The organism is Hungatella hathewayi WAL-18680, from assembly GCF_000235505.1.
In the GTDB taxonomy this organism is placed as follows: Bacteria; Bacillota; Clostridia; order Lachnospirales; family Lachnospiraceae; genus Hungatella_A; species Hungatella_A hathewayi_A.
In genome coordinates, this window is the sequence record NZ_JH379027.1 from 3,463,742 (window position 1) to 3,507,896 (window position 44,155).

At 52.2% G+C, this 44,155-nt stretch carries 39 protein-coding genes; 12 read left to right on the forward strand and 27 right to left on the reverse strand.

The features are described 5' to 3' along the window. Positions 1-363 (forward strand): HAD family hydrolase (locus tag HMPREF9473_RS26340; RefSeq protein ID WP_006781164.1); only part of this gene is annotated, 363 nt, incomplete at its 5' end. Then, the gene (locus HMPREF9473_RS15835; RefSeq protein ID WP_006781165.1) at positions 317-1,144 is read left to right on the forward strand and encodes a sugar phosphate isomerase/epimerase family protein; all 828 of its coding nucleotides are present in this window, start codon (positions 317-319) and stop codon (positions 1,142-1,144) included. The genes HMPREF9473_RS26340 and HMPREF9473_RS15835, both read left to right, overlap by 47 nt. 71 nt (positions 1,145-1,215) lie before the next feature. Here HMPREF9473_RS15835 and HMPREF9473_RS15840 read toward each other — a convergent pair whose 3' ends face one another. The 10 genes from HMPREF9473_RS15840 to HMPREF9473_RS15885 all read right to left on the reverse strand — a co-directional run bounded on the left by HMPREF9473_RS15840 (position 1,216) and on the right by HMPREF9473_RS15885 (position 10,383). After that, positions 1,216-1,977 (reverse strand): GntR family transcriptional regulator, encoded by a 762-nt coding sequence (locus HMPREF9473_RS15840; protein WP_006781166.1) that lies wholly within the window; start codon positions 1,975-1,977, stop codon positions 1,216-1,218. Between the two features lie 66 nt (positions 1,978-2,043). Further along, the gene (locus tag HMPREF9473_RS15845) at positions 2,044-2,952 is read right to left on the reverse strand and encodes a PfkB family carbohydrate kinase (protein WP_006781167.1); all 909 of its coding nucleotides are present in this window, start codon (positions 2,950-2,952) and stop codon (positions 2,044-2,046) included. Further along, a complete protein-coding gene (locus HMPREF9473_RS15850) occupies positions 2,953-3,744 on the reverse strand; it encodes a radical SAM protein (protein WP_006781168.1) in 792 nt (263 codons plus the stop codon). A gap of 65 nt (positions 3,745-3,809) precedes the next feature. Further along, entirely contained in the window at positions 3,810-4,217 is a 408-nt protein-coding gene (locus HMPREF9473_RS15855; RefSeq protein WP_006781169.1) for a secondary thiamine-phosphate synthase enzyme YjbQ, read from the reverse strand. Positions 4,218-4,244: 27 nt separating this feature from the next. Further along, positions 4,245-5,369 carry an SIS domain-containing protein gene (locus tag HMPREF9473_RS15860; RefSeq protein ID WP_006781170.1) on the reverse strand — a complete coding sequence of 375 codons (1,125 nt, stop codon included), beginning with the start codon at positions 5,367-5,369 and terminating at the stop codon, positions 4,245-4,247. A gap of 19 nt (positions 5,370-5,388) precedes the next feature. Beyond that, positions 5,389-6,264, reverse strand: a complete 876-nt coding sequence (locus tag HMPREF9473_RS15865; protein WP_006781171.1) for a sugar phosphate isomerase/epimerase family protein — start codon at positions 6,262-6,264, stop codon at positions 5,389-5,391. A 26-nt stretch (positions 6,265-6,290) separates the two neighbouring features. After that, positions 6,291-7,715: an ABC transporter substrate-binding protein gene (locus HMPREF9473_RS15870; RefSeq protein ID WP_006781172.1), complete on the reverse strand. Its 1,425-nt coding sequence runs from the start codon at positions 7,713-7,715 to the stop codon at positions 6,291-6,293. 50 nt (positions 7,716-7,765) lie between these two features. After that, positions 7,766-8,623: a carbohydrate ABC transporter permease gene (locus HMPREF9473_RS15875; RefSeq protein WP_242830817.1), complete on the reverse strand. Its 858-nt coding sequence runs from the start codon at positions 8,621-8,623 to the stop codon at positions 7,766-7,768. Continuing rightward, complete coding sequence (locus tag HMPREF9473_RS15880) at positions 8,620-9,495, reverse strand: carbohydrate ABC transporter permease (RefSeq protein WP_006781174.1); 876 nt, start codon at positions 9,493-9,495, stop codon at positions 8,620-8,622. Before HMPREF9473_RS15880 ends, HMPREF9473_RS15875 begins: the two co-directional genes overlap by 4 nt. A 201-nt stretch (positions 9,496-9,696) precedes the next feature. Further along, on the reverse strand, positions 9,697-10,383 hold the full coding sequence (locus tag HMPREF9473_RS15885) for a hypothetical protein (RefSeq protein ID WP_034858532.1): 687 nt from the start codon (positions 10,381-10,383) through the stop codon (positions 9,697-9,699). Between the two features lie 201 nt (positions 10,384-10,584). Between HMPREF9473_RS15885 and HMPREF9473_RS15890 the strand changes: the two genes are divergently transcribed. Further along, complete coding sequence (locus HMPREF9473_RS15890) at positions 10,585-11,241, forward strand: PadR family transcriptional regulator (protein WP_006781176.1); 657 nt, start codon at positions 10,585-10,587, stop codon at positions 11,239-11,241. A gap of 91 nt (positions 11,242-11,332) precedes the next feature. Next, the gene (locus tag HMPREF9473_RS15895; protein ID WP_006781177.1) at positions 11,333-12,163 is read left to right on the forward strand and encodes a flavodoxin family protein; all 831 of its coding nucleotides are present in this window, start codon (positions 11,333-11,335) and stop codon (positions 12,161-12,163) included. 31 nt (positions 12,164-12,194) lie between these two features. Here the strand turns inward: HMPREF9473_RS15895 and HMPREF9473_RS15900 are convergent, their stop codons facing one another. The 7 genes from HMPREF9473_RS15900 to HMPREF9473_RS15930 all read right to left on the reverse strand — a co-directional run bounded on the left by HMPREF9473_RS15900 (position 12,195) and on the right by HMPREF9473_RS15930 (position 21,869). Beyond that, positions 12,195-14,612, reverse strand: a complete 2,418-nt coding sequence (locus HMPREF9473_RS15900) for an ArnT family glycosyltransferase (RefSeq protein WP_006781178.1) — start codon at positions 14,610-14,612, stop codon at positions 12,195-12,197. A 15-nt stretch (positions 14,613-14,627) separates the two neighbouring features. Further along, a complete protein-coding gene (locus tag HMPREF9473_RS15905) occupies positions 14,628-15,587 on the reverse strand; it encodes a DMT family transporter (protein ID WP_006781179.1) in 960 nt (319 codons plus the stop codon). A 129-nt stretch (positions 15,588-15,716) separates the two neighbouring features. Then, positions 15,717-16,769 carry an FAD:protein FMN transferase gene (locus HMPREF9473_RS15910; RefSeq protein ID WP_006781180.1) on the reverse strand — a complete coding sequence of 351 codons (1,053 nt, stop codon included), beginning with the start codon at positions 16,767-16,769 and terminating at the stop codon, positions 15,717-15,719. A gap of 153 nt (positions 16,770-16,922) precedes the next feature. After that, positions 16,923-18,023, reverse strand: coding sequence for a hypothetical protein (locus HMPREF9473_RS15915; protein WP_006781181.1), 1,101 nt, complete (start codon positions 18,021-18,023; stop codon positions 16,923-16,925). Positions 18,024-18,230: 207 nt separating this feature from the next. Further along, positions 18,231-19,736, reverse strand: coding sequence for a UDP-glucose--hexose-1-phosphate uridylyltransferase (gene galT, locus HMPREF9473_RS15920; protein ID WP_006781182.1), 1,506 nt, complete (start codon positions 19,734-19,736; stop codon positions 18,231-18,233). Positions 19,737-19,845: 109 nt separating this feature from the next. Further along, positions 19,846-20,400, reverse strand: coding sequence for a Gx transporter family protein (locus HMPREF9473_RS15925; RefSeq protein WP_006781183.1), 555 nt, complete (start codon positions 20,398-20,400; stop codon positions 19,846-19,848). Positions 20,401-20,501: 101 nt separating this feature from the next. Further along, positions 20,502-21,869 carry an FMN-binding protein gene (locus HMPREF9473_RS15930; protein WP_006781184.1) on the reverse strand — a complete coding sequence of 456 codons (1,368 nt, stop codon included), beginning with the start codon at positions 21,867-21,869 and terminating at the stop codon, positions 20,502-20,504. 275 nt (positions 21,870-22,144) lie between these two features. Between HMPREF9473_RS15930 and HMPREF9473_RS15935 the strand changes: the two genes are divergently transcribed. The 6 genes from HMPREF9473_RS15935 (at position 22,145) to HMPREF9473_RS15955 (ending at position 26,757) form a co-directional block, all read left to right on the forward strand. Further along, entirely contained in the window at positions 22,145-22,987 is an 843-nt protein-coding gene (locus HMPREF9473_RS15935; protein ID WP_006781185.1) for a pyridoxamine kinase, read from the forward strand. A gap of 396 nt (positions 22,988-23,383) precedes the next feature. Further along, positions 23,384-23,740, forward strand: a complete 357-nt coding sequence (locus HMPREF9473_RS15940) for a NusG domain II-containing protein (RefSeq protein WP_006781186.1) — start codon at positions 23,384-23,386, stop codon at positions 23,738-23,740. Positions 23,741-23,805: 65 nt separating this feature from the next. Continuing rightward, positions 23,806-23,958, forward strand: a complete 153-nt coding sequence (locus tag HMPREF9473_RS27415; RefSeq protein WP_006781187.1) for a hypothetical protein — start codon at positions 23,806-23,808, stop codon at positions 23,956-23,958. Between the two features lie 121 nt (positions 23,959-24,079). Beyond that, positions 24,080-24,901: a hypothetical protein gene (locus HMPREF9473_RS15945; protein WP_006781188.1), complete on the forward strand. Its 822-nt coding sequence runs from the start codon at positions 24,080-24,082 to the stop codon at positions 24,899-24,901. Continuing rightward, positions 24,894-25,772 carry an ABC-2 family transporter protein gene (locus HMPREF9473_RS15950; protein ID WP_006781189.1) on the forward strand — a complete coding sequence of 293 codons (879 nt, stop codon included), beginning with the start codon at positions 24,894-24,896 and terminating at the stop codon, positions 25,770-25,772. Before HMPREF9473_RS15945 ends, HMPREF9473_RS15950 begins: the two co-directional genes overlap by 8 nt. Further along, entirely contained in the window at positions 25,726-26,757 is a 1,032-nt protein-coding gene (locus tag HMPREF9473_RS15955; protein WP_006781190.1) for an ABC transporter ATP-binding protein, read from the forward strand. Before HMPREF9473_RS15950 ends, HMPREF9473_RS15955 begins: the two co-directional genes overlap by 47 nt. Before the next feature lie 67 nt (positions 26,758-26,824). Here the strand turns inward: HMPREF9473_RS15955 and HMPREF9473_RS15960 are convergent, their stop codons facing one another. The 7 genes from HMPREF9473_RS15960 to HMPREF9473_RS15990 form a co-directional block, all read right to left on the reverse strand. Further along, positions 26,825-28,384: a response regulator gene (locus tag HMPREF9473_RS15960; protein ID WP_006781191.1), complete on the reverse strand. Its 1,560-nt coding sequence runs from the start codon at positions 28,382-28,384 to the stop codon at positions 26,825-26,827. After that, entirely contained in the window at positions 28,362-30,170 is a 1,809-nt protein-coding gene (locus HMPREF9473_RS15965; RefSeq protein WP_006781192.1) for a sensor histidine kinase, read from the reverse strand. The genes HMPREF9473_RS15960 and HMPREF9473_RS15965 overlap by 23 nt, the downstream gene beginning before the upstream one ends. Positions 30,171-30,254: 84 nt before the next feature. Then, a complete protein-coding gene (locus tag HMPREF9473_RS15970; RefSeq protein ID WP_006781193.1) occupies positions 30,255-32,915 on the reverse strand; it encodes a hypothetical protein in 2,661 nt (886 codons plus the stop codon). An 83-nt stretch (positions 32,916-32,998) separates the two neighbouring features. Then, positions 32,999-34,567: an extracellular solute-binding protein gene (locus HMPREF9473_RS15975; protein WP_006781194.1), complete on the reverse strand. Its 1,569-nt coding sequence runs from the start codon at positions 34,565-34,567 to the stop codon at positions 32,999-33,001. Positions 34,568-34,603: 36 nt separating this feature from the next. After that, a complete protein-coding gene (locus HMPREF9473_RS15980) occupies positions 34,604-35,476 on the reverse strand; it encodes a carbohydrate ABC transporter permease (RefSeq protein ID WP_006781195.1) in 873 nt (290 codons plus the stop codon). A 1-nt stretch (position 35,477) separates the two neighbouring features. Next, positions 35,478-36,422 (reverse strand): ABC transporter permease, encoded by a 945-nt coding sequence (locus HMPREF9473_RS15985; RefSeq protein ID WP_006781196.1) that lies wholly within the window; start codon positions 36,420-36,422, stop codon positions 35,478-35,480. A gap of 110 nt (positions 36,423-36,532) precedes the next feature. Then, positions 36,533-38,020, reverse strand: coding sequence for a family 43 glycosylhydrolase (locus tag HMPREF9473_RS15990; protein ID WP_006781197.1), 1,488 nt, complete (start codon positions 38,018-38,020; stop codon positions 36,533-36,535). A 238-nt stretch (positions 38,021-38,258) separates the two neighbouring features. Here HMPREF9473_RS15990 and HMPREF9473_RS15995 point away from each other — a divergent pair, with 238 nt between their 5' ends. After that, positions 38,259-40,229 (forward strand): beta-galactosidase, encoded by a 1,971-nt coding sequence (locus tag HMPREF9473_RS15995; protein WP_006781198.1) that lies wholly within the window; start codon positions 38,259-38,261, stop codon positions 40,227-40,229. A gap of 53 nt (positions 40,230-40,282) precedes the next feature. On the opposite strand, the gene HMPREF9473_RS16000 is transcribed toward HMPREF9473_RS15995, so the two are convergent. Continuing rightward, positions 40,283-41,119 (reverse strand): alpha/beta hydrolase, encoded by an 837-nt coding sequence (locus tag HMPREF9473_RS16000; protein ID WP_006781199.1) that lies wholly within the window; start codon positions 41,117-41,119, stop codon positions 40,283-40,285. Between the two features lie 18 nt (positions 41,120-41,137). Beyond that, positions 41,138-42,523, reverse strand: coding sequence for an ABC transporter substrate-binding protein (locus tag HMPREF9473_RS16005; RefSeq protein WP_050810071.1), 1,386 nt, complete (start codon positions 42,521-42,523; stop codon positions 41,138-41,140). A 307-nt stretch (positions 42,524-42,830) separates the two neighbouring features. On the opposite strand from HMPREF9473_RS16005, the gene HMPREF9473_RS16010 reads away from it, so the two are divergent. Beyond that, complete coding sequence (locus HMPREF9473_RS16010) at positions 42,831-43,823, forward strand: LacI family DNA-binding transcriptional regulator (protein WP_006781201.1); 993 nt, start codon at positions 42,831-42,833, stop codon at positions 43,821-43,823. A 165-nt stretch (positions 43,824-43,988) separates the two neighbouring features. On the opposite strand, the gene HMPREF9473_RS28770 is transcribed toward HMPREF9473_RS16010, so the two are convergent. After that, positions 43,989-44,155, reverse strand: a 167-nt coding sequence (locus tag HMPREF9473_RS28770; RefSeq protein WP_187388714.1) for a transposase, incomplete at its 5' end; no start/stop codon positions are given.

Sequence of the window (44,155 nt, forward strand, 5' to 3'; positions counted from 1 at the left end):
AAAATTTCGGTTATGGACCCCCATGACAGCGGAATTCTGAGCGGATTGATCGAGGGGCTTCGCCAGATTGGGGGTTGCTCTCCCTTTCAGTACGGTGTCCACGCTTCGGAAATCGCACCGGAGCGCTGCTCCAAACTCACCGGTGTCCGGTATCTGGCTGAGCGGATGCAGTTATCCGGAGAACAGGTTCTCGCCATCGGTGACCACACCAACGACTGCGAACTGCTGACCTATTCCGGGGCCAGCGCAGCTGTGGGCAATGCGGTGGCCCCGGCCCGTGAATGCGCAAAATACCAATGCAAAGGAGAATATGACGATGGCGTCATGGAAGCAATCCGGCACTACCTTCCCTTCCTCCCGTAGCTCCATGAGGATATCCGTCAGCACCCTCCCCTTCTGCGGACTTGCCACCAGTCAGTTAGAACACCTGCCACCTGATATCGGGATAGAACTCTTATGTGAATGTGGTAATGACTATTTCTGGGATTCCCAGATGGAAGTGTGTATGAGACACCGGTCCGGGCCGCTGACCGTCCACGCCCCCTTCCTCCATATGAATCTGGCTTCACCGGATTTGCCGGATGCGTGTGTGGTTCAGAATTTCACCTGGACCTTTCAACTGGCGGCCCGCCATCACGCCCGCTATCTGGTTGTCCATCCAGGAGGAAAGGTACTGCCCGGTACGGACACCGCGCTGGCCAGGCAGGTGTCCTTTCGGCGGCTGGAACTGCTGTCCCACCTATCCGCGCGCTTCCAAGTACCTGTCTGTATCGAGAATCTCGGTTCCTCCATCCCCAGCCAGATCTTGTATCCGCTGGCGGAATACCTGATGCTGTTTCAACAGTTTCCATGCTTTTTTGCCCTGCTGGATATCGGCCACGCCCATCTGGCCGGCTGGGATATCCCCCAGGTTATCGCCGCTCTCCGTGAACGGCTTCTGGCCTGTCATCTCCACGATAATCACGGGATAACCGATGAGCACGGGGTTGTGGGCAGCGGCTCCATTGACTGGGAGCCCATCGCCTCCGCCATCAAAGCAGACACCCCCGATGCCATTCTTGTCCTGGAATATGAGGATATCACGATGGACGATCTCTTGGATAATATCCCTGTTATCCGAACCCTCTTCTCTCTTTCGCACTAAACTAAAAATGGGAGTACGGCCGATATTCACCGGCTGTACTCCCGCGTTTTGCGTTCACAATTGCTTTGATTTTATTTTCCCATCTCCTGTTTGGAAGAGAGCACCACATGAAACTGAGTATCACTGCCATTCCACACGGTCACGGCATATTCTACCGGCTTTCCCTCCTGGTTCATGTAGATAGAACTGATTTTCAACGCTAGAGACAGGGCGTTTGCGTTCAGCATGTGGGCCATCACTCCGTCCATGGATATGGCCTCGATATAATTTTCGATAGAAGAAAACTCGATCCCGTAGCGCTGCTGCAACGTATCGGTAATGCTGTCATTGACAAGGCGCTCCTTCGCCATCCCCGGAACCATCGCCTCGGGGAACCAGGCGCGGTTGACCCCTATGGCCCGGCCCTTTCGCAGAAACAGCCGCTCCAGATATACCACCGGCGTTCCCGGCTCGATGGCGAGATGATTCAATATCTGCGCGCTGACCGACGTCGTAACGGACAGCTTGATATCAGCGGCAACAATATCTGACTTCTTCTTGATACCAACCTGTGGGATAAATAAATCCTGTATCACAATTCCCGGGTTACTTTTTACAAAGGTTCCCTTCCCACGCTGCTTGTCAATCAATCCCTCGCTCTCCAGTTTCGCAAGCGCCTGACGGATGGTAACGCGGCTGGCCGAATATTCCTCCGACAGCTCTCCCTCAGACGGCAGTTTATCTCCGATGCACCATTCTTCCTGGGAAATTCTCGCCAAAATATCAGAAGCAATCTGTTGGTAAACCGGCATGGAAGAATGACGGTCAACTTTGTGGTTTGTGGAAGTGTTCATATCCCTTTCTTTTTCCTTTCAGATACGTAATGTTACTTATTTAATACAAGTATACATGTAAGCGCATTAATTGTAAAGCAAACTTCGCCCTGTTACTTCCTCCATAACAGGAATTATCTCCGCAGCGCCCCGGCGGCCCACCACCATGGAGGCCGCCATGGCCGCTGTCTCAAGAGCCGCGGCCGCATCCCCGGTCTTTTCATAGACAGCCAGAAAATATCCGGTAAACGTATCTCCCGCGGCAAGAGTGTCCACCGCCTCCGCTGGAACGGATGGCTGCTCAATGCGTTCCACACCGTTTGAGAATATACTTCCCCGCTCCCCCAGCGTCAGCACAATCCGGCTCTTTGGACACCGGCGGTGTAGGGCAGCCAGAATCTCCTCCACCAGCATCTCGCCGGACAGCGCCTGGCCTTCCGCCTCATTGAGAATCAGAATATCGACCTCCTCCAGCGGCCACTCCCGCATCCCGTCACACAGAGGCGATGGATTCAACACCACGGTACAGCCCTTCTCCTTTGCCAACCGGATGATCTCTGGAACATGGGCAATCTCATTTTGCAGCAGCAGTGTATCCTCCCAGGAGATTCCTTCCATCAAAGCCCCTATTTCCTCCGGAGTAAAGCTAACCTCATCATTCGGCACTCCGATGATTGCCGTGCGTCCCTGCGGAGTCATCTGAATTACGCCATGATTGGTATAACCGTTTACCGGAACAATGTGGGAATCATCCACCCCCTTCGACGCCAGCAGCTCTCTTAAGGAAGATTCCTCCCTCTGTCCCACCTTTGTGATGAAGATCGGATGTTCTCCGGCACAGCGCAGGGCAACCACCTGGTTTAATCCTTTGCCGCCCCAGGACTCCTCATAGCCGCGGCAGTTCATGGCCTCCCCTTCCTTCACCACATTTTCCACCCGGTATGTTCTGTCAAGATTCACGGCGCCGATGCAGATGATGTTACCGGCCCCTCCCATCTAACCAATCTCCGGAATTTCATCCCAGAACGGAAGATAGGTGCGAATCTGGCCGGAACCTCCTTCATATTTTTCCTTTAAGGATTCAAAATACGGGTCCTCCCCCGTCCTCGCAATCTCTTCATACTGCTGGTACAGATGTGGGTAATTCTCCTTCACATAGGCAAGAGTTTTCTCGTTCCACATGGTGCCGGGACGGATGTCCAGCTTGGCAATGTGAACCGGAATTCCCGGCAATGCCGCCGCCATCTTCTCCACATCCGTGATACCTGGCATCACGGGGGATACCGTGGCGCAGATATTGACTCCGTTCTGCTTCAAGGTATTGGCCACTTCAAAAGCCACATGGGTCCCCGTCTCATTGAATTCCTTCACAATATCAAGGCGCGTCATCTCCATAATCACCATCACATGAACCCCAGGCGCCGTCAGCAGGTCCAAATCCCGCAAAATGATGTCATTTCCCCGGGACGCGGAGACGGTGACATCCATCTCATGCTCAAACAGGAGCTTTAAACATCCCCTGGTCAGCTCATACTCCCGCTCAATGGAAGTATAGGGATTGCCCTTCCACCCCAGACTGATTTTGGTGTGCTTTGGAATGTTGTCAATCTCCGCCGCCAGCCGCTCCACAACATCTGTATATACCGTAATCTGGTTGGCCCATTCCTCGTCCACCTGCCAGTAGCAGTACGGGCACACCAAATCACAGCCGTAGTAAATATTTAACAGCCACTCTCCCGCCTGGTTTTTGTGAAACAGCTCTTTCGTCTTTACCTTATTAATCTTCATCCGATACGTTTCTCCTCTCCTAGATAGCTTCGGTTTTGCTCCGCCAGGTTTCACGCCTGCGGCCCTTACTCTCCACGGACCGACACCAGGACCTTCCTCTCCCGCGGACCGTCAAATTCCATAAAGAAAATCCCCTGGGAACCCCCGCGCATCACCGCTCCGTCTGATATGATCAGCGTACTCTCCACGCCCATCATGGCGGACTTGATATGGCCTGCCGCGTCCGTGGGCGTGTCAAACTGATGCTTGAAATCGATTCTCGTAGGTATCAGCCGGTCCACCTCCTCCATCAAATCCTCAAATCCCGCCGCGTCCATGCGGGACGTAATCACAATGGAGGCGGTGGTGTGGGGACAGTACACTGTGCAAAGCCCCTCCTTCACCCCGCTGGCCTTTACAATCTCATCGATTCTGCCGGTCAGTTCCACAAGGTCATCCTTTTTATCTGTCTTTATCTGAATCTCCTGAATCATATCTACCACATTCCTTTCTGAACGGAATCAGAGAATTTCCACCCTGCTGTCTCTGATGCAGCGGGCCCCATCGGCAATGCTCCACACCCCCTTGCACCCGCGGCCGTCCTCCTCGCCGATGAGATTCGCGATATGGTTGGCCAGAAGGGACACCGGGGCAAACTGGGTTAAGCAGGAATTCATATAGTACTCCGTAACTGGCACCGCTATGCTCCGGCCCGGAAGTTCCACCTTCTCATCTCCTATCACCAGCAGCGGCCGGCCCAGCTGCGCGGCATATCCGATGGTCTCCCTGGTTCTGCTGGCGGCCGGATTGCGGCTGTCAGCGAATATCACCGTTCCAATCTTTTCCGTGTTGCGGAAAAAGATATGGGTGTGGAGCCAGTCCTCCGAATTTTTGTAAAAGGAGTACCTGCCCAGCTGTTCCACCACCTTCGCGTGGGCATACCAGGCCGCTCCATATTCCATGCCGGTGCCCACGAAGTCAAATGCCTCCAAATCCATCCAGCTCTCCGCCAGCTGCTTCATGCTGCTGTCCATATCCGGCAGCGCATCCTCCAGCTGTCTGGCCTGGGCCATCATATCATACCGCATGCTCATGGCGGTATCCATGGGATAGCGCCCCCGCACCTCTCCGATGCGGATGGCAATCAAAAGCAGCGCCATCAGCGACACCACATAGGAGCGAGTGCCGGGCGCCGGCTCGAAGGGAGGCACCTCCAAATCCAGAACACGCAGGGCGGATTTTGCCAGTTCTGACTGACGATTCCCCGTCACCGCCAGCGTAAATGCCCCGTGGCTGCCAGCCCGCTTCACCGCCTCATTCATCCGCACCACACTGCCGGAGTTGCTGACCGCAATCACCAGCGGGTTGTTCGGAGACGATCCAAAGATAAAATCCGGGGCAGTCCGGCTCAGCTCAATCGCCGGCACCGCCTCCACCGCCAGACCGGTCAGTTCCATAAATGCATCCTTCACCGCCAAAGCCGCGGCATAGGAATCCCCACAGCCGGTGATGATAATCTGACGGATTCCAAATATCTCCGGCGTGCCAAGAATGGTGCGCGTCTTCGGCTCCAAATCTTCATACTGCTGCCGGATGAGTTCCGGCAGACTGTACACCTGATGTATCAGTCCAAAATTTGATTTCATATGTTTGCTCCCAAGTTTTCTACATTGATAACAGATACTCTCCTGTCTTTACGCTGTATTCCAGCGCGGCGTCAACCAGTTCCTCCGGAATCTTTGAGGTATAGCGGTGAATTTCATAGGTGAAATCTCCACCGTAGCCAATCTCCCGCAATATCCCCACCATCTCTTTCCAGTCAATGCCGCCAAAAAATGGCAGGATGTGGTCATTGTCGATGCCGGTCTGGTCCGATACATGGGTGGCCCTCAGTCTGTCTCCGATTCTCAAAAGCCCTTCCCGCTGGCTCTGTCCCATGATGTCCGCATGTTCAAAATCCCAGCAGGCGCCCACCCACGATCCCGCAAAGGCGCTGCACGCGTCGATAAGCTCCATCAGTTCTTCCGCATTTGCCGTGTACCGCCTTTGCGGTCTGATCGCCTTGTCCCAGAGATTTTCGATAGCAATCCCCACATGGTGGCTGATTGCAAAATCCAGCAGGCCTTTGAAATACTCCAGATTGCGCTTTAAGGAAACCAGACGGTAATCGTCCGCGTCAAATGCCGTGCCCGCGTGAATGACCACCCAGGGAATCTCCATGATTTCCGCACACAAAATACTGCGCAGGACCGAAGTCTCCCAAAATTCACGCTCCGGCAGATTTTTCTCACAAAAGTTATAAAAACTTCCATGGGCCTGGCTGAAGGTCAGGCCCAGTTGGTCTGCCAGCATGCGGATATCTTCTATCCAGGCCCGCCAGTCATCCGTGACGAAGGCGGACCTAAAGCTGGTACAGTCATAAAAGTTTAAATCCATAACCCGGTAACCGGCCCGGGCGCACCGGACCATGGATTCCTCCACCGTGGCAATCCGCCCGTCCGGCCGCCGCAGATAAATATTGGTTGAAGTTGACAATCTCATATTTTTTCCGTCCTTCGGCCAGCCCGTCACTGGTTGCCGCGGTTGTACTGCTCAAACGCCAGCTCACAGGCTTCCACCACCTGCTTCGTGGCCCCCTGGGCATCCAGTTTCCCGTCGGACATGTCAGTAGCGGCCGTCTGTATGATGGTTCCAATCTCAGAAGCCATATTTAACACCGGTTCCTGAGTCGTAGGCAGTGCCTCGGCATTCTGTTCCAGGGCAACGGCCAGCGCCGGGGTTTTCTCAATGTAGGCTTTGTAATCCGGCAGTTCCTCCGAGTGAATGTTCACCGGCAGATACCCCGTATCCATACTCCATTTCGCCTGAACCTCCGGGGAAACCGTGTACATGATAAATTCCCAGGCGGCCATCTTCTTCGCCTCATCGCCCTTGTCAAACATTCCCAGAGACGCCCCCGCAATGGCGGCTCCGCCCTTATCTCCTTCATCCATCACCGGCAGTTTGGATACACACCAGTTCATATCACCGGCAAGCTCGCCGATGGCGGTAATTCCGGCTGAGGAGCGCAGCAGCATGGCGTTCACGCCTGTGGCAAAGCCCTGGTTCTGGCTATCCCCGGAGTCGTTGACCGTCCCCTGCTCCGCAATCAGTTTTTCCCAGATTTGATACACCTTCAGCAATTCATCCTCACAAGTAATCTTGCTCACCAATCCGTCACGTCCATTGTTGTTGTCTGCAAACTGGGTGCCATTTTCCCCCTGGGCGCTGATCATATCGATGACTTCATAGCGGAACATCCGAAGATTCAGCCCGTAGCGTTCCACCTTGCCATTTTCCACTTTTTTCAGTTTTCTCGCGACATCTACCACCTCATCCCAGGTCTTTGGAATGTCCGCCTCTGTGAGGCCCGCCTCCGCATAGGCGTCTAAGTTGTGGAACAGAAGAATGGTGGATGCGTTAAACGGCATGGACAGTTCCTTTCCCTCATAGGTATAGCACTCCAGGGCGCTGCCAAGCAAATCTTCTCTGGACACCAGGTTACTGCCCTGCCCCCACATGTCGTCAATGCACACGGTATAGTCCGTGGCTGCCAGCACCGGCAGAGATGCATTGTAAATCTGGCACACATCAGGCATATTTTCCTTATCGTTTGTCTGAATCAAAGTCTTTAACTTTACCGCACAGTCGGAACCCTGGAAACAGTCCACCGCCGTAATTCCAAGCTCTTTGCCTCTGGTCGCATTAAACTCCTCAATCAACGCACTCATCGCTTTGCCGTTGGAGCCCTCCATGGAGTGCCAGACATCAATACTTACCATTTCTTTTGGTTCCTCCGGCTGGCTGGCAGTCGTGTCGGCCATCTCTGTCTGACTCGTCTCGGGAGCCGCTGCCGCCGGCGTCTCAGAGCCCTTATCAGCAGAGCTGCCACACCCCGTCATCAGAGACGCGGCCATAGCCATGGTTAATAACAGTGCCAATTCTTTTCTCATCTTGATTTCCTCCTCTTCTTGTACCTTGTGATTTGAGTTCCCCAGTTCCTCTATTCTTTCACGCCACCGGCCATCATTCCGGCCACTATCTGGCGTCTGAATACTAAAAACAACAGTAACGCGGGCAGCAGCACGATAATCGAGGCCGCCATAACCGGTCCGTAGGAATTGCCATCCGCAAAATTCAGCATGGTAATTCCCACCTGAATCGTCCGCATTTCCTTCTTATTGGTCACCATCATGGGCCAGAGATACGTGTTCCAGGTGGACATGAAGGATGTAATCAGCACCGTGAGCAGTGTCGCCGTGTTAGATGGCAGAAGTATTTTCCAGAAGAAACGGAAATTGGAACAGCCATCCACCATAGCCGCGTCGCGGATACTGGACGAAAATGTCTTGAAGCTCTGCCTGAGCATAAAGATATTCATGCCTGAGACCAGGAAAATAGCCATCATGCCCAGATAGGTATTAATGAGGTGGGCCCTGGCCACCAGCTGGTAGTTGGCCGCCAGCACCACATCCCCTGGAATCATAAACGTGCCGAGAACCAGAATAAACAAAAAGTTCTTCCCTGGAAAATCCATAAACGCAAATGCAAACGCGGCAAGGCTGGCCGTCAATACCCTCACAATACTGGAAACCGCCGATATCATAAAGGAATTCAGCATAAACCGCATCAGGGGCGCCGTCGTCAGCGCCGTGCGGTAATTCTCAAGGGTCCAGCGCTCCGGGATAATTCCCGCGTCCCTGGAAAATATCTGGGACGGTTCCATAAAGGAGACAAAGAACGCGTAAATCACGGGGAACATGACAATCAGGCCCATCCCTACGCACATCAGCTGATAAAACCAGTCGCCGGCCACCCGCGCCGCTCTCTGGCTGGTCATTCTTCTTCCCTGCTTTCTCAATTATAGAACACCCCTCTCTTCTCATAGATAAATGTCAGGACCACCGCCACCATGGTGATGCCAAAGGCGACAATCGCCGCCGGATAGGCAATATTATAATTCTGGCTGTCCGCAGCCGCCTTGTACATAAAGGAAATCATGGTTTCCGTGGACATGCTGGGACCGCCGTTGCTTGTCAAAATCAGGGACAGCCCCGACATGGTCATGGCCTTTGCCAGGGAATTGCATATGAGGAAAAACACGGTGGGTGAGACGAGAGGCAGCACAATCCTGGCCGCTTTCTGTACGGTGTTCGCTCCTTCCACCTCCGCGGATTCCAGAATGTCCTCCGGAAGCCCCCGGATGGCTGACAGCAGAAACAGATAATTAAATCCGATGTTCATCCATACCCGGATGATAATCAGCACCCACATGGCCGTCCGGATGTCCTGTAACCAGTTGATATCCAGATTCATCACACGGTTGATGATGCCTAACATCGGGTTGAACATCAGCTCAAATATCATGGCGCTGACCGATGCGGACATGGCCATGGGCAGGGAAAACAGCGTTTCGTACAGCGGAGACAGCTTCCGCTTTTTGCTGGCCGCCACGGCGAGGATAAATCCAACGCCGACGGATAAGGGCACCGCAAAAACAGTGAATTTCAGCGTGTTCCCTATCGCTTTGATGAAGGTTGGATTTTTAAAGAGATACCGGTAATTTTCAAACCCAATAAATTCCCGGATTGTGCCCATGCTGTTCGTCAGAAAGAATGATTTGAAAATGGATATCCCAAAGGGATAGTAGACAAACAAAAACATCAGCGCAAATGCGGAAAGCAGATAGAGATACGGCTCCACTGCTTTAAATAGAGATTTTTTTGTCTTCATAGAACCACCTTTTCCTTTCTCGGTCCCGTTCTTGTTATATTGTATTAATGTTAACACAAGCATACTTTATTGTCAATACACAGTTATGGGAATTTGCGGGGAGGAGGAACGGAAAAAGCGGAATTTCCGAACAACAAAAAAGCCGGAAATCTGAATGGCTGGATTCCATTCAGATTCCTGGCTTGTGATATGAGATAAAGGTTAGAAAATACTGGTCATAAGATACCGCAAAAACGGAACAATCACTCCGGAAAATATATTCACGAATATGATAAAGAATACAATCATGGCAATGGGCGATATCGTTTTCTTTTCCCGTCCGCTCTCTCCCTGGCCGGTGCCAGCGCCGGTGGCGGATGGGCGGCTGGTGGCGTCCACCTGGCGGGCGCTGGTACTGCCGTTCTGGCCGGCAGCTTCGTTGTAGTCCTTCAATGCCTCCGCCAATCCGTGAAGACCGGTTCTGCCGATATCCTTCATGGCTTTCATGTACTGTTCCATGTTCTCCGCGTTGACAGACTGCATGGGATTATTCACTCTCGGACGGTTTGGGGTGGCCTCCTGCCGGGGCATGGATACGCCTGCACGGTTATAGTCCGTGGGCTGATTGGGCACGGGCTGGCTGTGGCTGCGCTCCTCATTGAGAGCGGCACGGCTGGACAGGGAAGACTGGTTCGGCACAGCGGCCTGGTGGGCGCCGGACGAGGTCTGGTATCCCCGCATCTCATCACTCTGGTGATAGGTACAGTCCGCCTCATGCTCCGGGTGCCTCTCATTGAGATAATAAGTCATCTCCCGGACAAACGGTTCTTTTATGTAACTTCTGCAATTGGTGCAGAAATGCTTGGACATCATCTTCTTATCACAAATCGGACATACGTATATGGCCATACTGATTCCCCTTTCCGGACTAACTGGATTCCACGCTGCGCGTTCACTGATTAGCTTAAGCATACCACAAACATCCGGAGATTACTATCAAAATATATCCTTGACTTTATCCAACGTTGGATATATACTATACTCATTACTATCCAACGTTGGATAATGTTGGCGCCACTGATGCCACTGGATAGAAGGAAAGGTGATTTTATGATAAAAGTACTGATTTTATATTATCTGAGCCTGAAGCCAACCCACGGCTATGAGATTCAGAAATTCATCCAGGCCAGCCATATGGACAGCTGGACGAAGATTCAGTCCGGCTCCATCTACTACGCGCTGGCAAAGCTGGAGAAGGAAGGGCTGATTACCCTGGTGGCCGAAGTTCCGGCCGGTGGGAAAATGCGAAAGATTTACGAGATTACCGCCAGAGGGCGGGAGGAACTGAAAGACCTGGTGCGGGAGGAGCTTGGCCGCCCCATCTGCGATACCGGCTCCGATAAGTTTATTCTGTACCCGCTGCTAGCCGTCTCCAATGAGGAAGAGATACGTCGGGTGGTTCAAGCCCATATCGACGGGCTGGAGCAGAAAAAGGAGGACCTTCTCCGGTGGCAGAGCATTAAGGTAAACAGCCACACTCTGGAGGTGGAAAAGTTGTCCTTCGAGATGATGCTCTCCAATCTGGATTATCAGATTCGGTGGCATCAGGCGCTGCTTTCGCAGCTGGAACGCTGTATGGAGGACAGCGGGGAAGTCGCCGAACTCATCAAATCCTACGACTTCTCTAATTCGGACGCGGTGGACAGCCATAGCGTCACAGATTTGGAACAGTTGAAACAACGTACTATGAAGAACCGCGATGTGTGAGAACCAGTCCTGCTTCTCTTTTTGGGAGCGGGACTCTCTTACCGCCCTTGATATCCAACCTTGGATATGTATTATGAGAAAGGAGTATCTTATGATGAAACATGATAAAACAAACATTGCCGTACTGATGGGCAGTCCCAGAAAAAGAGACAGTTACCAAATCTGCCGGTTGATCGAGCAGAGTTTTCATTCGACACCTGATGTGACATTTGATTATTTGTTTTTGAAGGATTATCACATAGAAGACTGCCGGGGATGTGACCAGTGTTTTCAGAAAGGGGAGGAATTTTGCCCCTGCCGGGATGATTTGGGAATCCTGAAAGAAAAGCTGCTGGCGGCGGACGGAATCATTTTCGCCTCGCCGGTGTATGCCTGCCAGATTACCGGGAGTCTGAAACGGGTTATCGACAGACTGTCCTACCTGTTTCACCGGCAGGAACTGGTGGGAAAGCCGGCGCTCACAGTCGTCACCACCGGAGGCGGCGGGCTGAAACCGGCCGGGAGTTATCTGAAAATGACGGCCTGCGGCTGGGGATGCCATCTCATCGGGGAGCTTGGCATCATGTCGCCGCGGTTCTTTGAGCGCAGCCGGGAATCGGCCCCCGCCTTCGGATACGACAGACGGTATCACGAGGCAGAACTCCGGAAGCTGAAACGGCTGGCAGGAAAATTTGAGGACGCCGTGAACAGACAGGAACTGCCAGTTCCCTCTTTCTATGACATTTTCATGTTTCAGTGCCTGCGGAGCAAAACCTTTGTGTCCGAGGTGGATTATGAATACTGGAAAATGCATGGATGGCTGGAAAGCCGGTATTACTATGATGTTAAGATGAATCCGGCCAAAAAGGTGTTTGCCAGAATGATGAAAGCCTGCATAGATGCTGTCGCAAGGCGAATGTTGGGGACCGCGATGCCGCAATAAAAGATAGAACCAGAAAACCCGGTCTGCCCATTTACTGCTTTGGGCGGACCGGGTAAGTTGTCTGGTAAATTTCGTATGCGTCAGTGGCATCGGGGCTGTATTGGCCCTGGAGGTCCACTTTGGCGAGAAGATTGCCATTTTCGTAGATGACGTCGGTCAGGATGCCGGCTTCTATGAGGTAGCCCATCAGCTCGTGACAGCGGCTGCCCTCCTCCACGGCTCCCGCCTGCATGTAGATGTAGTCGGTTTTGGCGTAGGCCAGGTACTCGATGAACGCGTCCATGGTCTTGACCAGACGCACATTGCCCCAGGTCGAGGTAATGTCGTCATAGGACTGCACATTGCAGGGAAATGCAAACACCTGGGGATGGTTTCCCACGGCGATGACGCGGGTGGTGGAATCGGCCGCCAGGATGTTCCAGATGCCGCTGCTGCCAAGGGCCATCATCTCCTGATGATGCAGCTCCCGGTGGTTAATCCGCCCCTTGTTAAGAACAGTGATGGGGGTGTAACCCAGGCTCCAGGCCCAGTTGGACACCATGGTGACCGGGACATTGAGAAGGAGAATCGGCACCATCAGGATCAGGATTCCCTTTCTCAAGGCCACGCCGCGGATTCGGCTGAGGAACACACATCCGTATAGAACCAGGAAGGTATCCAGCAGCATAAAATAATTTCCGTCTATCTGCCCCAGCATCGCCAGGCTCACAAGGCATACCAGGATAAATGGAATCATCACGGTATGGGCGTACCGGGCCAGGTTTTGATCGGAAGCAGTTATGGTATCACCAGCCAGCCGTCTACTGCCTGTATCCATCTCAGCTGCGTCATCTGCCAGGCTTCCGGGCACGGATACCACAGTGCCACCGGCCCCTGCATTTCCCTTCCTTCCACGGGCAAACACCGCCAGCAGAACCACCGCCGCCAAAAAGAACAGCAAAGAGGTCCCCCAGGCGATCACCACATGGCTCATGTTCTCCCCTACCGGGTACAGAAACATCCGGCACAGCGTATCCAACAGATAGCTCCAGATACTCCCCTCCCCCGCGCCGCTTCCATTCAGCGGCAGCACGGAGAACGGATACTTCAGCCGGAAGCCCAGTTTGAGAAAGATAGAGGAAAATACGGACGTCACCGGGATTCCCACCATGATCATCGTTCTGGCCCAGATGCCTGCCAGGGCGGTAAATGGAACCAGCAGCGACAGCCACTCTCTCACCGGCGCTCTCAGCGCCAGCTGCCTCGTTCCCAGCAGGTAGAGGACACTCATGCCAAACACCGCTGTGGAGAATACCACCGCCGTCGGTTTCAGCGTCCATGACAGGAAACAGGCGCCCAGGCTGGCGATGAGATATCTGGCCTGTCTTTCCTTCAGATAGTGAAGCATAAACAGCACCATGACAAGCTGTACCAGCAATGTGGCCGTATCCGTCTTCGCCGTGATACTCATATTCATCACCGCCGGAATGCTGCTGACACAGGCCGCGGCCAGCAGGGCGCCGGTCCGGTTCATGTAGAAACGGCCAATCCGGTATACCGCCGTCAGAGCCAGCACCGCCATCCAGATATTGAAAAAGATCAGATAGCTGTGGGACGCCAGGTCCGACAACGGAAGCAGCAGCGTCTCCAGCCCCTTCGGATATGTATAGACCAGCCCCACGGAGCCCATATTTTCATAAATCCCATGGCCGTTGTCCAGAATGTACGCGGAGCGGACACCGTACCACAGACTGTCAAAATCCAGGCTGATGCCCATGCGCCCAACCTGGATGAGTACCATGACTATCATAAATACCATCAGCAGGGACTCCCAGCCGGTCAGTCTCGGCGCTGGCTTCCGATCCACTGATTTCCTGCCTGCTTCCAAAACCGCTGACCGGCCACGGCCGCCGTCTGCCCTCTCATGCATCGCCCATCCCCGTCGCAGTTTCCGCACCACTTCCGGCCCGACGCAGATGCACGCTCCGATTCCCGTCACCGCCACCACTGCTTTCAGCACACCAATCCTCCCAACGCCCATCACGGACATCAGGCAGAACAGTATTATCACCGCACCAAACCCCAGCAGAATATCCCACAGCCACCCATCGTTCATCTCATCATCCGTCATCCCAGCACAGCGGGTGCGAATCAGATATCCCACAAGATAGAGATACGCCAGATATCCCCCGGAAACCACCATCGGCAGGAACACCACATGACACCAGGCGAACACCAGGCACAGAATCCCTGTCGCCACGATTTTCGCCTGCCGGTTCTCCACAAAAAGCCAGACCACCCCCAGTATCAGGGCCAGTCCGGCCGTCTCCCCTATCATGTTCCAAAATTCCGGCTGTCTGATATGCCAGCTGTACACCCCGTCCAGGAACAGCCCCTTCACCGGGACCGCCAGGCAGAGGACACAGACCAGGCATAATACCAGCCAAACCATTTTCTCTCTTCTCGTCACAACGCACTACCCCTACTACTGCAGATTTACCTCATCGGCCTTCTTCCGGCCAAACACTTCCTCCGGCAGCTGTGCCAGCAGAATGGCCGCGAACACCAGCACACACCCAAACAGCTCCTTCGGACTTAACTTCTGCCCCAGCAGCACCCATCCGGCCAGCAGGGAAAAGACGGACTCCAGACTGAGTATCAGGGACGCCACCACCGGGTCCGTATCCTTCTGGGCCACCACCTGGAGGGTGTAGGCCACACCGCAGGACATCACGCCCGCATACAGCACCGGCGCCCAGGCGGCAATCAGGGACGCCATGGTCGGATGCTCCAGAATCAGCGCCGGCACAACCGCCATCACCCCGGCCGTAAAGAACTGGACGCAGGATAAAAACACCCCGTCCGCCTTCGGCGAAAAATAATCAATCACCAGAATATGAAAGGAAAAGCAGACCGAGCAGATGAAAACCAGCAAATCTCCCCGGCTCACCGCCATGCTTCCCCCCGACATACACAGCAGATACATGCCCACCGTGGCAATCACCACGCTGACCCACACCGTAACCGCCACCTTCCTCTTCATGAAAATGCCGAGAATCGGCACGATAATAATATAGAGCGCCGTAATAAATCCTGCCTTCCCGACCGAAGTCTGGGCCACCCCAAACTGCTGGAAGGCGCTGGCGACAAACAGGGCCGTCCCGCAGCAGATACCGCCGACGATCCCCATCTTCCGCCTCTGGGCCATCTCCCTGTTATTCTGTGCGGACATGGGGTCGTCCATTTCCACTGGCGTCTTCTCCCCCTGCTTTTTCATCACGAATATCAGCGGTATCAGCACCACACCTCCGATGAAAAACCTGGCGGCGTTAAATGTGAAAGGTTTCACATAGTCCATCCCCACACTCTGCGCCACAAAGGCCAGTCCCCAGATAAATGCCGTCAACACCAGCATGAAATTACTGCGCACTTTCTTTCTGTCCATCCCTTTGACTCTCCTGTCTGTCATTCTTCTGTATATTGCCTGGCTGCCTTTTTATAGCCGCCAGCCTTTCCCATGCCGCATCACGCGCCACGGTCTCTGTCACATGATGCTTTCGCCCATGATGTCATCTCACTCATCTTCCATATAAGCCTGGAAACCGGAAGAATACTTCTCACTTCCATCTGGGTACAGCCACATGGCCTCCACCCCGTCCAGACTCTCAATCAATGCCTGTCCGTCCTCCTGCTTCATGTTAAAGACGGCCGTCGACAGCGCATCCGCCATCCCGGAATCCTTACACAAAATTGAGACGGAATCGTATTCAAACCAGGGCATCAGGGTGTCAGGATTGACAATATGATGGTACTGAACGCCATCCACCGTATAATATCTCTGATAGTCACCGCTGGTCACCAGAGACATATCCGCCACCGCTATCATGTGGAGGAATTTGGTATCGCTGGCCAAATCCGGATTCTGGATTCCCAGCTTCCATTTGCTGCCGTCATCCTTGGTGCCAATGGCCCGGACATTTCCTCCCACGCTGACTAATGCCTTGGTCAGGCCATCCTCCTCCAGCTTCCGGCAGACCATCTCCGTGGCATAGCCCTTGGCAATCGCCCCCACATCAAGACTCATATCCGCGTCCGCCAGATACACGGTGGACGCCTCCTTATCGATGATAACATCGTTGATATCCATGTGTTTTCCCGCTTCTTCAAGGGCCTCCATAGGCGGCAGCTCCGCCGTCATCGGGTCGTCGATACCGGCCGTCCGGTACTCATGCCAGATGGAAAGCACACTTCCCATGGCCACATTAAAATAGCCATTGGTCCTGGCATTCAGTTCTTTCGCAAACTCCAGCATATCAATAATCTTCCCATCCACAACCACCGGCTCGATTCCCGCGTTGTCATTGATGGTCTTCAAGTTATTGATGCCCTCATATTCATGATAAATGTCATACAGCTGGTGATACACCTCCAGCTCATCGTGCAGCTCCTGGGCGTAGGCCGTAAATGTCTCCTTATCCTTGGCATATCCCACCATGCTGGTGATGGTATCAAACAACTGCAAAAACTGTGCGTCATATCTGGTCAGCGCCGGCTCCCGGCTGCACGCGGCAGTTGAGACCGCCAGAATGCCAGCCAGCGTAACTGCCAGTAATTTTTTTATCTTCATCAATTGCATAACTCCTTAACTAGTTTGGTTTCTTGAAAGAATGCCCATGGTCCGGTATCCTGTCTTCGACAGTATACCATAAAAAGAGAATGATGTAACTACATCATTCTCTTTTCCAGATAATTCTATAAAAATTCTTTAGGATTCCAATTCTTATTTAGCAGTAGCTGCTGCCTTTACTACACACTCCTGGAAATCGCCGATAGACATGGTGCATCCGGCTGTAAGGTCTGCATCGGTTGGCTTGTTGTCCTCGTCAACTGCGATACCCTTTACTTCGTCTGCGGTCTTGCCAATCATGAATTCTTCCATAGCTGCTGCCTGCTCGAACCACTCTTTGCCGATACCGGAAGCTGCTCTCATGCCGTACTCTTCGCCCTTCTGCTTTTTGGTCTTAACACCAGTTGTCAGGTCAGAAGTAATCTTTCCGGTTGCGTCGAATTTGATAACGCCCTGTGTACAGTCAATGATGCTTGCTGTAATCTTGCCGTCAGCGCCTGTTGTGGTAGCTACATAAGTAGAATATGCCTCGCACTGGCCCTCTGCATCAGCAGTAGCGTCTTTTGTGTGCTCGTTCATAACGGTAACAACGCCAAGACCTAACTTGTCGCCTTCCTGGGTTCCTAAATCAGCTGCGCTCTCAGCTGCCTGGGAGATAGCCTCGATGAAATCACCAACTGCCATGGTACATCCAGCTGCAAGGTCTGCATCGGTTGGCTTGTTGTCCTCGTCAACTGCAATACCCTTCACTTCAGCTGCGGTCTTGCCGATAACGAACTCTTCCATAGCTGCTGCCTGCTCATACCACTCTTTGCCGATACCGGAAGCTGGCTTCATGTTGTATTCTTCTTTTAATTCCTGTTTTGTCTTGAACTCATCTTTCATGATAACTTTACCTTCAGCGGTGAAAGCCATCTTGTTCTGTGCAACGTCAAGTACACATTTTACAATCTTGCCATCAGCATCAACGACAACGGCTGCTACTGTGGAATCTACCTGGGCATTGCCATCTTTCTCGCCTGCATCCTTGGAGCTCTCCATGGAAGATACGATAGCCATACCTGTCTTCAGTCCGCCAGCTGCTGCAGTGGTCTCTGCCTCAGTTGTGGTCTCCTCTGCGGTTGTTGCTTCTGTCGTAGCCTCTGTGGTAGGCGCAGCAGTTGTTGTCTCCGGAGCTGCCTCCTTGGAACCACAGCCTGCCAATGTTCCAGCCATAAGTACGGCTGCCATTAAAATGCTAATCTGTTTCTTCATAATTACTTTCCCTCCACTATCTGATGTTCTTATTTCATAACATCAAAAATATATCATATTGTTAAAGCTTTGTCTATCCCTTTTGGCATTTTATACTAATTCTTAATAAATATTTTATGAATAATCCTCCGTTTTCCAGAAGCTGCCAGTCAATACGCAAAAATGAGGGAATGTCTGCCCGGCATTCCCTCATTTTCCACGATTATGTTATTCCTGGAATCCCATCCCTGTGAGGAATTTATCAAAGAATTCCCGTCCTTCCGGCGTGCATTTGAAGACGCCTGCATCCTCCAGAACTTTCTCAAAGACCAGCCCCACTTCTTCCTGCAGAATTTCATCCACATTATCCCGGTTAATCTCATTGTACTTGGGCAGGAACTCCTGTACCCAGTCGGCGTGTTTGGCTATCAGCTCGTTGGATTCCACGTCTTTTCCTTCCACCAGATATTCGCCCAGCACCGCCAGTTCTTCCTTCAATCTGGATGGCAGCACCGCCAGTCCCATCACCTCAATCAGGCCGATATTTTCCTTCTTGATGTGGTGCAGGTTCTGGTGTGGGTGATAGACGCCCAGCGGAAATTCCTCGGTGGTGATATTGTTTCTCAATACCAGGTCCAGCTCGTAGGTGTCCCCCACTTTTCTGGCAATCGGAGTGATGGTGTTGTGGGGCTCGCCATCGGTCTCGGCAAAGACAAATGCCTCCTCGTCGGTGTAGCCTCTCCAGGCATCCAGCACCTTGGAGCCCAGTTCAATCAACACTTTGGTGTCCTTCGCTCTCAAGCGGAGCACGGACATCGGCCAGTGTACGATTCCGGCCTCCACGCCGTCAAATCCGTCGATCCGGTAATATTTCTCAATCGGGGCCTTGGCCATGGCGAAGGTGTAATGTCCCCCCTGGAAATGGTCATGGGTCAGTATGGAGCCGCCCACGATAGGCAGGTCCGCATTGGAGCCCAGGAAATAGTGGGGAAACAGCTTCACAAAGTCAAACAGCTTGATGAAGGTCTGCTTCTCTATCTTCATGGGCACGTGCTGTCCGTTAAAGACGATGCAGTGCTCATTGTAATACACATAGGGAGAATACTGGAATCCCCACTGGCTGTCATTGACGGTAATGGGGATAATCCGGTGGTTGTTCCGGGCCGGATGGTTGGTGCGTCCGGCATAGCCCACATTTTCCATGCAAAGCAGGCACTTGGGATAGCCGCTCTGCTTGGCCAGCTTGGCCGCCGCGATGGCCTTGGGGTCCTTCTCCGGCTTCGATAAGTTGACCGTGATATCCAGAGGTCCGTACTTGGTGTCCGTGGTCCATTTCATATCCTTACAGATACGGTAGCGGCGTATGTAGTCAGAATCCTGGCTTAATTTGTAGAAATAATCCGTGGCTTCCTCGGCGGAATTGTCATAATGCTTCCAGAACTTGTCGATCACCTCGCTTGGACGGGGCATAAGGCAGTTCATCAGGCGGGTGTCAAATAAGTCCCGGTACACCACGCTGTCCTCCGGGAGAACGCCGGTCTCATGGGCATAATCCATCAATGTCTTTAAAACAGACTCCAAATCAATCTCCCCGCCAGTTACCTGGGGCTCCTCGTACTCGTCCATCTTCAGCACGTCCAAAATCTGGTTGGTGGCATAAATTTTGTCCGCCTCTGTGATGAGTCCTGTGTTTAATCCATACTGTACCAATGCTCCGATTGCTTCGTAAACCATGATGAATCCTCCCATATCTTCTTATTTCTATGACATGCATGTTCCTCCACGACAGCGCGGCCGTGCCCGGCGCGTGCTGCCATGCATCTCACATCTAACTGATATTATATCATGTCCATCCCGGCGAAACCATACAAATTCTTTTGCTCTGCCTACATTTTTTTACAATTCCCTGAATCCGCTCGGTCACCATGCCGCCCAACAGTCCAATGACGGCGCCTGCGAGCACACCTGCCACCAGCAGGGCCGGAAGGTAGTAAAATACCCCTGTGGTCTGCACCACAATGGAGGCGATAACCAGCTGGCCCACATTGTGGCCGATGCCGCCGATGATGCTGACGCCAATCTGGCTGAACCAGTTGTTTTTCTTGCACAGTATCATCAACAGCAGGCTTAAGGAACCGCCCGCCAGACTGTAAACCATGCTGAACATATTTCCAAAGGTAAGTCCCACCAGCACGATGCGGATTAACGACACCACGGCTGTCCCCTTCACGCCTACGGTGTAGAGGCCCACGATGGTCACCAGATTCGCCAGTCCCAGCTTCACGCCTGGAACGGGGATGGGAACGGGGATGATGGCTTCCAGATAGCTGAAGATAAATGCCAGCGCAATCAGCATTCCGTACTGGGCCACCCATACTGCCCTTTTCTTTGATTTCATTTTCCTGTACTCCATTCTATCTCTGTCTGCTGCTTCTCTGCCACAAAAAGGACAGGCAGAATATGCTCTCTGCCTGTCCGCTTCTTTCTGTGAGTTCAGAATTATTTTGCCTGGTCAAGCGCCTGCTTTACGGCTTCCATGGCAGCGTCACTGGTGATGGTACAGCCGGATACGGCGTCCACCTTGGAGGACTGTGCTTCCACAAATTTCTTGGACAGCTTCTTTAAAGCCGCTCCGCCCAGTTCCTCTGTCTCGTCGTTGCCAACCAGCTCCACGGACTCGATTCCGCTGTCGGTAATCACAACCGTTGCCGTCACGTCACCGCCGAAGCCCTTGGCTGTTCCCGTGTAGGTTCCTGCCTTATAGCTCTCCGCCTCTGCCGCCTCAGCGCCAGCCGGTGCCGCTTCCTCGGATACGGCCTGCTCCAATGCCTGCGCTACGGCTGCCATAGCCGCGTCGCTGGTGATGGTACAGCCGGATACGGCATCCACCTTGGAGGACTGTGCTTCCACAAATTTCTTGGACAGTTTCTTTAAAGCCGCTCCGCCCAGTTCCTCTGTCTCGTCGTTGCCAACCAGTTCCACGGACTCGATTCCGCTGTCGGTAATTACAACGGTTGCGTTCACGTCACCACCAAAGCCCTTGGCTGTTCCCGTATAAGTTCCTGCCGCGTAGCTCACTGCCTCCACCGCTGTGGAACCTGCGTCAGCTGCTCCGCCAGCCGCCTGCTCTAATGCCTGCTCTACAGCTGCCATAGCTGCGTCGCTGGTGATGGTACAGCCGGATACCGCGTCTACCGTAGAAGTCTGGGCTTCCACAAATTTCTTGGACAGTTTCTTTAAAGCCGCTCCGCCCAGTTCTTCCGTCTCATCGTTGCCTACCAGCTCCACGGACTCGATTCCGCTGTCGGTAATCACAACCGTTGCTGTCACATCGCCGCCAAAGCCCTTGGCTGTTCCCGTATAGGTGCCTGCCTGGAAGGTTCTGGTCTCCTCTGCCTTGGCTGCCTCGGTCTCTTTCTCCGTCTCAGCTTCCGTGGCCTTTGGAGCTTCTGTCTCCTCCACCGGAACCACGTCAATCTTTCCGGATGCCTGGTCTAACGCATTCTGAACGGCCTCCATAGCCGCATTGCTGGTGATGGTACAGCCGGATACCGCATCTACCTGGGAAGACTGTGCTTCCATAAACTTCGGCGCCAGCTTCTCAAGGGCCGCTCCGCCCAGCTCCGGTGTCTCATCGTTGCCTGCCAGTACAATCGCATCAATGCCATTTTCAGAAATCGTCACGGTTGCTGTCACTTTGCCGCCAAAGCCGTCTGCGCTTCCCATATAAGAGCCTGGTGTATAGGATATGCTCTTGGCTGCCATCGTGTCAATTGCATTGTAAAGAGGATTAGAGAGGAAGACGGTAGCCCCTGCTAACACTACCATTACCCCTAATCCAACATATCCCTTTTGCTTCTGTGTCATAATAATATACTCCTCCTAAAATGAAATTCAATGTTCACTGTCGTTTATTTTATCACAATCTTAACATTACATCAATCAGTTTCAGACGAAATCCTTATTTTTACAGAGACAAGGCCGTTTCCGGCCAAAGGGTGGCCCCTGCCTGTCTGACCGGCGCCAAACTGGACTGGTTGGATTTTTGTATTCTGGCTATTTAAACACAGTCCAGTCTCTGATATAGTTTAGGAAATGAAACCGATATTGTTAATTTTTACTCAGATAAAAGGAGGTACTTTATGAAACGGATTGTTACTCTGCAGGATATCTCCTGCGTAGGCGGCTGTTCGATCACCGTGGCGCTGCCGGTCATCGCCGCCATGGGCGTGGAATGCGGGATTCTGCCCACAGCGGTCCTGTCCACACATACCATGTTTTCCAGTTTTACCTGCAAGGATTTATCGGACCAGATTGCGCCCATTGCCGATGCCTGGGAGCGGGAAGGTATTGGGTTCGACGGCATTTACACCGGTTATCTGGCATCGAAAAGCCAGTGTGAACAGGTCTGTGAGTTCTTTGACAGGTTTTCCACACCGGACAACCTGATTCTGGTGGACCCGGCCATGGCGGACAATGGGAAGCTGTATCCGGCATTTGACGAGAGTTTTCCGGCTGCCATGGCGGCTGTCTGCGGGAAGGCCGATATTATTGTGCCCAACCTGACGGAGGCCGCCCTGCTGACCGGTATGCCCTACCGGACCGAATACAATCAGGATTATATCCGGGAGCTTCTGGAGAAGCTGCTGGCGCTGGGGTGCCGGACCGCGGTGCTGACCGGAGTCAGCTATGAGCCGGGGCGGCTGGGCGTGGAGTACCTGAACAGGGACGGGGAGCATTTTTCCTACTTTACCCGCCACTGTCCCCAGAGCTATCACGGGACCGGGGATTTGTACTCCTCCGTGGTGATTGGCGGGCTGATGCGGGGGCTGGGTCTTGGCGATGCCTTATCGCTGGCGGCGGATTTTGTGGTGGCCTGCATCGAATATACCGCATCGTCGGACAGCAAGCGGTGGTATGCGGTGGAGTTTGAACCCTTGATTGGGCGGCTGTGCCAGATGCTTATCGAACGGACAGCAAAATAGGATATGGGATAAGATATAATATAAAGAAAAAGCGGCATCCAACAAGCCTGTGCTGTGGGCGCCGCATTTTCTTTATATTATATTTCCTTTTTATTTCTTTAATCCAGCCTTAATCATAGGATAAGCGTCCAATGCTAAAATGGAAAATACAAGGATGTATGCGATTGCTGTCATGGTTTCCACCTCTTTCCGTCGTGTTCTTTTCATGTACCTTATTATATACGCGGATGGAATTTATGACAATTCACAGAATTCCTAATCTTTCTTCCCTTTCTGCTCCATTTCCCATACAGGATATACAAAATAATTTAGGTTGCCTAAAATATTTTTAGGTATATGAGTTTTATGTTTCTATGCTATAATGGGAACGCTTTATATTATCAAAGGAGTTTTTATATGAAAGACAATAAGAAAAAACGTGATTTATTGCTGGTTATCGGGATTCTGGTAATCGCAGGGGGATTTTATATTGGCAATCTGATGTTGAACCGGAAGCCGGCGGTGATGGTGGAGGTGTCGGTGGACGGCACGGTGGTGGAACAGCTGGATTTGAGCAAGGATACCGAGGTCACCATTGAGAGCCGGAACGGCGGCACCAACCATCTGGTGATTCAGGACGGACAGGTCTTTATCGACGACGCTTCCTGCCCGGACAAGGTCTGCATCCATCAGGGCAAAATCAGCAAAAACGGCGACATGATTGTCTGCCTGCCCAATCTGATGATTGCAAAGGTGGTCGGCGAGGAGAAATAGCTTGACTTTTCCCCTATTGGTATGATAATTTTAAACAAATGAGTTTGTGAAGGAGGTGAGGAACCATGGCAGAGCGTACGTTTAAATCCGGAAGCATCTGGATGAACATCGGCGAAGTGGCGTCCCAGACAGGTATTTTAGGACATTCCTGCTACCAGTGCGCCCTTTTTTACGACAGCTGCCGCATGGCTCCTCAGACTCCGGTCCTTTCCGAATAGGGAATCGTGGATTCCTTTTTGTTCTTAAATGACCTTTCTGCCCGGAGATGCGCGGTTGTCTTCCGGGCATTTTTATGTCCATTTTTCGGAATGGACGACCATGAAAAAGAGAGGTTTGTCTATGAGAAATACAATTCTGACGTTCAGGCGCATGTTCCGCGCCTGCTTCGCAACCTGTTTTATGTGTACCAAGCAGCTGTTCGACGGCGGCATACTCTGTGTGGCCGGGGAATATTTAGTAAGGCTGCTTCAATTTGTGATGCTGGTCTGTATCTGGAAGGCATTGGCCCGTGAGGGGGCTGATTTGGGGGGAATGACGCTGTCGGCCCTTCTCACCTACACCCTCATGTCCTCCGTCCTGCACCAGCAGTTAAATATCGTCTCCCCCGCCACGGCGGCGCTGTGGGAGGGGTCCATTATCGGCAGGTATCTAAGGCCCCTTCCGGTGATTGCCAGCTTTGTGGTGGAGACGGTTGGAAAATGGTGGATTCCCGTGTTTTTATTCTATGGGCTTCCGCTGTGGCTGGCGGCTCCCCTTCTCGGCATCCGGGCGCTGCCGGCGGATGGCATTTCGGGGGCGCTGGCATTTATCAGCCTGGCGTTTTCCGTGGCCATCGGGTTTGCTATCGACCTGATGTTTGCGGCGTTTGCCATCCGGCTGAAAAATGGATGCTTCGCCGTGCTGCATTTACGGGAATCCATCTTTGCACTGCTCTCCGGGGAGTTGATTCCCTTTGCACTCTTTCCCTGGAATCTGGGGAAGCTGTTTGCGCTGACGCCTTTTGGGTCCATCACCCACGCGCCGCTGAGCATTTACACGGGGCTGACCGACGCTCCCCTCTCCCTGATTGGGCTTCAGGTGTTCTGGTGCGTCATCCTGTGGCTTCTGGCCCTGTACGTCTTTCGCAAAAGCGAGGAAAGGATGGTGTCGTTCGGTGGATAAATGGATTCGTCAGGGAAAGACTCTGATTCGGCTTTATAAACTTTATGCAAAAATGGATTTGATGTGGTTTCTGCGGGATACGAAATACTGTCTGCTTTACATGAGCACGGACCTGATCTGCCTGTTTGCCTCCATGGCCGGCATCTTTCTGCTGTCTGCCAGATTCGGAGGGTTCGGCGGCATGACGGAGGCGGAGGTGCTGTTTATGCTGGGGTATTCCACCCTGGCGGACGGCATTTACATGATGTTTTTTATGGGAAATAATACTTCCATGGTCAGCCGGATTATCGGCCGGGGACAGTTGGACCACGTGGTGATTCAGCCGGTTCCCATCTGGATGCACCTGCTGTGCCAGGGATTTTCTCCGGTGTCGGCAAATTCTACGCTGTTATGTGGTATTTTTATCACCGGGTTTGCCCTGCGGCGGCTGCCGGTGGCCGTGACTCCGCTGTTTTTGCTGGCTGCAGCGCTCAACGCGCTGGCCTCCTGCCTGATACTCATGGCGGTGATTTATCTCATCTCCTGTCTGGCCTTCTACGCGCCGGCAGCCGCGGAGGAGATTGCCCAGTCGGGGCTTGATTTGTTCACGGTGAAGACTTACCCCTTAGGCGGGCTTGGGGGCCGGGTGAAGCTGCTCTTCTGCACGGCCGTGCCGGTGGGGATGGGGGCATGGTTTCCCAGCAGGGCGTTGCTGCAGCTGGGATATGGATATGGACGTGGCGCAAATGCTGCCGCAACCATCCTTTCCCTGATAGCAGCGCCAGCTCTTGCCATGCTTTTGGTTACTTTGACGTTTATGATATTCAAGAAAGGAATGAATCACTATGAGACAAACGGTTCCCCAAGATATTCCGGCTTTGGCCATCGATAATGTTACAAAATGTTACAGCCAGTGGATGAGAAGCGGCAAAGCCCGCGATATCATCAAAAATTTAATCCACCCGGAGAAACGGGAGATACTGGCTCTCGACCACTTAAGTCTGACGGTACGGCCAGGGGAGTTCGTGGCTTACGCCGGATCCAACGGGGCCGGGAAAAGCACGACCATCAAGCTGCTATCGGGGATACTCCAGCCAACCGAAGGGAAGATCTCCGTGCTTGGCATGAACCCGGCCGTCGACCGGATTCCGTTAATGAGGCAGATTGGCGTTCTCTTCGGCCAGCGGACGGAGTTGTGGTGGGATCACCCGGTTATTACCAGCTTTGAGTGGAAGAAGCAGGTCTGGAACATCCCGGATTCAGTTTATGAGAGGAATCTTGCCATGGTGACGGAACTGCTGGATTTGGAGGAGATTCTCCACACCTTTGCAAGAGAGTTAAGTCTTGGGCAGCGGATGCGGGCGGATATCGGTATGCTGCTTCTCCACAGCCCCTCCGTCATCTTCCTGGATGAGCCAACCCTGGGGCTGGATGTGCTGGCCAAACAGCAGATGATACGGTTCCTAAAGCAACTCAACGAGGAAGCCGGCACCACCATCATCGTCACCAGCCATGACATGGATGATTTGGAGGAGATGGCGAAGCGGATTATTCTTCTGGACAAGGGAAAGATTCAGTTTGACGGCAGCTTTGAAATGCTCCGGGCCGCCACCGGCGGCTCCGGACGCCTGAGCGTCACCTTCCGAGGAAAAGGCCGCGAAATACCAGGCCTGCGCTTGCTCCAAAACCAGGAACCGGCTGGCGGCCCGGATGGCTCCGGCCGATTAGTCACAGCGGAATACGAATTCAGCAAAGAAGAGACCGGCATCCACGAGATTCTGGGACTCCTCTCCCGCTATCCGGACGTCATCGATGTGGAGATTCGCAAAGCGCCTATTGAAGATGTGATTGCTGGGTTGTATTTGAGCTGGAAATAATAATCGATATCGTTCTGTAATAAAAAGCGCCCCCTTGCCGTCTCTTATGAAATGGCAAGGGGGTATTTTACAACTGCTTCCTATACTCATTCGGTTTTACCCCTTCATACTTTTCGAACACCCGCCGGAAATAATTCACATCGCTGTACCCCACCATCTCACTGATTTCAAACAGTTTTAAATCTGTTTCCTCCAGCAGTTTTTTGGCCCTTGCGATTCGGATTCCGGTTAAGTATTTTTGATAGGTGACGCCGGTTCTTTTCTTGAACAGCTGGCTGAAATAATAGGGGTTGATGAAGAAACGCTCCGAGATATCATTCAGGGTGATGTCCTGCTCAAAGTGGCGGGCGATATATTCCTTGGACTCCTCAATCACATCCCGTTTTTCCGGCATGCTCTGTTTCAGCATCAGTTCATTCATGCCCTGGAGGACGTTGATAATCCAGTGTTTCAGCTGCTCCATTGTCTGGAATTTTGCAATGTTGTCAAGGGAAAGGATATTCTTTCCCAGATATTCATTCAACTGAAGCTGCATAAACGGCATCTTCGAAATCCCCGACAGCACCAGATTAATTGCCGTGGCCTGAAGCACCTCGGGGCTCAAGGACTCCTGCCGGCTCATCTTTCGGAAAATGCTCTCCACAATCCGGCTTAAGCCATCGCTGTCCATCTCATTCATGCACCGTTCCAATTCCAATACATCCTCCCTGGCAATGTTGGGAGGCGTTTTTAGAATATCCCGGATTTCCCCATAATAGACGAGACTTCCCGGTCCTCTGATAACTTTATAATTAAGAGCGCAGAGTGCCTCTTCATAGGACTTCTTGATTCCACTCACCGAGCGGTGGGGCGTCCCGATGCCAAGACTCACCCGCTCCCCGGTCCTGTTTTCAAAGTCCATCCGCAGCTTTCCCAGACTGTTTATGATGCGCTGCATTCCCGGCATCTGGGACGCGCCGATGCAGACCACCATTCTCCCCGGCTCCGGGCCGGGCGTTATCATATAATCCTCTTCTTTTTCCAGATTCTTTTTACAGATTTCCTCAAATGCTTTCTCAAGGCCGTCTCCTCCCGGACTCTCATAGACAGCGCTGCAATAAAACACGTAATTCAAAAAGTCAAACCGGCCGTCGCTCTCCCGGACCTCCGTGCGCCCCTGCAGAATTTCCCGGAGGCGGTACTGCTTCATGCCCTGGTCGTACTCACTCACCGCTTCCTCAAGACTGCTTAACCGGCCATCCCTCATCTTCTGCTGCTGAATGGACAGACAGACTCTCCTCAGCGTCCCGTACAGTTCCTCCTCCTCGATCGGCTTTGTGATATACTCCTCCACCCCCAGCGCAATGGCCTGCTTCGCATAAGAAAAATCTGCATAGCCGCTCAGGATAATAAAGCGGGCTGGCACTCCCTCCTCCTTGATGCGGCGAATCATCTCAAGTCCATCCATCTCATACATCCGGATGTCTGTCAGAATGATATCCGGTTCCAGCTTCCGCGCACCGGCAATTCCCTCCGCTCCGTCATAGGCCACGCCCACCACTTCACAGTCCTGCGTCCCCTTCTCAATCAGGAATTTCAGCCCGTCAGCAATCATCTGCTCGTCATCAACTACTAAGATACGATACATCCGCCCCCTCCTTCCACGGAATTTCAACCTCCACGGACATTCCCTTTCCCTCCTCGGAATCCACACGGATATGGCCCTTTTCATTGTAATGAAGGAAAATGCGCTCCGCAATGTTGATCAGACCAATGCTATTGTCGTTTCCCGCCTCCGGCTCACTGGAAACCGGCTTGATTTCCTGAAATGAAAGTTTCTCGTTGAGCCGCTCTGCCTGCCCTTTTGGCATACCGCATCCGTCATCCGTGATGAGAATCCGGATTGTTTCCGAATCCGCGGTGACTTCAATATTCATGTGCAGGCACCGGCTCCTGTCTTTATCCCCATGCTTGATGCTGTTCTCCAAAATTGGCTGGACCAGCAGCGGCAGGATTGGATGCTGTTCCAGCCCGGTCTCTATCTGGCAGTCCAGCAGAAAATGATTCTTGAACCTGAGGTTCTGAAGCCGGATGTAATTCTGGGCATATTCAATCTCGGCCCCGATGGTACTCATTTCCCTGCTTCCATCCAATGTCATGCGGAACATCTTGGATAAAATCTTAATCATATCTGCGGTCTCGTCCGCCCCCTGAAGCAGCGCCTTCATCCGGATGGCTTCCAGCGTGTTGTAGAGCATATGGGGATTTATCTGGGCCTGGAGCGCCAGATATTTTGCCTCCTTCTCCTTGATTTTCGCCAGATATACGTCCTCGATAAGGGTACGAATCCGCCGCACCATCTGATTATAGCTTCCGGTAAGCATGCCGAGCTCGTCTTTTCCCTCTCCCGGAAGGAGGCAGTTGTAATTCTCTTCCTCCACCTGCTTCATGCCCTTCTGGAGCCGGATGATTGGCACGGTCAGGGCTCTGCTCAGACGCCAGGACACAAACTGTATCAGCAGGGCGCACAAAAGGGTTGCCAGCACCGTGACATGCAGAATCCGGTTCGTGCTCATCAGCAGCCGGCTTCTCGGAATGATGGTGTTGACCTTCAGCTCCCCCATCTCCGTCTCGCTGGACATCATCAGATAGTCTTCGCTGTCATTTTCATCCAGGGAGAAGGATGTTCCCACCACCTCCTGCCAGCTTTTCAGGCCGCTGGATACGTCGGAGTCATAGAGAATCCGGTTCTCCACGTTGGTGACATTGATTCGAATATTATAGTGGCTGCGGGCGACTAAAAAGTCGTCATTTAACTCAATCAGACGGGAGGGGTCTATATCCAGCATCAGAACGCCGATGTATTTCCCCGCATAGTCATAAATTTTTCTGGCCACGGTGACGGCTATCTTGTCCTGCATCCTGTCATAGTAGGTGCAGTCGTGGGCTTCTGTCACATAGAGAACGCGCTCCGACTGCTGCATTTCCTGAAACCAGTTCTGGCTCTCTAACTCTGACTGATTTATCATCACGCTCTTGGTGCTTAACTGGTAAAGCTCATCCTCCCAGGTGAGAAGCATGACTTCCCCGATCTCCGGTTTCAGCGTCACCATCTGCATCATGACATTTCGAAGATATAGCTGACGGTCCACCCGCTCCAGTATGGAACCTCCGCCTTCGCTTAAGCTCTCGATGACCTTATTGCTCACAAGGGCAGATTTGGTGACCCGGTCATATTCCTTCATAAACTGATTCAGGCTGCTGCTAATCTGGGAATTGAACACCGAAGCAAATTCCATGGCGGAAGCATCCAGGCTGCGCGCGGAGAAACGGTACAGCAGGGAGCTGACCAGGATTAGCGGAACCAGGCAGACAGCCAGAAAGCTGACCATCAATTTATTGTGAATTCTCATATTATTCCAGATACGTCCCATTCCTTTCCTCCTTCCCATTCTCCTCTATTCTGCCATACTTTCCGGATTCCTTCAATTCTAATTATTTTAAGGATTCCTGCTCCTTTATGATTCCAATCGTTCTAACATGGACGGTTTTCTGATCTTGAGGACGGGCGTTTCCATGATTCCGGTTGGCTTAATCTGCATGCGGGCCGATTTTTTATCCCGCAGCTTCCAGACCAGGGTGTTGCTCACCTCTACCCTGATTCTGTTCTCCCCGCGGTGTATCAGTCCAGATACGTCGACAAATCGTCCATTTTCCATCAAATCCCCTGCCGGTTTGCCGTTTATCCGGATGCTGGCGCACGATGATATGGATGGGAAATCAATCACTGCCTCCGCGCTATCCGTCTCCAAATCCAGCCGGAAACTTCCATCATAGCTGAAGGTACCGGAAAAGCTGGGATAATATTCCCGGCCGTTCAGATTCGGGAACGGCTCTCCTTCCTCCAGTACAAAGCAGGTGGTAAACTCACCTCCCACCTCGGCCCTGGACACCGTCCATGCCGTTTGAATAGGGTTCTCCCATATTTCACCCTTTTTATTGACCGGCCTGTCCTCTTCCGCTCTCTCAACCTCCGCTTCCACCAGAAATACGGCCTCCCCCGGCTGCAGATTCAAAAGCACTACATCACTTTTTCTCCCCTGCGCAGCAGGACGATTTAACGCCTCTCCCAGACCGGGCAGTTCCTCCAGTTCATTCTCAAACGGCCGGTAACGGACCCATCCATTCTTCTCCATCCCCTGAATCCTTACCTCCGTCCTGACCACCTCCTCCGTACTCTCATTAAAAAACATACAGACAGAGCCGTCCTCATGAAGATACCGCATGGCTCTCAAATCCGGCTTTGAATCCGCCAGCGAAAAACTGCAGCGGCTCACCCGTCTGACTTCCCCCGCCAATTCCTGTAACGGCACGGCCCTCATATATACCCGGATTTCATCGGACAGCGCTTCCCCATGAATCCCACATTCCGGCATCTCATCCACCGCAAATACCGGCACTCCCGCCCGCCCGGCGTGCAAAATAAAGTCTTCCACTTCCTTCGGAATCCGCCGACACCAGGGAAGGATAAACGCGCTGTAACCGTATCCATTCAAATAAAACATCCCCTCCCTGATTTCCGCCTGCCCCAGAACATCGGCGGGAAGAATATTGCAGTCCATCTGGTTCTCCAGCAATTCCCGCACCGGTTTCTGAAACATCATGGCTCCGGTTCCCGTCCACTCGGCTTCCGCATGATACAAAACAGCGGCCTCCGTCCATCGGTGTCCATTCTGCAGCAAATGGGCGCTTCTGTTTACATACCTCATCAGCCGGCTAAAATACGGAAACTGCGGATTCTTCCCACCTGCAGAAAAATGCGGCGGACAGTCCGGGTCCGGATACAGAGGAGAAAATGCATGAGGCACAAACTGGTTGATTCCCCTGACCAGCATGTGGTCCAGAATCCATTTCATTAATGGAACGTCCTCTCCCCAGCCGTAGGCCCCAAACAGTTCACACAGCGCCTGCCCCTTCTTTTTCGGGTCAACGGCAGCTCCGGAGCTTCCAAGCTTCGCCAGCCCGAAATGATAGAACTCTCCGTCCTCCTCCCCGTCTACCCAGCAGTGAATCCGTTCCTTTTTCCCCGGCATCAGCTGCTGGGACACTACATCGACCCCAGCCATATCCTGTCCCGCCAGCGCCCGGAAATAATGACCCACACTGCAGCCCATTCTGCCATGGGCATTGTTGTCCTCTATGATGTGTCCGATGTACTGCACGCCTTTTTCCCGGCACCAGCCGCCAATCTGCTCACTGAAGCATCTCCTTACCTGCTCCGTCATCCTGTCCATATAATCATAGCGAAGCGCCGGCGTTTTCTCCCCCATTTCAAACCACAGCGCCGGCAGGAAGCGCGTATAGTCCGTCCCCCAGCATTCCTTCAATGACTCCCCCAGGGACGCACTCCACGGATATACCGCCTTTTCCCGTCCAGGAAGCATGTCGTACTCATATCCGGGGACATTTCCAAGTTCCGGCTCATCGGAGAAAAATCCGGCCAGGGTCTCTCCAAAGTACTGCCCGAAATGCTCATAGTGAGGTTCATATACCGCATCAATCAGAACCCGGACCGACTCCTCATCCAGCAGATTCATGTAGTGCTCCCTGCCGCCTCCGCTTCTGCTGGTATACAGGACAAACAGACGGTACTCCCCTTCCTCCACGTCAAGCTGGACCATTCCGTCCTGATAGAGCGGCGTGAGATTCCTGGCACCTTCCAGTATTATCCGTGACGTCTCCCGGTCCTGGCGGCGGTAGAGCCAGACAGTCAGAATCTCTTCCGGCTCCTTTAATCCATGCTCTATGAAGACCGTATTCTGCTTTGCTGGTCCGCATAGATCCATGTGAAATTCTCTCAAGTATACCTTGGCCTTCTCCGGCTGTCTCTCATACTCCCCCTTTGCATATCCGGTGGGGAAATGTTTATCGTCCAGCACCCAGACCTCCATATTCCGTTTCCGGGCCTCCTCCAGTATCATGCCAAGCTGCTCCCACCAAAGCGCCTCCCCAAAGGCCGGATGGGGGCGGGACTCCACGCAGAACGCCCGGATTCCGCATTTCTCAATGCTGTCCATCTCCTCCAAAATCCTCTCCTGTTCCTCACCGTGAAGCCACAAAAAAGGCAGAATATAGTTTCCTCCCTGCCCACACAGCACTTCCTCCACACACTTCATCATCTGAACTCCTCCCTGTCTCTTCTTTATCCGGAAATGAACGGCAGCCGGAGCGAATGTCGTCATCCGTCCCGGCTGCCTCTGATTTACTGCAGCGTTTTCTGATACCACTCTCTCGCGGCCTTTGTCACCTCTTCGCCGCCGGAGGCATACCATTTTTCCACAAACTCATCAAATTTGTCGATATCATACTCCCCGGTGATAATCTTGGAAGCGTACTCCACATAAAGGGTTCTGTTCAAGATATCCGCATATCCGTTGTACACACTGGATGGCATGCCGTCCCCGGCAATCACCTTTCCATAAGGCTGTACGTCCTTCATGGCCTTAACCGCCTCATCAATCGCCCAGGCTCTGTCCTCTGTCTTCATGTCCTCATAAAGCTGAATCTTGAAGTCCAAATCCGCCAGGGAATTGGCCGGCATGATAACCAGCTTCTGCTGGGTTGTCTTGTCGTCCGGTTTCTGCTTTTTCTTTCCGTCCACGGTCTCGCAGTGCATTCCTTCAATTCCATAATAGAAGTCATCCCAGTACTCCGGATTGCCGTATGCGTCAAATACCTTCATAACCGCGTCAATCTTCTCCTGAGAATCGGTGTTCCTAGCCACCCAGGCCAGACCGTTAACCTGCTTCGTGGTATAGAAACTCTCGTATCCGGGGGCGCTGATGGCCGGCATGGATACCCAGTTTGGTTTTACGCCTGTGGCCGCTTCCATGGACTCCGCATACAGAAGGGCATCCTGTGCAAAGCGGAAGGTGACGCCGACACGGTTGGAGTTAATCTTTCCGTCCCAGGCCGCTTTATCATTTAACAGAGTCTCCGGGTCCACCAGTTCCTCCTCATACAGCTCATGGATGAATCCAAGCGCATCCTTCATATTAGGGGTGACCGCTGAGTAGGTCAGTTCGCCATCATAGATATCCCAGTCAGGCGCCCCCTCCTGCAGTGCAACACCGTACATGGCAAAGAGATGGTCCATCCATTTTGCATCCTGGCGGCCTCCGGTGGGAAGTTCATCCGCGGCTCCATTTCCATTGGGGTCCTGGGTCTTAAAGGCTCTCAGCACCTCCACAAACTCTTCCTGGGTGGTCGGCATGGAAAGTCCCAGCTCATCCAGCCAGTCCTGGCGTATCATTCCGGTGTAGGGGGTAAACGGTCTCACATCCGGGATTCCGTAGATTCTGCCTTCCCCCGTCGGGTCATAGGAGCGGACGATATCCCACACACGCTCCGGCACGGAATTCCACAGATGGGGCGCCTTTTCCGGAAGCAGATCCGTCAAATCAAGGAGCGCTCCGTTCTTTATCAAATCTCCTTCCATGCCGTTGACCGGAAGGAAGATATCCGGCATTTCACCGGCGGAAATTTTTAAATTCAGCTGCTGCTGATAATTGCTGCCGCCATTCCACTCCACATAGGGCTGTGTGATGCCCACGCCGGTCAGCTCTTTATAGAAGTTGTACACGTCGCCGCCCTTTTCCACGGGAAGATACCCCTCATTGACTCCCCACATTTCCAAATCCACCGTTCCGTCCGCATTGGCCGTATCGGCGTTTCCGTTGGTTTCTGTCTTCGCGCTGCTTCCACAGCCAGTCAGGGAAGACAGGACCATCCCTGCTGCAAGGGCTGCAGCCATCATTCGTTTTGCTCTCATATCATACATCCTCCTCTTTTTTATGGATTCCTTCCATCAGCCTTTCACAGAGCCAAGCATGGCTCCCTTTGTAAAATATTTCTGTATAAACGGGTAAACCGCAATAATCGGCAGAATCGCGAATACGACGACAACCGCCTGAAGCGTGCGGTCACTGTAATTCACATTGATGGACGCCGCCACATTCTGAAGCTCACTTCCGCTTCCAATCAGCTGGCGTATCTTCATCTGAAGGGGAAACAGCTTCATATCCTGAATAAACATCATGGGATGCTGGAACTGGTTCCACAGTGTCACCCCGTAAAATAATCCTACCGTAGCCAGCACCGCCTTGGAAGACGGCAGCACAATCTGATAAAACACCTTGAAACGGCTGGCCCCGTCAATCATGGCCGCTTCCTCCACTTCCTTTGGAAACTGCTGGAAAAAACTTCTCATGATAATCATGTTATAGGCCGTCAAGATCTGGGGCAGCACCAGTACCAGCGGATTGTTGAACAGCCCGATATTTTTGAGTGTCAAAAAGTACGGAACCACCGGAGCCTTGAATACCATCGTAATCAGCGCCACAATCATAAGCAGCTTGGATGCCTTGAACTCCTTTTTCGAGAGCGGATAGGCAAACAGTGAGGTAATCGCCAACGACAGCACCACACCGGAAACCGTGGCCGCCACCGTGATAAAGAACGCCCTCCAGATATCCCTGTTAAAAAGGATATATCTCCAGGAGTCAAATGTAAAGCCTACCGGCAGTAAATTTACCGCGTTCATGTCTGATGCCGCCTTGGAGCTGAACGACAGCGCCAGCACGGAAACCAACGGTATCATCATGACAACAGCCAGGAGAAGCAGAATGCCGGTCATGGCCAGCCGGAACACACGGTCCCACAGAGATTCTCTCATTCCCATGTTACCATAACCCCCCTTCTGACGTTTTTTGCGAAAGTTTATTGAATATCAGTACAAGTCCAAGTCCCACCACGGACTGGAATAGGCCAACCGCCGTCGTAAAGCTGTACTGGGCCTGCTGGATACCAACTCGGTAGACATAGGTATCGAAGATATCGCTGACCGCATAAGTCATCGGCGTCTGGAGGTTGTATACCTGGTCAAATCCCAATTCCAGGAAACTGCCGATATTCAGCAGGAACAAGGTCACCACCGTAGGTACCAGAAGTGGAAAGGTGACGTATTTCATTTTCTGGAACCTGGACGCCCCATCTATGGAAGCCGACTCATAGAGGGATGGGTCAATCCCGCTTATGGCTGCCAGGTACACCACCGTTCCCCATCCGGCTTCCTTCCAGATGGATGAGATAATGAAAATCGGCCGGAACCAGGACTCCTTCTGCATGGCCAGAACCGGCTTCATGCCAATCATCTCTCTGAGATTATTGAAGAATCCGCCGATGCCAAAGAAATCAAACACCAGCCCTCCCACAATAACCCAGGAGATAAAATACGGAATATAGATTGCCGTCTGGATTCCCTTTTTCAACCGCTGCTGTTTAATCTCGTTCAACATCAGAGAAAGCAGAATCGGAATTGGGAAAATGAGAATCGTCTTACAGAATCCCAGGATAACCGTGTTCGTCAAGATCTTCTTAAAATCCGGATACGTAAACAATGTCTTGAAATTCTTAAAACCCACCCACGGGCTCTTGAAAAAGCCGCCTACAATGTTGTAATCCTCAAATGCAATAATACTTCCAAACATGGGAATAAACTTAAATATTCCAAAATAAATCAGCCCTGGAAGAACCATCAGGTAATAGGGCCAGTATTTCTGAATATTGTGTCCCCAGGTTTCCTCCTGCACATAGGTTTTCGCCGCACGCTGTTTGTGCTTCCCCATGATTGACACCCCCTTTATGTGTTTTATTATCCTTCTTTTTGTGACTGCTCTCAACGGACATTTTTTATGTAAAAATATGTCATTTTTAATATTTTCTAAAAACCTTCCTGTTAGAACAGGGTAAAATCCAGGAAGTCGAAAGCGCCCTGTCCTTCATAATTCAGATAGAGGGCTTGTCCCTGTTTTCCGGCGCTGTCTGCTTCGGTACTGTCTGCTGCGGTACTGTCTGCTTCAGTACTAACCGCTCCGATACTTCCTGCTACGGCATAGGTTCCGTCGAAAGCGGTCCACTCCCGGGAGTCCATATGGATGGGAACCTCGCCGAGAATCCCGCCATCCGGCCGCGCCAATAGAAGCATCCTTCCGGCGGCTTTTCCCCGCACCCTCAACCGGATACGGCCCTCCGGCTTCAAGTCAAAAAAGCGATATCCGGCCACGGCGCCGTCTCTCATATTGGCTATGTACTGCCCCGGTCCGCACTCCCTGTCGCCGCCATCCTGGGTAAAGTAAGGATACCTCTCATCCATCAACACCTCTTTCGACCATACCGCTCCCTCCTTCCCCCAGAGATGGCAGGCAATCCGGGCTTCATAGACGCCTTCGCCTTTTAACGGACCTCCGTTCAGTCCGCAGGAAGTTACCCCGACCTGCAAAATCCTTCCATCCGGCAGAATCGTCAGCGGCTCCGCACATGCCTGGCGGCTGAAAAAGGTCCGGTTGGTCTGCCTGTGGTAAAACAGATACCAGACTCCATTCACCTGCTCCATGCCTCCATGGGTATTGCCGAGATAATTGGCCGGCGCGGATGCCTCCCGGCCGTCTATGCCGATATCCCCGATATCAATCAGCCGTCCACCAAACTTAAATTCCCTGTCCGGATAAGCGCTGACCGCATAGCACAGAGAGGAACTGTTCCTGTCTGAATAAACCAGATAATAAATTCCCCCAATCTTTCTTATGGAGCTGGCTTCATAAAACTCAAATCCCTCAAATCCGGTCCCTTCACTGTCTTCCACCGTTGGAAGCAGCCGCCTTGGATATTCCTTCAGCGTCATCATATCCGGCTCCAGGCGCATGACCTGGGACGCCTTGTTCTCATGAAGCCCCTTCGTCCTCGGCCCATTGCCGGAATACAGATAACACTCCCCGTCATCGTCAATCAGAATACCGGGGTCAAACTGAAGATAGTCCCCCTCTTTTCTTCCGAGAGGTGTTCCATCCGGGTAATGCACCAGACCAGCGAATTCATAGGGTCCCGCCGGCTCATCGCTGACGGCCACACCGATTTCCGGCAGCACGTCAAGGCAGTAATAGAGATAATACCGCCCGTCAAGTCCCCTGGCCACATCAGGAGCCCACATACAATGCCTTCCCTCCGGATTTCTGATATCCTGGTTCTTGCGGTAAATCACCCCTTCATAGCGCCACTCCTTTAAATGCTCCGTGTCCGCCGAATAACACACGTAATCGTTCATGCAATATTTATCGCCGCCAAACTGGTCATGACTCCCAAACAGGTAGATTCTACTGCCAAATACATGTGGTTCCCCGTCCGGGATATATTCCCACGACGGTAAAAATGGATTGACTGCCTGCATGTTCTCCCATCCTTTCCTGTACAATTGTTATCCTGATACCACCTTATCACAATCTTTTTGGGATACCCATTGACATTTTTTAGTTTTAGGGCTGGTATTTTTTAGTTTCTGAAATGGCCGCATTGGAAAAAGACTATAAAATCCCCTATAAAATGCTAAAAAAATTTTCGCCGCTATCCTTTATGATAAGAGTATTGGCAGAACTGATATCTGCCTATTGGAAAGGAGACTATCACTTATGAAACATATGACAGCACCCTGCCTGCTTCACGGAGGCGACTACAATCCGGAGCAGTGGCTCGCTTCTCCCCAGATTCTAGAGCAGGATATCGAACTGATGAAGCAGGCGAATATCAACACGGTGACTCTGGGCGTCTTTTCCTGGTCTTCCTACGAGCCCGAGGAGGGACACATTTCCTTTGACTGGCTGGACCAGGTGACAGACCGTCTCTGGGAGGCCGGTATTTCCTTTATCCTGGCCACCCCGACAGGCGCGCGCCCTGCCTGGATGGATAAAAAATACCCGGAAATCATGCGGACAGACAGCTATGGCGTCAGAAACCATCACGGCCTCCGCCACAATCACTGTATGAGTTCGGAAATTTACCGGGAAAAGGCGGCGGACATGGACCGGCTGCTGGCCAGACGGTATGGCAGCCACCCCGGTCTTCGGATGTGGCATATCTCCAATGAATTCAGCGGGGAATGCTTCTGCCCCCAGTGCCAGGAAAAGTTCCGCACTTACCTGAAGGAAAAATACCACACCATTGAGCATTTAAACGCCTGCTGGTGGACCTCCTTCTGGAGCCATACCTACCATGATTTTGATGAAATTGAGGCCCCCATGAGAAATGGGGAGACCGGCCTCCCCATCCTCTCCCTTGAATGGAGACGTTTTACCACCTGGAACACGGTTGACTTTATGAAACAGGAGATTCGCGCCATCCGGGAATCTTCTCCTGATATCCCGGTGACCACCAACTTCATGTGGCTGTACCCCCTGCTTGATTACAGGGAATTTGCCGATGCCCTGGATTTTGTCTCCTGGGACGCCTATCCCAGATGGCACAATGATTACGAGCCGTTGGAACACACGGCGGCCTGGACCGCTTTTAATCACAGCCTGATGCGGAACATCTGCCCGGGGAAACCATTTTTTCTCATGGAACACACACCCAGCGCCGCCAACGGCCATCTTTTCAGCAAACTGAAACGGCCGGGTATGGGGACACTGGCGACCCTCCAGGCAATTGCCTGCGGTTCCGATTCCGCCCTCTATTTTCAGTGGAGAAAGGGGCGCGGCGGCTTTGAGCAGTACCATGGCGCAGTGGTAGACCACGATGGCCGGAATGATACCAGAGTATTTGCGGAGGTTTCCCACACCGGACAGCTGCTGTCCTCCTTAGACTCCGTTCCCGGAAGCACGGTGACGACAAAAGCCGCCATCCTCTATGAATGGGAAAATGCCTGGGCTCTGGATGCTTCCTCGGGCCTTGGACAGAACATCAAATACAATGAAACCTGCGTATCCTGGTATCAGGCCCTGCTGCGCCAGGGAATCGATGCGGATATCATTGGCCGCCATAGGGATTTATCCGGCTATCAACTGGTTATCGCTCCCATGATGTACATCTGCCGCCCGGAACAGGCAAAGCGGCTGAGGGAATATGTGGAACAGGGCGGCTGTCTCATTGCCACCTATCTAAGCGCCTATGTGGATGAAACCCTGCTCTGCCATCTTGGCGGCTTCCCAGGCTGTGGTCTGTCGGACCTCTTTGGAATCCGCGCTTCGGAGCTGGATACCCTCTATCCCTCCGACAGAAACCGGCTCATCTGGAATGGCAGAAGCTATGAAATCCGGGATTACTGTGAGATTTTGAAAAACGAAGATGCAGAAATTCTGGCTTCCTATCAGGATGATTTCTATCAGAACACTCCGGCCCTGACCCAAAAGTCTCTCGGAGCCGGAACCGCCATCTATCTGGCCTGCCGCACGGAGCAGAGTTTTCTGGATGATTTCATTTCCGATATCTGCCGGACACAGAATCTCCCCTGCATCCCCGGCCTGGTCCCCGGAACGGAATACCACCTAAGAAGCAGTGAAACACAGGATTTTCATTTTTATTTGAATTTTACGGATAAAGAACAGACAGTAGACGGCCATGTGATACCTGCCGTCTCCGGGCTGGAAGTGACAACGGAAAAATAAATAAATCCGCAGAGCGCCTTTTCACTTTCAGGGCGCCCTGCGGACTTTTTATTTTAAAAACATTCCAACCAAGCTTTCACCAGCGAAATCCAGCTCTGGCACTGGGGTTCTATGTAATGCGACTCGCCGCCTGAGGTTTCCCGGTTCGCCAGGGACAGGCCGTGGCGGCCGGTTGGGAAGATGTGAAGTTCCACATTTACCCCATGGCTAATCAATGCTTCCGATAACAGCAGACTGTTCTTCACCGGGACGGAACTGTCGGTGGCCGTGTGCCAGATAAAGGTTTTGGGTGTCTGCTCCCCTACCTGATATTCCAGCGATACCTGATGTCTCGCCTCTTCCGTATCCGCCTTCTCACCCAGGAGATTTCTCACAGAGCCCTCATGGCAGGACGGCCCGGATGTAATCACCGGATATGCCAGTATCATGCCGTCTGGCCGGATATCCTGCGGGGAGCGTCCAAGAGCTTCACACAGGAAACTCTGATTCCAAAAAGCGCCCAGGGAGCATGCCAGATGGCCTCCCGCTGAAAATCCGCATACGATAATTTTATGTTCATCTACCAGCCACTGCTCCCGGTTATCGCGAATCATTGCTGTCAGAAACGCCAGCTCCATAAGGGCCGCCGGAAACACGGCCGGTTTGACGCTGTACTGCAAAAGAAAGGCATGATATCCCATTCCGAGGAACTGAACCGCCACAGCTTCCGCCTCCCGTTCCGACAAATGCTCGTAACCGCCGCCAGGGCAGATGATAACCGCCGCCCGTTTCTTTTCCACGGCTGATGCGGGGGCATCCAGCAGATACCCGGTTACGGCGGCCGGCCGTGTGATTCCCAGCTTGTTTCGGTATATGTCCGGTATGGAAACCTGCTGTGTAAAATATTTCATCTGTCTTTAATATCCCTTCTAATTTCCAAGAACTTCATTGATGCCTTCTGTCAATGTTTTTGCAGCGTCTTCCGGTGTGATATCTCCGGAGCTGAGTTTGCCAAACACTTTATAGTAAATGCCGTCCGGGTTTGCTTTCAACTCGCTGTCATCAAACTTGGGGTCCTGTGTAAACTTGCTGTAATCCATCACCTTGGCATTGGCTTCCTTGGTCATGGCGTCGCCGATTGACTTCTCATTCAGAGTGGCAACCGCAACAGCAGAACATGGTACTCCACGCTCGGTAGAGCAGATTTCCACGCCCTCCGGGTCATTTAACAGATAGTTGACAAGCAGGGCCGCTTCTTTCGGATACTTGGTGCTGGCCTTAATCGCGAAATCCATGGAAACCTTGGTAAATCCTCCCTGGTAATCACCAAATTTGATAAATTCACCAATCTGGAATTCCTGACCAGGCTTATTGACACTGCCCTCCATGGCCTCCTTCACCTTGGTGGCCGCGGAATCCCATTCCATCAGCCCCGCATACTTGCCATCAATCCACTTGGCATTCTTGTCCAGGGAATCTGACATATCACCGTTGATGGTCGCTATGGAAGGAAGCACGTGCATTTCCTCCAGCTTGTTCATGAAGGCAAAGCCCTCCGCAATCTCCTCCTCCGTGTAATTCATCACACCGTCAGTCACCCAGTCTTTTCCGTATTTGGACTCCAGATAATATACCATGAAAATCATACGGTCATACTCACCCAGGGCCAGCGGATAATATTCTTCATTGTAAGCCTTAAATGCCTCTCCGGCCGCCAGCAGGGATGCTTCGTCCGTAGGAATCGGGCAGCCCACCTCATCAAAGGTTGTCTTATTCCAGTAGAACAGACGCCCGGTCAGGGAAATGGGAATTGCCATCAGTTTTCCGTTCACCTCATTCAGTTTCAGTTTGTCCTCCGGGAACTGGCTCAAATCCAGTACATCCGCCACCTGATATAAATCCAGATAGGACTCCCCTCCCTTGCTGTAATCCGTCACCCAGTTGGAACCAATCTGAATCACATCCGCGCACTCGCCGCTTAAAATATTCAGGGACTGTTTTTCCTCCCATCCGGTCCATGCACCGTACTCACAGTCCACCGTGATGTTCGGATACTTTTCCATAAAGCTCTGTACCGCTTTTTCCGTGGCCTCATGTCTGGAATCTCCTCCCCACCAGGAAATCCGCAGAGTCACCGGCTCGCCGGAGGTCCCTTGCGTGCCTGTCTCCGTAGAAGCAGCAGCGGCTGCAGTCGTACCTGCCGCTGCCGCTGCGGTTGTCTCCGCTGTTTGGGAAGCTCCACAGGCTGTCAAAGACAAGCCCATGATGACTGAAAGTGCAGCCGCCGTTATCTTATCCCATCTTTTTTTCATAATCTTTCTCCTGCCTTTCTTCATTTCTGTACAAACTATTTTGTAAGTATTTACATGAAACATTATATTCTAAAATACGCACCTCTGGAAAGATTAATTATATACAAACAGTCGCTATTTTTTTATATAAATTATCCAATTATTTTTGCAAAAAAATGCTTTGTCATTTTTTATTTCGTTATTTTTTTGTTTTTATCTTGTATTTCTTCCATTTTTATCCTACAATATTATTAAATATTGACAAATATTGTTTTTATAACTGCAAACCTTTTCACTCACTTCATTTATGGATTCAGACAGGGAGGTTATTATGGCATTTACCATCAAAGACATTGCAGCACAGGCCGGGGTATCTTATTCTATGGTTTCCCGCGCTTTGAACGACAGCGGTCCCGTCGCCCCTGAAAAAAAGCGGCGGATTCTGGAAATCGCAGAGGCTATGGGCTATGTGCCGAACCACGCCGCGGTATTCCTTAGAAAACCAAGCTCCCGCATGATCGGGTTCTACCTTTCCACCATCAACAAGAGCTCGTCTCCTTACGTCCTCCACGACGTTCTGACAGGGGTGTACAGTGTCCTTGGCGGCAGTTACCATGTCATCGTCAAGGGAATCGACATGCATATTCCAGGCAGCTTAAATCCCAGCCAGTATGATGGTATTCTCGTCATGTCCCAGTGGGACAGTGATATTGAGTTTCTGGAGGAAGCCTACCGCAAGAACATCCCCATGGTCGCCATCAGCCGCCAGCTGCCCATCGACATCCCTTTTGTCGCTACCGACGAGGCCGGTGGAATGGCACAGGCCATGGAGCACCTTCTAAAATGCGGCCACCGCAGAATCGGGATTATCGAAGGGCCTCCCAATTTAGAAGCCACGGTACTCCGCCACGCGGGCTGGTGGACCACCGCAAAGCAGTGGGGGCTCTCCCCTGAGGAAATGCCGGTGGAGTACGGCAATTACCGTTATCACAGCGGAAAAGCCGCCGCCGGACGGCTGTTAAAAGCTCATCCCCGCCTTACCGCCCTCCTCTGCTTCAATGACGAGATGGCGTTTGGGGCAAAAAATGCCGCAGAGGAACTAGGCCTGCGGGTTCCCGACGATTTATCTCTGACCGGCTTCGACAACCTGGTTTACTCCAGCTACTCCGATTTACGGCTGACAACAGTGGAGCGGAGTGCCACCGCCATCGCTGTGGAAGGGACTAAGATGCTGCTTCAGTCGATTAGCGAGGATGATTTCCGCCCCAGGGATACCTGGCTGGAGACACGGCTGATTGTGCGGGACTCTGTGAAAGATATCTGACTTGCTGGCAAAATAAAGGGGCTGTAAAAAAACTCCCTAATTAGGAATCGCCAGTTCCGGCAAATGCCGGTTCTGGTGATTCCTTGTTTTTATAGCTGCTTTTTGATGTTCACTTGTAAAAAATGGTTCACTTAATAAGCCTATGTGGGTAACTTTTCTTTGCTTTTAAGCTGCTGCTTCTTTTCGCTGCTTTTTATTATGATATTTATAGATGTTAAATCCACAAGAGATTAACGTAAGTTCAAGAATTACATTTTTCTCACCTCTTCGAAATAATCTTTTGTAAGACCTGTCCCATTTTAATACTCCGAATGTTCCTTCTGCCTGAATAC

Excerpts from the sequence above, each read along its gene's own strand:
- HMPREF9473_RS15835 (WP_006781165.1), top strand. The coding sequence starts at position 317 with ATGGCGTCATGGAAGCAATCCGGCACTACCTTCCCTTCCTCCCGTAGC.
- HMPREF9473_RS15840 (WP_006781166.1), bottom strand. The coding sequence starts at position 1,977 with ATGAACACTTCCACAAACCACAAAGTTGACCGTCATTCTTCCATGCCG.
- HMPREF9473_RS15845 (WP_006781167.1), bottom strand. The coding sequence starts at position 2,952 with ATGGGAGGGGCCGGTAACATCATCTGCATCGGCGCCGTGAATCTTGAC.
- HMPREF9473_RS15850 (WP_006781168.1), bottom strand. The coding sequence starts at position 3,744 with ATGAAGATTAATAAGGTAAAGACGAAAGAGCTGTTTCACAAAAACCAG.
- HMPREF9473_RS15855 (WP_006781169.1), bottom strand. The coding sequence starts at position 4,217 with ATGATTCAGGAGATTCAGATAAAGACAGATAAAAAGGATGACCTTGTG.
- HMPREF9473_RS15860 (WP_006781170.1), bottom strand. The coding sequence starts at position 5,369 with ATGAAATCAAATTTTGGACTGATACATCAGGTGTACAGTCTGCCGGAA.
- HMPREF9473_RS15865 (WP_006781171.1), bottom strand. The coding sequence starts at position 6,264 with ATGAGATTGTCAACTTCAACCAATATTTATCTGCGGCGGCCGGACGGG.
- HMPREF9473_RS15870 (WP_006781172.1), bottom strand. The coding sequence starts at position 7,715 with ATGAGAAAAGAATTGGCACTGTTATTAACCATGGCTATGGCCGCGTCT.
- HMPREF9473_RS15880 (WP_006781174.1), bottom strand. The coding sequence starts at position 9,495 with ATGAAGACAAAAAAATCTCTATTTAAAGCAGTGGAGCCGTATCTCTAT.
- HMPREF9473_RS15885 (WP_034858532.1), bottom strand. The coding sequence starts at position 10,383 with ATGGCCATATACGTATGTCCGATTTGTGATAAGAAGATGATGTCCAAG.
- HMPREF9473_RS15890 (WP_006781176.1), top strand. The coding sequence starts at position 10,585 with ATGATAAAAGTACTGATTTTATATTATCTGAGCCTGAAGCCAACCCAC.
- HMPREF9473_RS15895 (WP_006781177.1), top strand. The coding sequence starts at position 11,333 with ATGATGAAACATGATAAAACAAACATTGCCGTACTGATGGGCAGTCCC.
- HMPREF9473_RS15905 (WP_006781179.1), bottom strand. The coding sequence starts at position 15,587 with ATGGACAGAAAGAAAGTGCGCAGTAATTTCATGCTGGTGTTGACGGCA.
- HMPREF9473_RS15910 (WP_006781180.1), bottom strand. The coding sequence starts at position 16,769 with ATGAAGATAAAAAAATTACTGGCAGTTACGCTGGCTGGCATTCTGGCG.
- HMPREF9473_RS15915 (WP_006781181.1), bottom strand. The coding sequence starts at position 18,023 with ATGAAGAAACAGATTAGCATTTTAATGGCAGCCGTACTTATGGCTGGA.
- galT (WP_006781182.1), bottom strand. The coding sequence starts at position 19,736 with ATGGTTTACGAAGCAATCGGAGCATTGGTACAGTATGGATTAAACACA.
- HMPREF9473_RS15925 (WP_006781183.1), bottom strand. The coding sequence starts at position 20,400 with ATGAAATCAAAGAAAAGGGCAGTATGGGTGGCCCAGTACGGAATGCTG.
- HMPREF9473_RS15930 (WP_006781184.1), bottom strand. The coding sequence starts at position 21,869 with ATGACACAGAAGCAAAAGGGATATGTTGGATTAGGGGTAATGGTAGTG.
- HMPREF9473_RS15935 (WP_006781185.1), top strand. The coding sequence starts at position 22,145 with ATGAAACGGATTGTTACTCTGCAGGATATCTCCTGCGTAGGCGGCTGT.
- HMPREF9473_RS15940 (WP_006781186.1), top strand. The coding sequence starts at position 23,384 with ATGAAAGACAATAAGAAAAAACGTGATTTATTGCTGGTTATCGGGATT.
- HMPREF9473_RS27415 (WP_006781187.1), top strand. The coding sequence starts at position 23,806 with ATGGCAGAGCGTACGTTTAAATCCGGAAGCATCTGGATGAACATCGGC.
- HMPREF9473_RS15945 (WP_006781188.1), top strand. The coding sequence starts at position 24,080 with ATGAGAAATACAATTCTGACGTTCAGGCGCATGTTCCGCGCCTGCTTC.
- HMPREF9473_RS15955 (WP_006781190.1), top strand. The coding sequence starts at position 25,726 with ATGAGACAAACGGTTCCCCAAGATATTCCGGCTTTGGCCATCGATAAT.
- HMPREF9473_RS15960 (WP_006781191.1), bottom strand. The coding sequence starts at position 28,384 with ATGTATCGTATCTTAGTAGTTGATGACGAGCAGATGATTGCTGACGGG.
- HMPREF9473_RS15965 (WP_006781192.1), bottom strand. The coding sequence starts at position 30,170 with ATGGGACGTATCTGGAATAATATGAGAATTCACAATAAATTGATGGTC.
- HMPREF9473_RS15970 (WP_006781193.1), bottom strand. The coding sequence starts at position 32,915 with ATGATGAAGTGTGTGGAGGAAGTGCTGTGTGGGCAGGGAGGAAACTAT.
- HMPREF9473_RS15975 (WP_006781194.1), bottom strand. The coding sequence starts at position 34,567 with ATGAGAGCAAAACGAATGATGGCTGCAGCCCTTGCAGCAGGGATGGTC.
- HMPREF9473_RS15980 (WP_006781195.1), bottom strand. The coding sequence starts at position 35,476 with ATGGGAATGAGAGAATCTCTGTGGGACCGTGTGTTCCGGCTGGCCATG.
- HMPREF9473_RS15985 (WP_006781196.1), bottom strand. The coding sequence starts at position 36,422 with ATGGGGAAGCACAAACAGCGTGCGGCGAAAACCTATGTGCAGGAGGAA.
- HMPREF9473_RS15990 (WP_006781197.1), bottom strand. The coding sequence starts at position 38,020 with ATGCAGGCAGTCAATCCATTTTTACCGTCGTGGGAATATATCCCGGAC.
- HMPREF9473_RS15995 (WP_006781198.1), top strand. The coding sequence starts at position 38,259 with ATGAAACATATGACAGCACCCTGCCTGCTTCACGGAGGCGACTACAAT.
- HMPREF9473_RS16000 (WP_006781199.1), bottom strand. The coding sequence starts at position 41,119 with ATGAAATATTTTACACAGCAGGTTTCCATACCGGACATATACCGAAAC.
- HMPREF9473_RS16010 (WP_006781201.1), top strand. The coding sequence starts at position 42,831 with ATGGCATTTACCATCAAAGACATTGCAGCACAGGCCGGGGTATCTTAT.